Annotated in this window: 57 protein-coding genes (1 of these 57 cut by a window edge); 32 read left to right on the top strand and 25 right to left on the bottom strand. The window is 64.1% G+C overall.

Annotated elements, in window-relative coordinates; all coding sequences use genetic code 11:
• Positions 1-85: 85 nt before the first annotated feature.
• Positions 86-808, bottom strand: a complete 723-nt coding sequence (locus LB526_RS27730; RefSeq protein ID WP_095768763.1) for a helix-turn-helix domain-containing protein — start codon at positions 806-808, stop codon at positions 86-88.
• A gap of 317 nt (positions 809-1,125) precedes the next feature.
• Between LB526_RS27730 and LB526_RS27735 the strand changes: the two genes are divergently transcribed.
• The gene (locus tag LB526_RS27735) at positions 1,126-2,484 is read left to right on the top strand and encodes an NAD(P)-binding domain-containing protein (RefSeq protein WP_224630443.1); all 1,359 of its coding nucleotides are present in this window, start codon (positions 1,126-1,128) and stop codon (positions 2,482-2,484) included.
• A gap of 52 nt (positions 2,485-2,536) precedes the next feature.
• Here LB526_RS27735 and LB526_RS27740 read toward each other — a convergent pair whose 3' ends face one another.
• From LB526_RS27740 to LB526_RS27755, 4 genes are all read right to left on the bottom strand, one after another.
• A complete protein-coding gene (locus tag LB526_RS27740; protein WP_224630444.1) occupies positions 2,537-3,640 on the bottom strand; it encodes a mandelate racemase/muconate lactonizing enzyme family protein in 1,104 nt (367 codons plus the stop codon).
• Positions 3,641-3,834: 194 nt separating this feature from the next.
• Entirely contained in the window at positions 3,835-4,983 is a 1,149-nt protein-coding gene (locus tag LB526_RS27745; RefSeq protein ID WP_140844218.1) for an efflux RND transporter periplasmic adaptor subunit, read from the bottom strand.
• Between the two features lie 15 nt (positions 4,984-4,998).
• A complete protein-coding gene (locus tag LB526_RS27750; RefSeq protein ID WP_140844217.1) occupies positions 4,999-8,196 on the bottom strand; it encodes an efflux RND transporter permease subunit in 3,198 nt (1,065 codons plus the stop codon).
• Complete coding sequence (locus LB526_RS27755; RefSeq protein WP_095768759.1) at positions 8,190-8,426, bottom strand: hypothetical protein; 237 nt, start codon at positions 8,424-8,426, stop codon at positions 8,190-8,192. Before LB526_RS27755 ends, LB526_RS27750 begins: the two co-directional genes overlap by 7 nt.
• Before the next feature lie 251 nt (positions 8,427-8,677).
• Here LB526_RS27755 and LB526_RS27760 point away from each other — a divergent pair, with 251 nt between their 5' ends.
• Both LB526_RS27760 and LB526_RS27765 read left to right on the top strand, forming a co-directional pair.
• A complete protein-coding gene (locus LB526_RS27760) occupies positions 8,678-9,259 on the top strand; it encodes a TetR/AcrR family transcriptional regulator (RefSeq protein WP_140544202.1) in 582 nt (193 codons plus the stop codon).
• Between the two features lie 54 nt (positions 9,260-9,313).
• Complete coding sequence (locus LB526_RS27765) at positions 9,314-10,102, top strand: class I SAM-dependent methyltransferase (RefSeq protein ID WP_224546794.1); 789 nt, start codon at positions 9,314-9,316, stop codon at positions 10,100-10,102.
• A 278-nt stretch (positions 10,103-10,380) separates the two neighbouring features.
• Here LB526_RS27765 and LB526_RS27770 read toward each other — a convergent pair whose 3' ends face one another.
• The 5 genes from LB526_RS27770 to LB526_RS27790 all read right to left on the bottom strand — a co-directional run bounded on the left by LB526_RS27770 (position 10,381) and on the right by LB526_RS27790 (position 15,742).
• Positions 10,381-11,403, bottom strand: coding sequence for a LacI family DNA-binding transcriptional regulator (locus tag LB526_RS27770; RefSeq protein ID WP_224546813.1), 1,023 nt, complete (start codon positions 11,401-11,403; stop codon positions 10,381-10,383).
• A gap of 87 nt (positions 11,404-11,490) precedes the next feature.
• Complete coding sequence (locus LB526_RS27775; protein WP_224630445.1) at positions 11,491-12,285, bottom strand: ATP-binding cassette domain-containing protein; 795 nt, start codon at positions 12,283-12,285, stop codon at positions 11,491-11,493.
• A 4-nt stretch (positions 12,286-12,289) separates the two neighbouring features.
• Positions 12,290-13,276 carry an ABC transporter permease gene (locus tag LB526_RS27780; RefSeq protein WP_224630446.1) on the bottom strand — a complete coding sequence of 329 codons (987 nt, stop codon included), beginning with the start codon at positions 13,274-13,276 and terminating at the stop codon, positions 12,290-12,292.
• Positions 13,277-13,383: 107 nt separating this feature from the next.
• Entirely contained in the window at positions 13,384-14,316 is a 933-nt protein-coding gene (locus LB526_RS27785; RefSeq protein ID WP_224630480.1) for a substrate-binding domain-containing protein, read from the bottom strand.
• Between the two features lie 268 nt (positions 14,317-14,584).
• Complete coding sequence (locus LB526_RS27790; protein ID WP_224630447.1) at positions 14,585-15,742, bottom strand: fumarylacetoacetate hydrolase family protein; 1,158 nt, start codon at positions 15,740-15,742, stop codon at positions 14,585-14,587.
• 195 nt (positions 15,743-15,937) lie between these two features.
• Between LB526_RS27790 and LB526_RS27795 the strand changes: the two genes are divergently transcribed.
• The 6 genes from LB526_RS27795 (at position 15,938) to LB526_RS27820 (ending at position 22,015) form a co-directional block, all read left to right on the top strand.
• Positions 15,938-17,221 carry an NAD(P)/FAD-dependent oxidoreductase gene (locus LB526_RS27795; protein ID WP_224630448.1) on the top strand — a complete coding sequence of 428 codons (1,284 nt, stop codon included), beginning with the start codon at positions 15,938-15,940 and terminating at the stop codon, positions 17,219-17,221.
• A 103-nt stretch (positions 17,222-17,324) separates the two neighbouring features.
• Positions 17,325-18,212 (top strand): ABC transporter permease, encoded by an 888-nt coding sequence (locus LB526_RS27800; RefSeq protein ID WP_140845780.1) that lies wholly within the window; start codon positions 17,325-17,327, stop codon positions 18,210-18,212.
• Positions 18,209-19,027 (top strand): ABC transporter permease, encoded by an 819-nt coding sequence (locus tag LB526_RS27805; protein ID WP_224630449.1) that lies wholly within the window; start codon positions 18,209-18,211, stop codon positions 19,025-19,027. The genes LB526_RS27800 and LB526_RS27805 overlap by 4 nt, the downstream gene beginning before the upstream one ends.
• Before the next feature lie 27 nt (positions 19,028-19,054).
• Positions 19,055-20,125 carry an ABC transporter substrate-binding protein gene (locus LB526_RS27810; protein ID WP_224630450.1) on the top strand — a complete coding sequence of 357 codons (1,071 nt, stop codon included), beginning with the start codon at positions 19,055-19,057 and terminating at the stop codon, positions 20,123-20,125.
• Positions 20,126-20,331: 206 nt separating this feature from the next.
• The gene (locus LB526_RS27815) at positions 20,332-20,940 is read left to right on the top strand and encodes a cupin domain-containing protein (RefSeq protein WP_224630451.1); all 609 of its coding nucleotides are present in this window, start codon (positions 20,332-20,334) and stop codon (positions 20,938-20,940) included.
• Positions 20,930-22,015: an ABC transporter ATP-binding protein gene (locus LB526_RS27820; protein WP_224630452.1), complete on the top strand. Its 1,086-nt coding sequence runs from the start codon at positions 20,930-20,932 to the stop codon at positions 22,013-22,015. The genes LB526_RS27815 and LB526_RS27820 overlap by 11 nt, the downstream gene beginning before the upstream one ends.
• Positions 22,016-22,032: 17 nt before the next feature.
• Here the strand turns inward: LB526_RS27820 and LB526_RS27825 are convergent, their stop codons facing one another.
• Entirely contained in the window at positions 22,033-22,731 is a 699-nt protein-coding gene (locus LB526_RS27825) for a GntR family transcriptional regulator (protein ID WP_224630453.1), read from the bottom strand.
• A gap of 227 nt (positions 22,732-22,958) precedes the next feature.
• Here LB526_RS27825 and LB526_RS27830 point away from each other — a divergent pair, with 227 nt between their 5' ends.
• The 9 genes from LB526_RS27830 (at position 22,959) to LB526_RS27870 (ending at position 32,192) form a co-directional block, all read left to right on the top strand.
• The gene (locus LB526_RS27830; protein ID WP_224630454.1) at positions 22,959-23,999 is read left to right on the top strand and encodes an ABC transporter substrate-binding protein; all 1,041 of its coding nucleotides are present in this window, start codon (positions 22,959-22,961) and stop codon (positions 23,997-23,999) included.
• A 77-nt stretch (positions 24,000-24,076) separates the two neighbouring features.
• Positions 24,077-25,156, top strand: coding sequence for an ABC transporter ATP-binding protein (locus LB526_RS27835; RefSeq protein ID WP_224630455.1), 1,080 nt, complete (start codon positions 24,077-24,079; stop codon positions 25,154-25,156).
• A complete protein-coding gene (locus LB526_RS27840) occupies positions 25,153-26,076 on the top strand; it encodes an ABC transporter permease (protein WP_224630456.1) in 924 nt (307 codons plus the stop codon). The genes LB526_RS27835 and LB526_RS27840 overlap by 4 nt, the downstream gene beginning before the upstream one ends.
• Complete coding sequence (locus tag LB526_RS27845) at positions 26,073-26,873, top strand: ABC transporter permease (RefSeq protein WP_224546850.1); 801 nt, start codon at positions 26,073-26,075, stop codon at positions 26,871-26,873. Before LB526_RS27840 ends, LB526_RS27845 begins: the two co-directional genes overlap by 4 nt.
• Positions 26,874-26,894: 21 nt before the next feature.
• Positions 26,895-28,481 (top strand): gamma-glutamyltransferase, encoded by a 1,587-nt coding sequence (gene ggt, locus LB526_RS27850; protein ID WP_224630457.1) that lies wholly within the window; start codon positions 26,895-26,897, stop codon positions 28,479-28,481.
• Positions 28,482-28,531: 50 nt separating this feature from the next.
• Positions 28,532-30,061 carry an acyl--CoA ligase gene (locus LB526_RS27855; RefSeq protein ID WP_224630458.1) on the top strand — a complete coding sequence of 510 codons (1,530 nt, stop codon included), beginning with the start codon at positions 28,532-28,534 and terminating at the stop codon, positions 30,059-30,061.
• Positions 30,061-31,038 (top strand): 2-dehydropantoate 2-reductase, encoded by a 978-nt coding sequence (locus LB526_RS27860; RefSeq protein WP_224630459.1) that lies wholly within the window; start codon positions 30,061-30,063, stop codon positions 31,036-31,038. Before LB526_RS27855 ends, LB526_RS27860 begins: the two co-directional genes overlap by 1 nt.
• 101 nt (positions 31,039-31,139) lie before the next feature.
• Positions 31,140-31,751 (top strand): 2'-5' RNA ligase family protein, encoded by a 612-nt coding sequence (locus tag LB526_RS27865; protein WP_224630460.1) that lies wholly within the window; start codon positions 31,140-31,142, stop codon positions 31,749-31,751.
• A gap of 87 nt (positions 31,752-31,838) precedes the next feature.
• Positions 31,839-32,192, top strand: a complete 354-nt coding sequence (locus LB526_RS27870) for a nuclear transport factor 2 family protein (RefSeq protein WP_224630461.1) — start codon at positions 31,839-31,841, stop codon at positions 32,190-32,192.
• A gap of 91 nt (positions 32,193-32,283) precedes the next feature.
• On the opposite strand, the gene LB526_RS27875 is transcribed toward LB526_RS27870, so the two are convergent.
• Together LB526_RS27875 and LB526_RS27880 are read right to left on the bottom strand one after the other, a co-directional pair.
• Positions 32,284-32,763 carry an SRPBCC family protein gene (locus LB526_RS27875; protein WP_224630462.1) on the bottom strand — a complete coding sequence of 160 codons (480 nt, stop codon included), beginning with the start codon at positions 32,761-32,763 and terminating at the stop codon, positions 32,284-32,286.
• Complete coding sequence (locus LB526_RS27880) at positions 32,760-33,113, bottom strand: ArsR/SmtB family transcription factor (RefSeq protein ID WP_224630463.1); 354 nt, start codon at positions 33,111-33,113, stop codon at positions 32,760-32,762. The genes LB526_RS27875 and LB526_RS27880 overlap by 4 nt, the downstream gene beginning before the upstream one ends.
• Positions 33,114-33,288: 175 nt before the next feature.
• Here LB526_RS27880 and LB526_RS27885 point away from each other — a divergent pair, with 175 nt between their 5' ends.
• Positions 33,289-33,636 (top strand): ArsC family reductase, encoded by a 348-nt coding sequence (locus LB526_RS27885; RefSeq protein WP_224630464.1) that lies wholly within the window; start codon positions 33,289-33,291, stop codon positions 33,634-33,636.
• A 381-nt stretch (positions 33,637-34,017) separates the two neighbouring features.
• Here LB526_RS27885 and LB526_RS27890 read toward each other — a convergent pair whose 3' ends face one another.
• From LB526_RS27890 to LB526_RS27900, 3 genes are all read right to left on the bottom strand, one after another.
• A complete protein-coding gene (locus LB526_RS27890) occupies positions 34,018-34,374 on the bottom strand; it encodes a DUF488 domain-containing protein (RefSeq protein WP_224630465.1) in 357 nt (118 codons plus the stop codon).
• A gap of 97 nt (positions 34,375-34,471) precedes the next feature.
• A complete protein-coding gene (locus LB526_RS27895) occupies positions 34,472-35,728 on the bottom strand; it encodes an aminopeptidase (RefSeq protein WP_224630466.1) in 1,257 nt (418 codons plus the stop codon).
• 125 nt (positions 35,729-35,853) lie between these two features.
• The gene (locus tag LB526_RS27900; protein WP_224630467.1) at positions 35,854-36,768 is read right to left on the bottom strand and encodes a LysR substrate-binding domain-containing protein; all 915 of its coding nucleotides are present in this window, start codon (positions 36,766-36,768) and stop codon (positions 35,854-35,856) included.
• A gap of 97 nt (positions 36,769-36,865) precedes the next feature.
• On the opposite strand from LB526_RS27900, the gene LB526_RS27905 reads away from it, so the two are divergent.
• From LB526_RS27905 to sbmA, 3 genes are all read left to right on the top strand, one after another.
• A complete protein-coding gene (locus LB526_RS27905) occupies positions 36,866-37,066 on the top strand; it encodes a hypothetical protein (RefSeq protein ID WP_224526532.1) in 201 nt (66 codons plus the stop codon).
• A 221-nt stretch (positions 37,067-37,287) separates the two neighbouring features.
• Positions 37,288-38,445 carry a YbfB/YjiJ family MFS transporter gene (locus LB526_RS27910; RefSeq protein ID WP_224630468.1) on the top strand — a complete coding sequence of 386 codons (1,158 nt, stop codon included), beginning with the start codon at positions 37,288-37,290 and terminating at the stop codon, positions 38,443-38,445.
• Positions 38,446-38,567: 122 nt separating this feature from the next.
• Complete coding sequence (gene sbmA / locus LB526_RS27915) at positions 38,568-39,830, top strand: peptide antibiotic transporter SbmA (protein ID WP_224630469.1); 1,263 nt, start codon at positions 38,568-38,570, stop codon at positions 39,828-39,830.
• Positions 39,831-39,852: 22 nt separating this feature from the next.
• Here the strand turns inward: sbmA and LB526_RS27920 are convergent, their stop codons facing one another.
• On the bottom strand, positions 39,853-40,860 hold the full coding sequence (locus LB526_RS27920; RefSeq protein WP_224630470.1) for a polysaccharide deacetylase family protein: 1,008 nt from the start codon (positions 40,858-40,860) through the stop codon (positions 39,853-39,855).
• A gap of 203 nt (positions 40,861-41,063) precedes the next feature.
• Between LB526_RS27920 and LB526_RS27925 the strand changes: the two genes are divergently transcribed.
• Positions 41,064-41,729: a tetratricopeptide repeat protein gene (locus tag LB526_RS27925; protein WP_140845806.1), complete on the top strand. Its 666-nt coding sequence runs from the start codon at positions 41,064-41,066 to the stop codon at positions 41,727-41,729.
• A gap of 6 nt (positions 41,730-41,735) precedes the next feature.
• Positions 41,736-43,166: a ribosome biogenesis GTPase Der gene (gene der, locus LB526_RS27930; protein WP_224630471.1), complete on the top strand. Its 1,431-nt coding sequence runs from the start codon at positions 41,736-41,738 to the stop codon at positions 43,164-43,166.
• 237 nt (positions 43,167-43,403) lie between these two features.
• Here der and LB526_RS27935 read toward each other — a convergent pair whose 3' ends face one another.
• The gene (locus LB526_RS27935) at positions 43,404-44,324 is read right to left on the bottom strand and encodes a LysR substrate-binding domain-containing protein (RefSeq protein WP_224546901.1); all 921 of its coding nucleotides are present in this window, start codon (positions 44,322-44,324) and stop codon (positions 43,404-43,406) included.
• 116 nt (positions 44,325-44,440) lie between these two features.
• Between LB526_RS27935 and LB526_RS27940 the strand changes: the two genes are divergently transcribed.
• The 7 genes from LB526_RS27940 (at position 44,441) to LB526_RS27970 (ending at position 50,124) form a co-directional block, all read left to right on the top strand.
• A complete protein-coding gene (locus LB526_RS27940; RefSeq protein ID WP_224630472.1) occupies positions 44,441-45,718 on the top strand; it encodes an MFS transporter in 1,278 nt (425 codons plus the stop codon).
• A 174-nt stretch (positions 45,719-45,892) separates the two neighbouring features.
• Positions 45,893-47,074, top strand: a complete 1,182-nt coding sequence (locus tag LB526_RS27945; protein ID WP_224630473.1) for a cell wall hydrolase — start codon at positions 45,893-45,895, stop codon at positions 47,072-47,074.
• A 388-nt stretch (positions 47,075-47,462) separates the two neighbouring features.
• On the top strand, positions 47,463-47,855 hold the full coding sequence (locus LB526_RS27950) for an AtpZ/AtpI family protein (RefSeq protein ID WP_095768724.1): 393 nt from the start codon (positions 47,463-47,465) through the stop codon (positions 47,853-47,855).
• Between the two features lie 65 nt (positions 47,856-47,920).
• A complete protein-coding gene (locus tag LB526_RS27955; protein WP_224630474.1) occupies positions 47,921-48,679 on the top strand; it encodes a F0F1 ATP synthase subunit A in 759 nt (252 codons plus the stop codon).
• A 75-nt stretch (positions 48,680-48,754) separates the two neighbouring features.
• Positions 48,755-48,979, top strand: a complete 225-nt coding sequence (locus LB526_RS27960; protein WP_027164582.1) for a F0F1 ATP synthase subunit C — start codon at positions 48,755-48,757, stop codon at positions 48,977-48,979.
• A 60-nt stretch (positions 48,980-49,039) separates the two neighbouring features.
• Positions 49,040-49,621 (top strand): F0F1 ATP synthase subunit B, encoded by a 582-nt coding sequence (locus LB526_RS27965; protein WP_095768722.1) that lies wholly within the window; start codon positions 49,040-49,042, stop codon positions 49,619-49,621.
• 11 nt (positions 49,622-49,632) lie between these two features.
• Positions 49,633-50,124 carry a F0F1 ATP synthase subunit B gene (locus tag LB526_RS27970; protein ID WP_224630475.1) on the top strand — a complete coding sequence of 164 codons (492 nt, stop codon included), beginning with the start codon at positions 49,633-49,635 and terminating at the stop codon, positions 50,122-50,124.
• Positions 50,125-50,399: 275 nt separating this feature from the next.
• Here LB526_RS27970 and LB526_RS27975 read toward each other — a convergent pair whose 3' ends face one another.
• Positions 50,400-51,098 carry a ribonuclease HII gene (locus LB526_RS27975; protein ID WP_224630476.1) on the bottom strand — a complete coding sequence of 233 codons (699 nt, stop codon included), beginning with the start codon at positions 51,096-51,098 and terminating at the stop codon, positions 50,400-50,402.
• A gap of 192 nt (positions 51,099-51,290) precedes the next feature.
• Positions 51,291-52,445 (bottom strand): PA0069 family radical SAM protein, encoded by a 1,155-nt coding sequence (locus tag LB526_RS27980; RefSeq protein ID WP_224630477.1) that lies wholly within the window; start codon positions 52,443-52,445, stop codon positions 51,291-51,293.
• Positions 52,446-52,593: 148 nt separating this feature from the next.
• Between LB526_RS27980 and LB526_RS27985 the strand changes: the two genes are divergently transcribed.
• Positions 52,594-53,097, top strand: a complete 504-nt coding sequence (locus LB526_RS27985) for a glycosyltransferase (RefSeq protein ID WP_224630478.1) — start codon at positions 52,594-52,596, stop codon at positions 53,095-53,097.
• Positions 53,098-53,133: 36 nt separating this feature from the next.
• Here LB526_RS27985 and moaB read toward each other — a convergent pair whose 3' ends face one another.
• The 5 genes from moaB to LB526_RS28010 form a co-directional block, all read right to left on the bottom strand.
• Complete coding sequence (moaB, locus tag LB526_RS27990; RefSeq protein ID WP_224630479.1) at positions 53,134-53,691, bottom strand: molybdenum cofactor biosynthesis protein B; 558 nt, start codon at positions 53,689-53,691, stop codon at positions 53,134-53,136.
• On the bottom strand, positions 53,678-54,571 hold the full coding sequence (locus tag LB526_RS27995) for a 4-(cytidine 5'-diphospho)-2-C-methyl-D-erythritol kinase (RefSeq protein WP_224630481.1): 894 nt from the start codon (positions 54,569-54,571) through the stop codon (positions 53,678-53,680). Before LB526_RS27995 ends, moaB begins: the two co-directional genes overlap by 14 nt.
• Before the next feature lie 25 nt (positions 54,572-54,596).
• Positions 54,597-54,782 carry an NfeD family protein gene (locus LB526_RS28000; protein ID WP_095768715.1) on the bottom strand — a complete coding sequence of 62 codons (186 nt, stop codon included), beginning with the start codon at positions 54,780-54,782 and terminating at the stop codon, positions 54,597-54,599.
• Between the two features lie 84 nt (positions 54,783-54,866).
• Positions 54,867-55,724 (bottom strand): S49 family peptidase, encoded by an 858-nt coding sequence (locus LB526_RS28005; RefSeq protein WP_095768714.1) that lies wholly within the window; start codon positions 55,722-55,724, stop codon positions 54,867-54,869.
• A gap of 242 nt (positions 55,725-55,966) precedes the next feature.
• Positions 55,967-56,083, bottom strand: partial view of a tRNA1(Val) (adenine(37)-N6)-methyltransferase gene (locus LB526_RS28010; protein WP_224601287.1) — the 3' end only. Its footprint extends 681 nt past the window's final position; the window shows 117 of its 798 coding nt (coding positions 682-798); its start codon lies off the right edge, out of view — the gene reads right to left on this strand; the stop codon is at positions 55,967-55,969.

Below are 56,083 nucleotides of genomic sequence, written 5' to 3' on the forward strand. Positions count from 1 at the left end.
GGGCCTTCGTAGGGCGCTCCCCTCTCCGTCTCGGCTTCGCCGAGCCACCTCTCCCCACTTTCGTGGGGCGAGGAACCAGAACGTCTCACCCCGCGCTGTTTTGCGGATAGCAGATAATCGACAGATACCGCATCGGCAGGCGCGTCAACTCTTCCGGGCCGTGCGGCGCGTCGGCGTCGAAGAACAGGCTGTCGCCCGGTTTCATTGGATAGAGATTGTTGCCGTGCCGGTAGACGACCTCGCCTTCGAGCATGTAGAGGAATTCCATGCCCGCATGCTGGAAGGTCGGGAACACGTCCGAATTCTCGGTCAGCGTGATAAGATAGGGCTCGACGACGACGCCGCTGGTGTTGGCGCCGATATGTCCGAGCAGGTTGTATTGATGGCCGGCGCGGGTGCCGCGGCGCTCGACATCGACGCCTTCGCCGGCCTTGACGAAGACGGCGCTGTGCTCTTCCTCGAAACGCCGGAAGAAGGCGGTCACCGGAACGCCCAGCGCCCGCGACAGCGCCTGCAATGTCGTCAGCGATGGCGAGGTGATGCCGTTTTCGATCTTCGACAGCATGCCGAGCGAAATGTCGGTGGCGGTGGCGAGATCGGCGACGGTGATGCCGAGCTTCTTGCGGAACGCGCGCACCTCATGGCCGATCGCCACTTCCAGCACTTTCTCGCGCGTGTCGCGGATGGCGTGCGGATTTTGCGTCAACGGCGCGCGTATCGTGCGCCCGGCCGCCGAAACGCGCTTTAGCGGTGCCTTGCCCTTCGCTGCCGCATCGGTGGACCTGGTGCCGGAATTCTTGTTCGCCATGTCGCCCCCGACTCTCGCGGATTTATTTCACTCAAGGTGAACATATTCGGTGGCGATACAAGAGCGCAACCGCGACAGCAAGCCGCTAGCGGTTGCAGGGCGCGCCTGCTTCAACGTGACGCCGCCGCCTTTGCGCGCAAAAACCGTTTCACGCAAACGCCGCCGCCGCAGATGTTTGTTGACAGCACCAAAGACCCAATTACTGTCACTGTCAGTGAAATTTGTTTCGTGGGAGCAATTCCAGGAAAAGTGTCGAACGGTTTTCCGCCCGGAATTGCGTTAAGAAAAAGTCGAAATCAAAAAGGAGGAGGCCCGCAATGAAATCTCGTGTCGCCGTCATCGGAGCCGGACCGTCAGGCCTGGCCCAGCTAAGGGCCTTCAAGTCGGCCGCCGACAAGGGCGCCGAGATCCCGGAAATCGTCTGCTTCGAGAAGCAGAGCGACTGGGGAGGCCTATGGAACTACACCTGGCGCACCGGCCTAGACGAGCATGGCGATCCGGTGCACGGCTCGATGTACCGCTATCTCTGGTCGAACGGCCCGAAGGAATGCCTCGAATTCGCCGACTACACCTTCGAGGAGCATTTCGGCCGGCCGATCGCCTCCTATCCCCCGCGCGCGGTGCTGTGGGACTACATCAAGGGCCGGGTCGAGAAATCCGGCGTGCGCAAATGGGTGCGGTTCAACACGCCGGTGCGCATGGTGACCTATTCCGACGAGACCGGGAAATTCACCGTCACCGCGCATGATCGCACCAACGACGTGACCTATTCGGAGGAATTCGACAACGTCGTCGTCGCGTCGGGCCATTTCTCGGTGCCCAACGTGCCTTTCTTCGAAGGCTTCCCCACCTTCAACGGCCGCATCCTGCACAGCCATGATTTCCGCGACGCGATGGAGTTCAAGGGCAAGGACATTTTGATCATCGGCCGCTCCTATTCGGCCGAGGACATCGGTTCGCAATGCTACAAATACGGCGCCAAATCGATCACCTCCAGCTACCGCTCCAAACCGATGGGCTTCAAATGGCCGGAGAACTGGAAGGAGGTGCCGCTGCTGCAGAAGGTCGTCGGCAAGACGGCGCATTTCAAGGACGGCACGACCAAGGACGTTGATGCCATCATCCTGTGCACCGGCTATCTGCATTCCTTCCCCTTCCTCACCGACGACCTCAAGCTCAAGACCGCCAACCGGATGTGGCCGCTCGACCTCTATGAAGGCGTCGTCTGGGAGAAGAACCCGAAGCTTTTCTACATCGGCATGCAGGACCAGTTCTACACCTTCAACATGTTCGACGCGCAGGCCTGGTACGCGCGCGACGTCATCATGGGCCGCATCAAGCTGCCCTCCGCCGAGGCGATGGCCGAGCACAGCGCCAAGTGGCGTGCCCGGGAAGAGACCCTCGAAGACGCCGAGCAGATGATCTGGTTCCAGGGCGACTACACCAAGGAGCTGATGGACCAGACCGACTATCCGGGCTTCGACGTCGAGGCGGTCAACCGCACCTTCATGGAGTGGGAGCACCACAAGATGGAAAACATCATGACCTTCCGCGACAACGCCTACCGCTCGCTGATGACCGGCACCATGTCGCCGCTCCATCATACGCCCTGGCTGCAGGCGCTGGACGATTCCATGGAAAGCTATCTCGAGGTGAAGGGCGTGGCGGCCGAGTAGCACGGCGCGCTGGCGCCAACGTTCTCATACTCGACCCGCCTGATCTTAATCTTCAGCCGATCTCGAAGAACGGCTTGCCGAGCAGGCCAGGGTCCACGTCGATGCCAAGGCCGGGTCCGTCGGGAACGCCCATATGGCTGCCGGTCACCGGCGGTGCGTTCCTGGCCGTACGCACTGTCACCCATTCGTGGAAGGCGATGGCGTGCAGCCGGCGCTCCTGCGGCGTCGACAGCGACAGATGCGCCATGGCCGCTGTGTCGATCTCGGCGCCGCCGGTGTCCTCGACCGTGATCATGAAGCCGAGATCGACCGCGACGTCGCGGATCAGGCGGGTCTGCGTTACGCCGCCCAGTCGCGAGATCTTCAGCGTCAGCCCGTCGGCGGCGCCGCGGCGGTGGATCTCCAGCATCTCGCCCAGCGAGGTGACGGATTCGTCGAGCACCATCGGCTTGTCGAGCATGCGGCGCACCGACATGTTCTCCTCGATCGTCGTGCATGGCTGCTCGAACGTGTAGTCGATGCCGCGCATGGCGTCGGCGAACTGGCGCGCCTGGTAAGGCGTCCAGCCGGCATTGGCGTCGCAGAAGATCACCGTGCCCTTCGGCACGGCGGCGGCCACTGCCGAGACCCGCTCGATGTCGTCGCGCACATTGCCGCCGACCTTGACCTGCAGGCGCCGGCAGCCTTCGGCGATGATCCTTTTGGCAAGCGCCGCCATCTGATCGAGCGTGCCGTGGGTGACGACCCGGTAGGTCTCGGCCATCTCGCTCTCGCGGCCGCCAAGCATGGTCACCAGCGGCACGCCGGCGGCGCGGGCGGCAAGATCCCAGCACGCCATGTCGAGCGCCGACTTGATGTAGGGGTGGCCCTTGAATGCCGTGTCCATCAGCCGGCCGATGCCGGCAAGGCCGCGTGGATCCTGGCCGATGAGATGCGGCGCGATCTCTGGCACGCCCGCGCGTGTGCCTGCGGGAAACGCGGCCGAGTAGAAATTGCCAAGCGGCGCCATCTCGCCCCAGCCGGTGTCGCCGCTGTCCGACGTGATGGCGACGATCACCGCGTCGAAGCAGTCGGCGATCCGCCCCTTGGACATGCGGTAGGGTCCGTCCACGAAGGGCTGCACGACATGATAGGCCTTGATGCTCTTAATCTTCACGTTTGTGTCCGTTGCAGGTCAGGTCATATTCCGGTGAACCGGCTGCAAGACAATCAGGTTGTCGACAATCCAACAAGGGACCGTCCGTAGAAGATTGTTCCTTTCCGCGTCGGAATTGCCTGACCCCAAATAGTAAACGGCGCCCTCGACGTGGGTATCGAGGGCGCCGTCGGACCGGAAACTGATGGGGGTTATCAGCTGGCCGGTTTCGGTTGCGGCAAGGGAGAAACCGGCATTCCGGGTCCGATCTTCTGCAAATTGCCCGTGATCACCTGGTCGGTCTCCGAGATGCCGGAGGTCACGGAAATCAGGTCGCCGTCGGTGGGCCCAAGCGACACCAGCTTCTGGTCGACGGTGTTGCCCTTGCCGATGACATAGAGGTATTTGCCGAGCTGGCTGGAACCCAGTGCCACCTGCGGCACCATCAGTGTGTTGGGCTGTTCCTTCACATGCAGCCGCACCCGCACATACTGTCCAGGCAGCAGCGTGAACTTGGCGTTGCCGATGGTGGCGCGCGCCGTGATCGTGCCGGTCGAATGGTCGATCGTGTTGTCGATGAAGGTCAGCTCGCCCTTCTGGCTGGGCTGGGTCTCGCCGGGCAACAGCACGTCGACGGCGATCGGACCGGCGGCCTTCGCCTGCTCGATCTGCACCAGATCGCTCTCGCTCGGATTGAAGGTCACGTAGATCGGATCGAGCTGCACCAGCGTGTTGAGCACCGTGCCGGCGACGCTGACCAGCGTGCCGACCGAAGCCTGGTTGCGGCCGATGCGTCCCGAGAACGGCGCCTTGATTTCGGCATAGCCGAGGTTGAGCTCGGCCGTCCGCACCGCCGCCTGGTCGACGGCAAGGGCGGCCTGGGCCGCGCGCAGATTGCTGGTGCGCTGGTCGAAGCTGTCCTTGTCGAGATAGCCGGCCTTGGCGAGGTCGGTGCCGCGGCCGAGATTGGATTTTGCATATTCGAGCGTCGCGCTATCGCGCTGCACCTGCGCCTTCGCCTGGTCGAGCGCGGCCTGATAGTCGTCGGGCGCGATACGGTAGAGCAGGTCGCCCTGCTTGACGTCGCTGCCGTCGGCAGCCGTCTGCTCCTGCAGATAGCCCGGCACGCGCGCCTGCAGCGTGATGCTGCGGATCGACTCCACCCGCGCGGCGTAGTCGAGATAGATCGGCAGCGTCTTCTTCACGACATTCACCACCGGCACCGGCATCACGAAGGCCGCCGGCGCTGGCGCGGCACCCGCTGCGCCGCCGCTCAAATTGCCCATGTCGAGAAAGTGCACGCTGGCCACCGAGATCGCGCCGAGCGCGACGGCCGTTCCCAAAGCGATTTTCCATCTACGCATAATTGATCTCCAATCTTATTCGGCCGCCTGGGCGAGCGGCTGAAGCGCCGGCTCGGCGGTCGGTTCAATTTCGTCTTGCTGAGGCGCATCGTCGTGCGCCTTGGCAGGTTCCCTTTCGCCACGTTCGCGCAACTGCTCGATCACGGCGTAGAAGACAGGCACGAAGACCAGCGACAGGATCGTCGCCGCCACCATGCCGCCGAAGACGGTGGTGCCGATCGACTGCCGGCTGGCTGCACCGGCGCCCGTCGCGAACATCAGCGGCAGCACGCCGAGGATGAAGGCGAAGGCGGTCATCAGGATCGGCCGCAGCCTCAGCCGTGCCGCCTCCATCGCCGCCTCGACGATGGTCAAGCCTTCCTCGCGCCGGCGTCTGGCGAACTCGACGATCAGGATCGCGTTCTTCGCCGCCAGGCCGATCAGCATGACGAAGCCGATTTGCGAGTAGACGTCGATCTGCATGCCGCGCAGCAACAGCACGACGAAGGCGCCGAACAAAGCGAGCGGCACGGCCAGCAGCACCATGAAAGGCATCGCCCAGCTTTCATACTGCGCCGCCAGGATCAGGAACACGAAGACGATCGCCAGCCCGAACACGACAGAGGCGATCGATCCGGCCTTGAGCTCCTGGAAAGTGATGCCGGTCCATTCGTAGCCGAAGTCGCGCGGCAGCACATTCGCCGCCGCCCGCTCCATGGCCGCCACCGCCTGTCCGGACGAGAAGCCGGGGGCAGCGCCGCCATTGATAAGGGCAGACGCGTTGTTGTTGTAATGCGGCACGGTCTCCGGCCCTACGATCGGCACCAGTCTGCCCAGCGTGCTCAGCGGCACCATGCCGCCCGACGCGTTGCGCACATAGAGCCGCGAGATGTCGGTGGCGTCGGCGCGCGCGTCCTTGTCGGCCTGGATGGTCACGCGGAAGGTGCGGCCAAACAGGTTGAAGTCGTTGACGTAGAGCGAGCCGAGATAGATCTGCAGCGTGTTGAAGACATCCGGCAGGTTGAGGCCGAGCAGCTTCGCCTTGCTGCGGTCGAGGTCGTAGTTGAACTGCGGCGTCGAGGTCGAGAAGGATGAGAACAGCTGCTGCGGGTTGAGCTCCGGCTGCTTGCGCGCCTCGGCGAGCAGCGCCTGCGTGACGTCGTTCAGCGCCGCACTGCCGCGCCCGGACAAATCCTCGACCTGGAACTCGAAGCCGCCGGTGGTGCCGATGCCCGGGATCGACGGCGGATCGAAGGAGAGCGCGAACGCATCCGGCATCTGCAGAAGCTTGCCGCGCACCTGCTCGACCAGTTTCGAGGCGCTCTGGTCAGGACCGCGTTCGTCCCATGGTTTCAGGATCGCGAACTCCACCGCCGAATTCGACTGCGCGGCGCTGGTCAGGAAGTTCAGGCCGCTGATCGAGCCGACGATGTCGACGCCAGGCGTCGATTGCAGGATGTCGCGCGCCTTCTGCGCCACCGCGTCGGTGCGTTCGAGCGAAGCGCCGTCGGGCAGCTGGATGACGACGAAGAAATAGCCCTGGTCTTCCACGGGAAGGAAGGTCGAAGGCAGTTTCTGCCAGACGAAATAGGTGGCGACGAGGCCGGCCGCGAACAGGCCAAGCATGATCCAGCGCAGCTTGATCAGAATGCGCACCCCATGCGCATAGGCATGTGACAGCCAGTCGAAGCCGGCGTTGAACCAGCGGAACAGCACGAACTGCGTCTCGCCGCGATGGCGCAGGAATGCAGCGCTCAGCGCCGGCGAGAGCGTCAGCGAGTTGAAGGCGGAGATGCCGACGGAGATCGCCACGGTCAGCGCGAACTGGTTGTAGAGCCGGCCCGAGACGCCCGGGATGAAGGCAACGGGAACGAACACCGCCATCAGCACCGCCGTGGTGGCGATGATCGGACCGGTCACCTCGGCCATCGCCGCGCGCGTAGCGGCCAGCGGCTTGAGTCCTGCCTCGAGCTGACGTTCGACATTCTCGACCACGACGATCGCGTCGTCGACGACGAGGCCGATCGCCAGCACCATGCCGAGCAGCGAGAGCATGTTGAGCGAAAAGCCCAGCATGTACATCACCGCCAGCGTCGCGATCAGCGAGACGGGAATGGCGATGGTCGGGATGATGGTGGTGCGCCAGCTCTGGAGGAAGATGAACACCACCGCGACCACCAGCACCAGCGCTTCGCCGAGCGTGATCAGCACGTCGTGCATCGAGGCCGACACGAAGCGCGTCGTGTCGTAATGCATGGCGTAGCTGACGCCCTTCGGGAAGCGCTTCGACAGCTCCTGCATCTTGTCCTTGACCCGCTGCTGCAGGTCGAGGGCATTGGAGCCCGGCATCTGGTAGACGGCCAAAACCACGGTCGGGTCCTTGCCGAAGAAGGCGGAGGAAGAATATTGCAGCGCGCCGAGCTCGATGCGGGCGACGTCGCGCAGCCGCACAAGCGAGCCGTTCTGCGAATTGGCGCGCACGACGATGTCGCCGAATTCCTTCGGGTCGCTAAGGCGGCCCACCGCATTGACCTGCATCTCGAAGGCGGTCCCGGCCGGCGCCGGCGACTGGCCGATCTTGCCGGCCGCCACCTGCACGTTCTGTTCGGCGATGGCGTTCTGCACGTCGACAGCGGTGATGCCGAGATTGGCAAGCTTGTCCGGATCGAGCCAGACGCGCATCGAATAGCGGCGCTCGCCGAAGATCTGCACGTCGCCGACGCCCGGCAGGCGCTTCAGCGGGTCGACCACCTGTAGATAGGCGAGGTTGCTCAGCGCCACCGGATCGACCGAGCCGTCGGGCGAGGTGAGGTCGACGATCAGCACGAAATTGGGGTTCTGCTTTTTGATCGTCACGCCGCCCTGGTTGACGATGGCCGGCAGGGAGGATGCCGCTTGGCTGACGCGGTTCTGCACGTCGACCGCCGCCGTGCTCAGCGGATAGCCGACGTCGAAGGTGATGGTGATGGTGGACGAGCCGTCATTCGAGCTCGTCGACGACATGTAGGTCATGCCTTGCACGCCGTTGATCTGCTGCTCGAGCGGGGTGGTGACCGTATCGGCCACGACCTGGGCGCTGGCGCCCGGATAGTGCGCGCTGACCACGACCTGCGGGGGCGTGATGTCGGGAAACTGCGAGACGGGCAAGAGGAAATAGGCGATCGCACCGGCGAGCACCATGATGATGGCGATCGCCGACGCGAAGATCGGGCGGTGGATGAAGAAGTTCACCATGATGCGGACGCCTCGCCGAACGGATTTGCGAAATGGCGCAGGCGCCGGGCCCGGCCCGAGCCGGAATCCTGCAGGAAGGATGGCGGGATGTTGCCCGGCGCCTGGTCAGCCGCGCGCTGGCGCAGCATCCGTTCGAAGGCTTTGGGGTCGATCCCGTCCGCCTTCATCACCAGCCGGATCATCGGATCCCGGATGGCTTCGTCGATCGTCAGGTCTTTGCGCTTTTGCATAGGAGTGGCTCCTTGCTCGGTCCGCATCGCTTGATCACGAACCGCTTTTTCTCGTTCTTCACCGGCCAAAGCCGCATGACAGGCAGGTTTTGCGTCCTATCTCACTCTGGCAGGGCTATCGGAGGGCCTTGTCGTTTGACGGCGAGTGATATAGGTGTTACCAGTAAGTAACATGCTGGAAGTTACAGACCGGTAACACCCTAGTCAAGAGGTGGCGACGGTTTTTTTGGAAACGACGAAAGGAGAGCATGATGACTGACGGCGTTGCGGAGCGTTCCCGTCCCCGGGACCGAATCCTGGAGACGGCGCAGGACATGTTCCACAAGCACGGCATCAAGGGTGTGGGCGTCGACGCCATCACCGAGGCTGCCGGCACCAACAAGATGACGCTTTATCGTCACTTCGAGTCCAAGGACGAATTGATCGTCGAATGCCTGCGCGCAACGGCGGCGAAGGCTTCGAGGATCTGGGACGAATTCGAGGCCAAGCATCCCGGCGACAAGCTCGCCCAGTTGCATGCTTGGGTCCAAAAGGCGTCGGAACTGCTGAGCGCCGACAGCCGCGGCTGCGATATGGCCAATGCCGCCGTCGAGCTCACCGAGACCGATCACCCGGCAAGGCGCGTCATCAAGGAACTGAAGGAGGCCCAGCGCGAAAAGCTGGTCGCGCTTTGCCGCGATGCCGGCATCGGCCAGGCCGAGCTTCTCGCCGACACGCTGTCGCTGCTGCTCGAAGGCGCGCGCGTCTCGATGCAGAGCGTCGGCGCCGAAGGTCCGAGCGCGCAATTTGTGCGCATGGCCGAAAGCCTGATCGCTTCGTTCCGGGCGCGCTGATCTCTTCGCCTCGTCCTGATTCTGTTATGCTGTTCCGGAAACGGGCGCTAGACGATGGGTCAGGCAAGTTTTCCGGAGATGTATGAGCGCTGGCTCGTGGGTCCTCTCTTCCGCCCCTGGGCCGAAGTGACCTTCGAAGAACTGAAGCTGTCTCCAGGCCATCGTGTGTTGGACATCGCCTGCGGCACGGGAATAGTTGCCCGGGTTGCCAGGGAACGGCTCGGTGCCGCCGGATATGTCCTCGGCATCGACATCAACGCAGATATGCTTGCTGTCGCGCGCACCGTGGCGCCAGACATCGATTGGCGCGTAGGCAATGCCGGTGCACTGCCCCTCCATGACGGAGAGCAGTTCGATTTGATCGTCTGTCAACAAGGGCTGCAGTTCTTTCCCGATAAGTCCGCTGCGGCGGCGGAGATGCGGCGAGCACTGGCGCAGGGCGGCCGGCTGGCCGTTGCCACGTGGCGCCCCGATGAGGAAATCCCCTTCTTTCGGGATCTCCGCCGCGTCGCCGAGCGCCTCCTCGGTCCAGTGGTGGACCTGCGCCACAGCTTTGGGAATGCGGCGCAGATCGAGGTGCTGCTCCGGGACGCCGGCTTCCACGACGTCCGATCAAGGACAATATCGCGCAGGATACGCTTTGAGGACGGGGCGCCTCTCCTGCGGTTGAACACGATGGCCCTGGTCGGCATGAGCGCCGCCGGCAAGGCAATGGCCGATCAGGAACGCAAGCACGTCGTGGAGGACATCATGAGCGGGAGCGCGCCCGTGCTGCAGTCTTATGCGGATGGATCGGGGGTCGCTTTCGACCTCAGCTCCAATCTGGTGACGGCGAAAGGCTAGGCGCGTATCGGGTCAGCATTAGGTAGCTTCGCCTCCGCCTTTGGCACGCAAAGAAAAAGCCCGCTGCCGGGAGGAGGTGGCAGCGGGCTCGATTTCGAATACGGCACGGGAGGAGGTGTACCGCACTCAGCGTCGGCATCACATCTGGGAGGAGGAGACGGCCGACACCCAGATAAATACGGGGTGCCTAACGATTCGGCAATTGCGAAACCTGCATAGCTGCTGTGCAGAATTGCGGGATCAATCGTCAGACAAATAAGCGAGGGGCGCGCTCCGCACTACTGCGCCGGGACGTTTTCCTTGAAGATCAGCCGCGGCTCGATGAATTTCTTCGTCAGGTATGGCGCCGACGAGGCAATGGAGCCGAGCAGACGGATCACCGACTGCTCCGCGATCAGCCGCGCATTCTGGTCGATGACGACGTCGGCAAGATCGTCGACGAGATAGCGGCGCGTTTCCCTGGTCAGGTCGTGGCAGATGAAGACCGGCTTCAAACGCGGCTTGATCTCGAGCAACGCCTTGGCCACGCCGGAGCGTCCGGCGCCGACGCAATAGATGCCGAGCAGATCCGTTTCGTCGTGCAGCGCCTTGACGGTCGCGCGGTAGCTGGCGTCCGGCTCGTCGTTGCTTTCGGCCGCGCTTGAGACCGTGAGGTCGGGAAATTCTTCGGCGAGCACCGAACGAAAGCCCATCTCGCGCTCCTCGTGGCCGCGATAGGAGCGCGAGCCGACCACCATCGCCAGATGTCCCTTACGGCCACCGAGGAAGCGGCCCATCAGCAGCGCCGCCGTGCGGCCCGCCACCCGGTTGTCGATGCCGACATAGGCCGAGCGGGGCGCGGCCGGCACATCCGAGATTAGCGTGACCAGCCTGATCCCGGCATCAACCAGCTCGCGCAGGATGTTGCGCGTGCGCGGATGGTCGACGGCGATCACGCCGACGCCGTTGGCCTTGAGCGACAGGTTCTCCACGGCACTCTGCAGTGCGCCCGGCGAAATGCCGGCAAGATTGTGAATGCGGCAGGACGCGACCAAGGGCAGGCGCTGGGCATAATCCTCGATGTGATAAGCGAGATCGGCCATGAAGGCGTTGGACCCGATCGGCAGGAAGAATTCGAGATGCGCCGGCTTCGACGGCAGCACGACCTGGTCGAGCGTCGGCAGATAACCGAGCTGCTTGGCCGCCTCCAGCACGCGCTGCCGGTTGGCAGCGCTTGCACCCGGGCGATTGTTGAGCACCCGGTCGACGGTCGCGGTCGACAGGCCGCAGCTCCGGGCGATATCGGCTACGGTGGCTTTCATGGGTCCAGTCATAGGCGCTGATGCAATTCTGTGCCAGCGGCGGGCGTGAAGCGGCTGCCGGCCGCCGATCGGCCTGCCGGTCAGCTCTCAGCCATGCTGCTGCGGGCCGTCGGAAATCGCGTCGCGGATTTCCTTGTCCGACATGCCGGTGATGACGCGCTCGACCTCGGCGACCGTTGTCGTTTTCGGATCGATGTCGTCAGCCACCACCTTGCCCCGGCGCATCACCACGATGCGGTCGACCACCTGGAAGACGTGGTGGATGTTGTGCGCGATGAAGATGCAGGAATGGCCGGAATCGCGGGCGCTGCGCACAAAGCTCAAGACCCCTTGCGTCTCGGCGACGCCGAGATTGTTGGTCGGCTCGTCGAGGATGATGAGATCGCTGTCGAAATGCATGGCGCGCGCGATCGCCACCGCTTGGCGCTCGCCGCCCGACAGCGAGCCGATCGGTGTTGTCGGCGGGATGTTCTTGGTGATGCCGACCTGCCTGAGCAGGTCGCGCGCCACCGCGTTCATTGCGTCCTGGTCCATGCGGTTCAGGAAGCGCGGCGCCTTGATCGGCTCGCGCCCGAGGAACAGGTTGCGCGCGATCGACAGCTGCGTGACCAGCGCCGAGTCCTGGTAGATCGTCTCGATGCCGTGGGCGATGGCGTCGCTGGTGCTGCGCAGCGTGACCTTCTTGCCGCGGATGAAGATGTCGCCGCTGGTCAGCGGCACGGCGCCCGACAGCACCTTGATCAGCGTCGACTTGCCGGCGCCGTTGTCGCCGAGCAGGCCGACGATCTCCTTTTCATTGACGTGGAAATTGGCGTCCACCAGCGCCTGCACGCGCCCGTAGGACTTGCGGATGTTTGTCATGCGGATCAGAGGCTCGGCCATCGTCTTAAGTCCCCGCATGGTGCCGGCGTTCGAGCCATGAATGCAGCGCCATCATGCCGAGAATGATCGCGCCGATGAAGATATTGTAAGCGAGCCCCGGCACGCCGATCAGCACGATGCCGTTGCGCATCACGCGCAGGATCAGGATGCCGAGCACGGTGCCGATGATGGTGCCGCGCCCGCCGGTCAGCGCCGTGCCGCCGATCACCACCATGGCGATGACCTCGAGCTCGTAGCCGGTGCCGCTGTTGGGATTGGCCGCGGAAGTGCGTAGCGACGAGATCACGCCGGCCAGCGAGGCCATCACCGCCGACAGGATGAACAGGCCGACCTTGACGCGGCTGACGTTGACGCCGCGCGCCCGGGCCGCGTTTGGATTGCCGCCGGCGGCCTGGATCCAGTTGCCGGTGCGGCTCTGCGTCAGCACATAGCCGAGCACGATCGCGGCGCCGATGAACCAGAACAGCGAGGCGTAGATGCGGAAAGGTCCGACATAGAAATCGCCGACCAGGATGTTCGCCAGCCAGCTGCCTTCCGCGCTCCAGGTCCTCTGCGGAAAGCCGTCGGTGATGAACAATGCCGAGCCGCGCACGACAAGCAGCATGCCGAGCGTCACCAGGAAGGACGGGATCTTGAGCTGCGTGACGAACCAGCCATTCACCAGTCCGATCAGGGCAGCAACGATCAGCGCGATCAGCAGGCCCATTTCCAGCGAGGTGACGCCGCTGTTGTAGAGCGTCCACATCAGCACCGGCGAGAAGCCGAACAGCGAGCCGACCGAAAGATCGAACTCGCCTGATGTCATCAGCAAGGTCATTGCCAGCGCGATCAGGCCGAGCTCGACGGTGAAGGCCAGGATGTTCGAGATATTCTGCGGCGACAGGAAGTCGGGATTGATGCCCCAGAAGACGACGAGCTCGACGATAAGCAGCACCAGCGGACCGAATTCCGCTCGCGCGATGAAACTTTGAATGAAGGAACGGTTTTCCATTGAGCCCGCGGCGCGAATGATTGGCTGAAGCCCGCTCCGATCAGGCAGGGCTCGACGGTACAGGAAAGCGGCCGCGGCCCGAAAGCCGCGACCGTTGATGTCAGGGATCATTTGCCGGACAGGATCTTGTCGTAGACGCCGGCGGTGTCCTTCTCATAGAGCGCGCCGGTGATGACGTTGAAGCCCGGAGGAATGCCGCTGGCGGCCATGTTGGCCAGCGAAAGCGCCACATAGCTGGTCGCTTGCGGATCCTGCCACTGCCCGGCATTGACGTAGCCGTTCAGCACTTCCTGCGTGGTGTCGAGCGAGTTGCCCCAGCCGACGACCGGGATTTCGCCGGGCTTGACGCCGGCCTGGTCGAAGACGCGCTTGATCGAGCCGGTGACGAGGTCGCCGAGGCCGATGATCGCCTTCACCTTGCCTTTGTGGGCGGTGAGATAGTCGACCATGCGGTTGATCACTTCGGCCTGGTCGAGCGTCGCTTCGGTCACCTCATAGGTGATGCCGGCGGGTCCGAACACGCTCTTGATGCCTTCCTCTTCCTGTACGCCATAGGTGGCTCCGGGGACCTCGACCGGCATCCAGACGAAGTCGCCCTTCTTTACCAGGCCCTTGTCGACCAGGTATTGCGCCCAGTGCTTGCCGAAGGTGACATTGTCGCCGCCGACATAGGCGTTGAAGTTGGCCTTCGGATCGGGCGTGTTGAAGTTGATGATCGGGATGTTGGCCGCGCGCGCTTCCTTGACGATCTCGACAAGGCTGCCCGGATCGGGGCTGGTGGTGACGATGCCATCTGCCTTGGCCGAGATGGCGGCTCGGACGGCCTCCTGCTGTGACGCCACATCGCCATTGTGGAACGAGGTGTTCACCTGGTTGCCGGTGTCGCTCGCCCATTGCTTGGCGCCGGCCAGGAAGTAGGTCCAGACCGGATCGGCCGGGCCGCCATGCGAAATCCAGTAGAACGTCTTGGCCTCGGCCATCGCCGGAATGGCGATAGCCGCGATCAAGCCAAGCACGAGCAGTCTTAGCCGCGAAAGCATTCGATTTCCTCCCATGTTGAACTCTCCTCCTGGATCGGCGCGACGCGACCTTGGCCGCATCTCCTGCCCGCGCCGACCGGAACGTCTAGAGCATTCTCTTTTTCAGGCAGTGGCAAGCCTCCATCGCCAATGGATGTTGGCACAGGCGCGCGCGCCATCAGCAATCCCATCAGATTGCATCAGCTGCGGTGATATTCATTGGGCAAGCGGCGCCATCGACCATCCGCTGCACGGATTGGCCTCCAAGCAACCGCCCTTCGGTGCGGCGTTAGATCAGCCCCGCCTTGGCCAGGTCGCGCATCAGATGGCTGGCGCCGTAGGTCCAGTGCGGGCAGTCCGGCGACAGCCGTACGCGGTTGACCAGCGCGCCGAGCTTTTCCGAAGAGATGGTGACGATGTCGCCGACCTTGTGGGTAAAACCCTTGCCCTTCTCGCCGCGATCCTTCGAGGGTACGAACATGGTGCCGAGATAGAGCGCGAGTCCGTCCGGATATTGGTGGTGCGGTCCCATCGCCGCCTTGACCAGCTCTTCCGGCGAACGGCTGATCTCGGCCATCGAGCTCGCGCCCTCCAGCGAGAAGCCGTCCTCGCCATCGACGTTGAGCCGCACCGTGGCGCGCTTCACGTCCGCGATCGAAAACGTCTCGTCGAACAGCCGGATGAATGGCCCGAGCGAAGCGGAAGCGTTGTTGTCTTTGGCCTTGCCGAGGAGCAGCGCCGAGCGCCCTTCGACGTCGCGCAGATTGACGTCGTTGCCGAGCGTGGCGCCGACGATGCGGCCCGAGCTGTCGGCGATCATGGCGATCTCGGGCTCCGGATTGTTCCAGGTGGAGACGGGATGCAGCCCGACATCGGCGCCGAAGCCGACGGAAGCCATCGGCTGGCATTTGGTGAAGATCTCGGCGTCGGGGCCGATGCCCACTTCGAGATATTGCGACCAGGCGCCGCGCGCGATCAGCTTGGCCTTGATCTCCATCGCTTCCGGCGAGCCGGGCTTGAGCTTCGACAGATCGTGGCCGATCAGCCCGGTAATGTCGGCTCGGATGGCGTCGGCCTTTTCGGCCGAACCGCGCGCTTGCTCCTCGATGACGCGCTCGAGCAGGCTGACGACGAAGGTGACACCGGAGGCCTTCACCGCCTGCAGGTCGACGGGCGACAGCAGGATCGGCTTCCCGGCGTCACGTTTGGCCTCGAAGCTGTTCGCCGCGATCTCTTCCAGCGCGCCGATCGCCTTGCCCTTGGCCGAGCGCAGATAGTCAGCCGGATCCTTCAACTCGCAAAGATCGCGCACCGTAGGCGCCGCGCTCGAGGTAATGTCGATCACCTCGCCGTCCCGCACCGTCACCACCAGCGGATGGGAAGCGGCGCTGGTCTTGGCGCGGCCGATGAAAATTCCATCGGCGGGCAGGCGGGTCGGATCGGTCATGGCATCATCCTCTCAATTTTTCGCGCGCGGCACTTTTCCCCGATTTCGCGGAAACGTCTATCCCGCCAGCCGCAACATTTGCGGATGCATGTGCTGTCACACAGCCACGGCCGAACTGGCCCATCGAAGCGCCCTTTCAAATCCATGAAATCGGCAATAGGATTTTCACGAAGCTCCAGCGCGTAGGTGATCCTCTTGGCCGAAGCCTTTTCCGATCCGATCTGGCGAAAGCCCCAGGCGGCCACGGCGTTTCAGTCTGAGCTTTCGGCCGACGGCACGCTGGACGCGGTCGTCGTCGGCGGCGGCATTATGGGGCTGTCGACCGCGCTGCATGCGGCGCGCGCGGGCCTTTCCGTCCACGTGCTGGATGCTGGCGCGATCGGGCAGGGCGCTTCGGGCCTCAATGGCGGCCAGGTCATCCCCGGCCTCAAATACGATCCGGAATGGCTGATCGAACACTTCGGCAAGGAACGCGGCGAAGCCCTGGTCGCGTTCGCCGCCTCGACGGCCGATGCGGTGTTCGACGTGATCCGCGACGAGAAGCTGGCGGTGCCGTTCACGCGCAATGGCTGGATCCAGGCCGCGCACACCACGACCGCGCTGAAGGCAGCGGCGAACCGGGATCGCCAATGGTGCTCGCGGGGTGCCGACGTCGAGCTGCTCGACAAAGCGGGAATCGCGGCGATGACCGGCGCCAAAGGCTATCTCGGCGGCTGGCTGGACCGCCGCGCCGGCGTCATCGATCCGCTGTCCTACACGCTCGAGCTCGCCCGCGTCGCCTCGGCCGCCGGCGCCCGCATCGCCGAGCAGCAGCGGGTGGTGAAGCTTGCCAAGGATATCGGTGTCTGGCGGGTTTCGACACAAGGCGGCGCCGAATTGCGGGCCAAGTCGGTCGTGCTCGCCACCAACGCCTATACGGACGGGCTGTTGCCTGGTCTTGCCCAGACGATCGTGCCGCTGCATTCCTTCCAGATCGCCACCGCGCCGCTGCCGGCCGAGCTTGCTGCAAGCATCCTGCCGGGTGGTCAGGCCGTTTCCGATTCCCGTCGCATCCTGGTCTACTACCGCCGGACTCCCGATGGCCGGATGGTGCTGGGCGGGCGCGGCCGCATGGCGCTGCCTTCGAGCCGCGCCGACTGGGCGCATTGCGAACGCGCGCTCACCCGCCTCTATCCGGCGCTTGCCGGCATCGCCATCGAAAAGCGTTGGTTCGGCCGCGTGGCGCTGACGCCGGACCACCTGCCGCATCTGCATGAGCCGGAAAAGGGCCTGCTGGCCGTTATCGGCTGCCAGGGCAGGGGCGTCGGCCTGATGAGCGCGCTTGGCAAGCGCATGGCGAGCTATCTTGCGAGCGGCGACGCCAGAGAACTGCCGTTCCCTTTGTCACCTATCAAGCCGATCCCATTCCACGCTTTCCGCCAGGTCGGCGTCGCCGCGGCAATCACCTGGTACCGCATGCTCGATGCGTTCGAACGCTGACGCCGAATGCGTGCAGCGCACAAGCGAATCTGCTTGACAGTTTCATGAATATGAAAAAACATCAGGCGATTTCAAAAATCCGATGGAGCCAACAGGCACTTCGATGTCGACCATCGCCGCAACACGGCCCTTGCCGGAAAACCGTATCTCGCCGGTGTTCCGCTTCGCCATGCTGCTGCCGGGCGGGCTGGTTACATTCTTCCTCATCCTGTTCGCGCTTGGCCTGGTGGTCTTTCTCGCCTTCAGGGGAAATGACGGCTCGCTGCTCGGGGTTGGTCTGACGGTCGAAAATTTCGTCACCGTCGCCACCGATCCGCTCTATTGGACGGTGACGCTGCGCTCGCTGGTCATCGCCGGCTTGGTGACGCTCGCCACCGTCGTCACTGCCTATCCGGTCGCCTATTACCTCGCCTTCCATGCCGGGCGGCGCCGCAACCTGCTGCTCTTCCTGGTCACGCTGCCCTTCTGGACCAGCTACCTTTTGCGCGTCTTCGCCTGGAAGATCGTGCTTGCCTATAATGGCGTTCTGAACTCGGCCTTCATCGAGACCGGCCTTTGGAAGGAGCCGACGCTCGCCTTCCTCAACACGCCGGCCGCGGTGGTCGTCACGCTCGCCCACGCCTATGCGCCTTTCGCCATCCTGCCGATCTACGTGGCGCTGGACACGATCCCCAAATCGCTGCTCGAGGCTGCATCCGATCTCGGCGCGCGGCCCTTCACCAGCTTCCGCCGCGTCGTGCTGCCCAATTCGATGCCGGGCGTTCTGGCGGCGGCGCTCGTCGTCTTCGTCCCGACGGTCGGCGACTATGTCACGCCGGCCATGGTCGGTGGTCCGGCCAGCACCATGATCGGCACGCTGATCCAGTCGCAATTCGGCAAGGCCAATGACTGGCCGTTCGGCGCCGCGCTCTCGGTCTGCGTCATGCTGGTCATCCTCTGCGTGGTGCTGGTCGCGCGCGGCGCCGACCGCCGGTTCGGCAGCCGCACATGAGCGCCCGGGTAGACATCAATAGCGACGGCCGCTGGCTCGGCCTCTACGTGCTTGGCTATCTCGTCTTCCTCTATCTGCCGGTGCTCTTGATCCCGCTGTTTTCTTTCAACAACTCGATCCAGGCGGCGTTTCCGCTGCAGGGTTTCACGCTTGAATGGTACCGGACGCTCTACGGCAATCCGGCGCTGTCCGGCGCCCTGGCCAACAGCTTGGCCATCGGGGTCATCGCCGCCTTCGGCGCGACGCTCTGCGGCATCACCGTTTCCTACATGGACCTCTACGGCCGTTCGCCGATCGCCGCCACCATCAGCGCCACCGCTCGCCTGCCGATCCTGATCCCCGGCGTCATCGTCGGCATCTCGCTTTTGATCCTGGTCAATCTGATCGGCCTCGGCCCATCGCGTGTTTCCATCGTGCTCGGCCATATCCTGGTCGCGCTGCCGACTACCGTGGTGGTGATGCGCAGCCGCTTCGCCGCTATCCCGAAGACCATCCGCGAAGCCGCGCTCGATCTCGGCGCTTCCGACTGGACGACGTTCCGGCGCGTGATGCTGCCGCTCAGCTTGCCCGCCATACTGTCGGCCTTCATGCTCTCTTTCCTGATTTCCTTCGACGAGTTCATCGTCGTCTTCTTCCTCGCCGGCACCGAGCCGACGCTGCCGCTCTACATCTGGAGCCAGCTGCGCTTCCCGCGCTCGCTGCCGACCGTGATGGCGCTCGGCACGGTGATCCTCACTGTCTCCTTCATCATCGCGGGCACAGCCGAAATCCTTCGCCATCGCGGTCTTGGAACTGCGCGCCGCAATCCAGCCTGAACCACAACAAAGAAGAGGAGAACGAAAATGACAGTCCACCTGAAATCGCTCACCGGACAAAAAGCCCGGGCCGGTCTTGCCGCACTGGCGCTCGCGCTGTCCTCGACAGTCGCTCTGGCCGCCGACAAGCTGCAATATTTCACCTGGTCTGGCTACGAATTGCCCGACTTCAACAAGAGCTTCCTTGCCGCGCATCCCGATGGCGTCGAGGCGACGATCTTCGGCGATGACGACGACGCCTTCACCAAGGTCAAGGCCGGCTTCAGGCCCGACATCGCGCATCCCTGCTACGACAAGGTGGCGCGCTGGAATAAGGAAGGCCTGCTGCAGCCGATCGACACCAAGCGCATCAAGAACTGGGATTCGATTTTCCCGGTGTTCAAGAACCTGCCCGACCTGCAGGCCGGCGACGGCAAGGTGTGGATGGTGCCGTGGGATTGGGGCAACACCTCGATCCTCTACCGCACCGATCTGGTGAAGAACCCCGAGGCGAGCTGGAACCTTCTGTGGGACAAGCAGTATGCCGGCCGCATGGCGACCATCGACGCCGTGCACGACACGCCGATCGTCGCGGCGCTGCTGGCGGGCGTGAACCCCTTCGACATGACACCCGACCAGATGGACAAGGTGGCCGAAAAGCTTCGCGAGCAGCGGCCGCTGCTGTCGAGCTACACCACCGACATGACCTCGGTCGAGCAGGCGCTGGCCAGCGGCCAGCTGGTCGCCGCCATGACCTGGAACGCGTCCGCCACCTCGCTCAAGAAGCAGGGCGTGCCGGTCGAATTCATGAAGCCGAAGGAAGGCATGCTGACCTGGGCCTGCGGTTTCGTCATGCTCAAGGACGCCAAGAACGTCGATCTCGCCTATGACTTCATCAACAGCCGCCTCGACGCCGACTCGGGGAAATTCCTGATCCAGTCCTATGGCTACGGCAGCTCGCTCTCGACCGCGTTCGCCGGCGTGTCGAAGGAGGAGTTAGAGAAACTGCAGCTGCCGGCAGATCCGGACGTGATGCTGAAGAGCACCATCTTCACCGGCCCGATGAAGCAGAATGACGATATGGCGAAGATGTTCGAGAAGGTGAAGGCCGGGGGATGACTAGCTCCCCCTTCTCCCCTTGTGGGAGAAGGTGGCCGCGAAGCGGCCGGATGAGGGGTGCTCCAGGGAACACAGACGTCTCACTTCGCTGGAACACCCCTCATCCGTCTCGGCGCTGTCGCGCCGATCCACCTTCTCCCACAGGGGGAGAAGGGGGAGCCTGGCGGCGCTGCATCACACCGGGGAAAGACAACAAGGACCAACGCATGGACATTCTTGACGAAGCGGCGGCAACGCCGAAAGACGATGCCGATATCCGCGTCGGCCGGCGCGTGCGGGCGCTCAGGCTAGAGCGCAAGCTGTCGCTGGCCGAGCTCGCGGCCAAGGCCGGCATCTCCATCGGTGCGCTCAGCCAGATCGAGCGCGGCATGTCCTCGCTACGCGTCAAGGTGATCTGGCCGCTGGCCGCGGCGCTCGACATCGAGCCGTCGGCGCTGATCGCCGACGGCAACGAGGCGGTCAACGATCTCTATTGCGTGCGCGCCGACAAGCGACGGCAGATTCCGGTGAAATCCGAAGGCATCGCCAAGGCATTGCTGTCGCCGCCCGCCGCGACGCTGACCGGCATGCTGGTCACGGTGGAGGCTGGCGGCGGCACGGCGGAAGCTTACGCCCATGCCGGCCACGAATTTGGCTTCGTCATGGCGGGCGAGGTCGAGCTGGTGGTGGACGCCACGACCTATGTGCTCAAGGCCGGCGACAGCTTCGCCTTCAAGAGCACGCTGCTGCATGCCTTCCGCAATCCCGGCGCCGAGCGCTGCCAGATCCTGTGGGTCAACACGACAAAACCGTCCGAGGTGCGCGATGGCGCTTGATGCGCTCGTTCGGCTGCAGAAGGTTTCGAAGGTTTTTCCTGGCGGCATTGTCGGCCTCGAAGCCGTCGACCTCGACATCGCGCCGGGCGAGTTCCTCACCCTTCTCGGCCCGTCCGGCTGCGGCAAGACGACGAGCCTGCGCGTCATCGCCGGCTTCGAAAGCCCGACCAGCGGCAATGTCCTGCTCGACGGCTGCGACATCACCGGGCTGCGGCCATTCGACCGGCCGGTCAATACCGTCTTCCAGGACTATGCGCTGTTTCCGCATATGGACGTCGCGGCCAATGTCGGCTTCGGCCTGTCGCTGCGCAAGCTCACCCGCGCCGAGCAGGCCAAACGGGTCCGCGAGGCGCTCGACATGGTGGGGCTCGCCGACAAGCTGCGCGCCCGCGTCTCCGAACTCTCCGGCGGCCAGCGCCAGCGCGTCGCCTTAGCCCGCGCCATCGTCTGCGAGCCGCACGTGCTTCTGCTCGACGAGCCGCTGTCGGCGCTCGACGCGCATCTGCGCGAGCAGATGCAGGTCGAATTGAAGCGGCTGCAGTCGCGGCTGGGCACCACCTTCGTCATGGTCACGCACGACCAGACCGAGGCGCTGTCGATCTCCGACCGCATCGTCGTCATGAACAAGGGCCGCATTGAGCAGATCGCGCCGCCGGCCACACTTTACGACCGGCCTGCAACACGTTTCGTCGCCTCCTTCATCGGCACCATGAATCTGTTGCGCTCGCGCTTTGTCGGCCGCGACGGCGAGCGCCTGCGCTTTGCCGCCGGCGACCTGCCGCTGGAAGCGATCTCAGACAGCGGCGAGACGCCGGCCGCCGGAGACACGCGAACCATCGGCGTGCGGCCGGAAGATCTCCTGGCTGCCGGTGAAGCCGGCGAAGGCACCGCGCCGGCGCGCGTCAGTGGCGTCGTCTTCCACGGCCGCACGCTGCGCCTGCATGCCGAGCTAGGGCAGGGGACTTCGATCGTCATCGATGCCCCGCGCCGCGCCGACGGTGCTCAATTCAGCGTCGGCGACGTAGCCTATGTCAGCGTGCGGCGCGGCGCCAACTGCCCCATGCTTTCCAACTGATAGAACGGGCCTAAGGCTCAAGACGCCTTGGCGAAGAATCCCTGATAGTCGGACTTGGCCTGCAACAGGCGCAGGATGTTCTCGCGCGAGCCGCGCACATGCGCGCGGGCGCGCTCGCCGGCCAAGGCGACGTCGCCGGCGCAGATCGCGTCGACGATGCCGGCATGTTCCTCGCGGGTGAGCTTCCACTCGTCCAGCCACAGAAGCTCCGTCCACACATATTGCTGGCATTTGTCGAGGATGCCGCAAAGCATGCCATGCAGCATCTCATTGCCGCTGATTTCGGCGATCGCTCGGTGCAGGTCGATGCCGACCTGGAGCTCCTCGAATTTTTCCCGCGTGCTGCGATCCGGGATCGCCGCCAGCCGCTCGCATTCGGCGAGCATCTCGCGCAGCCGCGCCTTGTCGGCAGCGGTCGCGTTTGCCGCCGCCAGCTCGGTCGCGCGCCCGTCGAGCAATTCGCGGATATCGAAAGCCTCGCGGAACATGGTCAGGTTGAACTCGGCCACCACATAACCCTGGCGCGGCCGCCCGATCACCAGCCCGTCGCGCTCCAGCCGGTTGAAGGCCTCGCGCACCGGCGTGCGGCTCACCTTCAGCCGCTCGGCGATTTCGTTTTCCGTCACGCGGCCGCCCGGCGGAATCTGGCCGGTGATGATCAACGCCTTGAGCTTCTCGAACACCGAGTCGCGCAGCGTGTTCTTTCTCTCCTTCAAGCGTTCCGCCTCCAACGGTCAGTCTGGAATCACAGTTTAGTGCCTTTTAGCGCCTGCTTGAACAGACCGTTTCGGGGCGGGCCGCCGCTCCGAACCGTCCTGCTTTTCCACCACCAAAAACCCGATGTCCCATGTTGACATCGGCTTCCAGCGAATTACACTCAAAATTGTATACAAATTCGCATACCAAATCAACGATAACGGGAACACCGGTTGGAGAAGCGAAAATGACGAAGAGACTCTGTATTCACGGCTTGGCCATCGCCGGCCTGCTGGCCACGGTCGCCGTTCCGGCCTCGGCCGCCGACACCATCACCGTCGCCTCGTGGGGCGGTACTTATCAGGAAGCGCAGACCAAGGCGTTCTTCGATCCGACGGCCAAGGAACTCGGCATCACCATCAAGCAGGACACCACCAACGGCCTCGACGACGTGCGGCTGCAGGTCACCGGCAATGCCGTCAAATGGGACATCACCGAACTCGGCGCCGACGAATGCGCGCGCGGCTCCAAAGAAGGCCTGTTCGAGAAGCTCGACTACAACGTCATCGACAAGAGCGGCATCAACCCGAAGCTTGTCCACGATGATTGGGTCGGCATTTCCTACACCTCGGTGGTTTTGATCTATCGCACCGATGTTTTCGGCGACAAGGGCCCCAAGACCTGGGCCGATTTCTGGAATGTCGAGAAATTCCCTGGGCGCCGCGCGCTCTCCGGCAGCCAGGCGACGGAGACGCTGAGCGTCGCCGCACTCGCCAAGGGCATTCCGATCGACAAGGTCTATCCGGTCGACATCGACGGCGCGCTGCAATCCGTCGACAAGGTCAAGGGCCATATCGATGCCTGGTGGACCTCCGGCGCGCAGGCCATGCAGCTCGTCAAAGACGGCGAGGTCGACATGGCGAGCATCTGGAACGGCCGCGCCGGCACGCTGAAGAAGCAAGGCGCGCCGGTCAGCTTCTCCTTCGATCAGGGCGTGCTCACCGCCGACTGCATGGTCATCCCGAAGGGTTCGAAGAACAAGGACATCGCCATAAAGGCGCTGGCCAAGTTCGTCAGCCCCGACCTCCAGGCCAACCTGCCCCTCTATGTCGACAATGGCCCGGCCAACGAGAAGGCTTTCGAGACGGGCAAGATTCCGCCGGAGCGGATCAAGGATATCAATTCCGCGCCGGAGAACGTCAAGAAACAGGTGCTGCAGGATCCCGCCTTCTGGCGCGATACCCTCGTCGAGGCGACCGAGAAGTTCAACAACCTGATCCAGCAATAACGACATCGGAGCGGCGTCCACGAGGCGCCGCTCCGCATCGTTTCGCGAAAAATGATCCGGAGTTGAAGGAGATGCTCTTGTCTCTCGCGCAGTTCGCGCTTCCCATAGGCATCAGCGGTATCGAGAAGCGCTTCGGTGCTGTCTCCATCCTCAGCGACCTCAGCCTCGACGTGGCGGCGGGCGAATTCCTGACGCTGCTCGGGCCGTCCGGCTCGGGGAAGACGACGCTCTTGATGATCCTGGCCGGCTTCGTGCGGGCCAATGCCGGCTCCATCAAGGTCGGCGGCGAGGAGATCATCACCATGCCGCCGCACAAGCGCAACATCGGCATGGTGTTCCAGAACTATGCGTTGTTTCCGCATATGAACGTCTTCCACAACATTGCCTTTCCGCTGAAGCAGCGCCGTGTGCCGAAGACCGAAACGGCCGAGCGTGTCGAGAGGGCGCTGGACCTAGTGCAGTTGAAAGGCCTCGGCGAGCGCCGTGTCGACCAGCTCTCCGGCGGCCAGCGCCAGCGTGTGGCCTTGGCCCGCGCCATCGTCTTCGAGCCGCGCATCGTTTTGATGGACGAGCCGCTGTCCGCGCTCGACAAGAGCCTGCGCGAGCATATGCAGATCGAGCTGCGCAACCTGCACCGCCGGCTCGGCATGACGACGGTCTACGTCACGCACGACCAGCGCGAGGCGATCACCATGTCGGACCGCGTCGCCGTCATGAATGCGGGGCGCATCGAGCAGATCGATCAGCCCGAGATCCTCTACGCCAGGCCAAAAACGAAGTTCGTTGCCGGCTTCATCGGCGAATCTAGCTTCATTCCGGTCGAATGCCGCAATGGCGGCGTCTGGCATGAAGGCAACAAGCTGCGCATGAAGGACCCAATGCCGTCTTCGGGCCGGCATCTGATGGTGGTGCGGCCGGAGAAGCTGCGCCTGATCGCTGGCGAACAGGCTGGCGACATCAATGCGCTGCCGGCAACGGTCGGCGATGTCATCTATCAGGGCGACAGCTTCGTCTGCTATGCGACGCTCAAGGATGGTCAGCAGGTCACTCTTCGCGACTATTGCCGCCCAGACGTCCTGGCGAAACTGCCGTCGCCGGGCGAGCCGATAACGCTCGGCATCGAAGCGCAGGACGTTGTGCTGGTGGCCGACCAATGAGCCTCGCATCCGCCAGTCTCGATCGCGTCTCTCGACCTAATGGGGCGATCAACGCCGATGCCTTGCGCGCAGACGCGCGACGGGAAGCGCGCGGCCTGCTCGCACTTCTGTCGCCCGGGCTCTTCCTGGTCTTCGCCGTCATCATCGTGCCGATCGGCTGGCTGTTCTGTCTCTCGCTGTTCGACGAGAACGGCCAGCTCAGCGCTTCGAACTATGCGCGCTTCTTCGAGCAGGCCTCCTACATCAAGACCTTCGTCACCACCTTCAAGGTGGCCTTCACCGTCACCGGCGCCTGCGTGCTCTTCGGCTACCCGCTGGCCTATATGCTGTCGCAGCTGCCGCGCCGCGCAGCCTCCATCTGCCTGATCTTCGTCATCCTGCCGTTCTGGACCTCGGTGCTGGTGCGCACCTATGCCTGGCTGGTCATCCTGCAGCGCAAGGGGCTGGTGAACACGTGGCTGACGGATATCGGCGTCATTTCCCAGCCGCTGCCGCTCGCCAACAATTTCGCCGGCGTCGTCATCGGCATGACCCACATCATGCTGCCCTTCCTGGTGCTGCCGCTCTACGCCTCGATGAAGACGATCGACGTCGACTGCCTGCGCGCCGGCATGAATCTCGGTGCCAGCCCGGCCGCGACGTTCCGGCAGATCTTCTTCCCGCTGTCGCTGCCCGGCCTGGCCTCGGGCGTGGTCATCGTCTTCGTGCTGTGCCTCGGCTTCTTCGTCACCCCGGCGCTGATGGGCGGCGGCAAGGTCATCATGTGGGCGATGCGCATGGAGCAGACCACCAGCCTCTATTCCAATTGGGGCGCGGGCGCCGCCCTCGGCGTCGTGCTGCTCGCCGTCACGCTGGCGCTGCTTGGCCTCTTCCACTGGCTGCTCGGCACCCGCGCCACCGGTGTGTGGAGCGAGCGATGAGTATGGAAAATGCCCTGCCCATCTCGCATCGGCAACGCCTGTGGCTCTACGCGCTCGGCGGCCTTGTCATGCTGTTCCTGATCGCCCCGTCGGTGATCATCGTCATCATGTCCTTTTCCGGCTCGTCGCTCTTAGAGTTCCCGCCGCAGGAATGGTCGCTGCGCTGGTATGAAAGCTATTTCGGCTCGGTCGAATGGCGCGACGCCACCGTCGTATCGGTCAAGGTTGCCGTGATGACGGCGATCGTCACAACGCTGCTCGGCACCGCCGCCGCCTACGCCATCAACGCCCGCACACTGCGGCTGACCGGCGCGATCAACGCGCTGCTCACGGCATCGCTGATCATCCCTGTCATCCTGATCGGCATTGGCACCTTTTTCCTCTATGCCCGCATCGGCCTCAACAACACACTGACCGGTCTTGTCATCGCGCACACAGTGCAGGCGCTGCCGCTGGTCGTGCTGACAGTCCTTTCGGGGCTGCGGTCCTACGACATGAACCAGGAGATGGTGGCGCGCAGCCTCGGGGCCGGCCGCTTCTCGGCCTTCTTCCAGGTGACGATGCCGCAGATACGCTTCTCGATCGTCTCCGGCGCGCTGTTTGCCTTCATCACCTCCTTCGACGAGGTGGTGGTGTCGCTGTTCATCTCCGGCGGCGAGACCACGACGCTGACGCGGCGCATGTTCAATGCGCTGCGAGATCAGATCGATCCGACGATCGCCGCCATTTCGACTTGCCTGATCGTGCTATCGATCGTCTTGTTGTCCGCTGCCCAGCTTTTCGGCCGCGGACGTTGATACAAGGATACCCAGACCCGCATGCGTGATTTCCAGTTTCCCGGCCGCTCCCCGGTCCGCGCCACCGAGGCGATGGCCGCGACCTCGCATCCGCTCGCTACGCTCGCGGCCATCGACATGCTGCGCTCCGGCGGCAACGCGATGGACGCTGCGGTCTGCGCGGCCGCGGTGCAGGCCGTGGTCGAGCCGCAATCGACCGGCATCGGCGGCGACTGCTTTGTCCTCTATTGCCCGAAGGGCGACGCGAACGTGCTTGCCTTCAACGGCTCGGGCCGTGCGCCAAAGGCCGCGACGGTCGACTGGTATCTGGACAAGGGGTTCAGCGAGCTTCCGAAGCAGGGTCCGCACGCGGTCACCATCCCAGGCGCCGTCGACGCCTGGTGTCGGCTGCTTGAGGATCATGGCCGCAAGGGTTTGGCCGACGCGCTCGCTCCGGCCATCCGTTATGCGGAAGAAGGCTATGTCGTGCACGACCGCGTCGCCTTCGACTGGGAGGATCCCGAGACCGACCTGACGGCCGACGAGGTGGCGATGCGCATCTTTTTGCCGGGCGGCAAGCCGCCGAAGGCCGGCGATGTTCATCGCCAGCCGGAGCTGGCGGAGACACTGCGCATCATCGCCAGGAAAGGTCGCGCCGGTTTCTATGAAGGCGAGGTCGCGGACGATCTGGTCGGGCGGCTTCGCGCGCTCGGTGGCCTGCATACGCTCGACGATTTCGCCGCCACCAAGGGCGATTACCGGACCGCGATCAGCACCTCTTATCGCGGCTATGACATCCACCAGATGCCGCCCAACAACCAGGGCCTGACCGCGCTTCTGATGCTGAACGTGCTCTCGGGCTTCGAGCTGGGCAAGCTCGATCCCGACGGCGCCGCGCGCCTGCACCTCGAGATTGAGGCGGGCCGGCTCGCCTATCAGGATCGCGATGCATTTTTCGCCGATCAGGATCAAGTCGATGTGCCGGTCAAGGCGCTGCTTTCCGGCGCCTATGCCGACAGCCTGCGCGCCGCGATCGACCCCGAGCGCGCCATGACCCATCTGCCGCGTCTCGATCTTCCGGGCAGCGACACGGTCTATATCAGCGTCGTCGACCGCGACCGCAACGCGGTGAGCTTCATCAACTCCACTTATTATTCCTTCGGCAGCGGCGTCGTCGGCCCGAAGACCGGGGTCGTGCTGCAAAACCGTGGCTCCAGCTTCCGCCTCGATCCCAAGCACCCGAACGCCATCGCGCCCGGCAAGCGGCCGATGCACACGATCATGCCGGGCATGATGACCAGGAACGGCCGCGCGATGATGCCCTTCGGCGTGATGGGCGGCGGCTATCAGCCCTTCGGCCATGTGCATCTTTTGACCAACATGATCGACTTCGGCATGGACCCGCAGCAGGCGATCGATGCGGCGCGCGTTTTCTACAACCACGACGTCGTCGAGGCCGAGCGAAGCGTGCATCCCGAGGCCATCGAAGGCCTGCGCCGGCGTGGACATCGCATTGTGGAGCCCGACCATCCGCTGGGCGGTGGGCAGGCGGTGCTGATCGATTGGGAAAAGGGCACGCTGACCGGCGCATCCGATCCGCGCAAGGACGGCCTGGCGCTCGGATATTGAGCAGGCCTTTGCTGGACATAAGCCGATCGTTCGAAACATAGTCTGGAACCATGACAAACAGCGAAAACGCCACCGATCTCGCCCATCGTCTTGCCCCCGGCGCCGACGACGCGCCGGCCATCGCCGCGCCCGAACGGACGGCACTCTCGCATGGCGGGCTGCGCCGCCTAATCCGCGATACCGTGGCGCGCTTGAACGCGCTCGGCATCGGCCGCGGCGACCGCGTCGCCATCGTGCTGCCGAACGGCCCGGAAATGGCCACATCCTTCATCGCGGTGGCGGCGGCTGCGTCCACCGCCCCGCTCAACCCGGCCTACCGGGCCGACGAGCTCGATTTTTATCTCAGCGATATCGGCGTCAAGGCGATCCTCGTGAGCAAGGATGAGGCAGGCCCCTCGGTCGAGGTTGCCGGGCGCCTCGGCATCCCGGTGCTGCGGCTGGTCGTGCCGGAGGGCGCGCCGTCTGGAACCTTCACGATCGAGGGTGAGCCGGTTGGATCGCCGGTCTCGTCTGGCTTCGCCGCGGAAAGCGATGTTGCGCTGCTGCTCCACACCTCCGGCACGACGTCGCGTCCGAAACTGGTGCCGCTCAGCCACGCCAACCTTGCGGCGTCGGCGGCACATATCGGCGCGACGCTCGGCCTGACACCGGCCGACCGCTGCCTCAACATCATGCCGCTGTTCCACATCCATGGGCTGATCGCCGCGGTGCTGTCCTCGCTCGCCGCCGGCGGCAGCGTCTTCTGCACGCCGGGCTTCAACTCGCTGCGTTTCTTCCAGTGGCTCTCCGAGGCCAAGCCCAGCTGGTACACCGCCGTGCCCACCATGCATCAGGCGATCCTGCCGCGTGCCGCCCGCAATCCCGAGCAGCTTGCCGAGGCGAAGCTGCGCTTCATCCGCTCGTCGTCGGCGTCATTGCCGGCGCAAGTGATGGCCGAGTTGGAGAAGACCTTCGGCTGCCCGGTGATCGAGGCTTACGGCATGACGGAGGCCGCGCATCAGATGGCGTCCAACCGTTTGCCGCCGGGCGTGCGCAAGCCCGGCAGCGTCGGCGCGTCGGCCGGACCGGAAGTCGCCGTCATGGCGCCGGACGGGCGATTGCTCAAGCCCGGCGAAGTCGGCGAGATCGTCATTCGCGGACCGAACGTCACGGCAGGCTACGAGAAGAACCCGGATGCCAATGCCAGTGCCTTCGCCCATGGCTGGTTCCACACCGGCGACCAGGGCGTGCTTGACGAGGACAGCTATCTGCGCGTCACCGGCCGGCTGAAGGAGATCATCAACCGCGGCGGTGAGAAGATCTCGCCGCTCGAGGTCGACGGCGTCTTGATGGATCACCCGGCCGTGGCGCAGGTCGTCACCTTCGCCATGCCGCATGACAAGCTCGGCGAGGAGGTGGCGGCGGCCGTCGTGCTGCGCGAAGGCAAGAGGGCCAGCGAGGCCGATATCCGTGGCTTTGCATCGACCCGGCTCGCCGACTTCAAGGTGCCGCGCAAGGTGGTGATCCTCGACGAGATCCCGAAAGGCGCGACGGGCAAGCTGCAGCGCATCGGGCTGGCGGCCAAGCTCGGACTCGGCTGATGCGCGTTACAGTCTTTGGCGCCGGCGCCATTGGCGGCTATCTCGCCGCCAAGCTCGCGATCGCCGGCTCGGTCGATCTGTCGATCGTGGCGCGCGGCGCGCATCTCGAAGCCATCAAGGCCGGCGGCCTGCGCCTGATCGAGAACGGCAAGGAAACGGTGGCGCGGGTGAAAGCGGCGGCACGCGCCGAGGAGCTCGGCGCACAGGATTATGTCGTGCTGGCGCTGAAGGCGCATTCGCTGGCTCCGGCGCTGGACGAGATTGCGCCGCTCTTGGGCGAGGGGACAGTCGTCGTCACCATGCAGAACGGCGTGCCCTGGTGGTACTTCTACAAGGCGGGCGGCGCGCTCGAAGGCACACGGCTCGACGCGGTCGATCCAGGTGGGGCGATCTGGCAGCGCATCGGGCCGGAGCGCGTCATCGGCTCCGTCGTCTATCCCGCCGTCGAGGTCGATGCGCCGGGCCTTATCCGCCATGTCGAAGGCACGCGCTTTTCGCTGGGTGAGCCTTCGGGCGAGAAGAGCGAGCGGGCCACCGCGCTTGCCCGCGAAATGGTCAAGGCCGGGCTGCAGGCGCCGGTGCGCGAGGACATCCGCTCGGAGATCTGGGTGAAGCTCTGGGGCAATCTCTCTTTCAACCCGATCTCGGCGCTGACCGGCAGCACGCTTGCGGCCATCGTCGCCGACGAAGCCACACGCGCCGTCGCCCGCGCCATGATGCTGGAAGCGCAGGCGATCGGTGAGCGCCTCGGCGTGCGCTTCCTCATTCCCGTCGACCGGCGCATCAAGGGCGCCGGCGACGTCGGCGAGCACAAGACCTCGATGCTGCAGGATCTCGAGCGCGGCCGTCCGATGGAGATCGACGCGCTGGTCACCGCTGTGCAGGAACTCGGCCGCCTGACCGGCCAGCCGACGCCGACAATCGACAGCGTGCTGGCGCTGGTGCGGCGGCTTGCGATCGAACGCGGGTGTTATTGACTTCATAGACGTAAAGATCGTCCCCTCTTGACTCTTGCCAATGTTCCTGTTTTGTTCTTGTTAAAAGCTTAACAGGAGCGTTCTCAGCCGAACGAGTACGGATGTCTCGGCAGCAAGAGTTTGATTTCGGCATCCCGATTCCCCCACTGCAGCCGAAGCGGCCGGACCGGGTGTTCTTTGCTCTGTTTTTGCAGGCAAAGGATCGTGCCGCGTTTTGGTCGCTGCAGAGACATCTGTGTGATCTCAACGGGATAACCGGGACGCTGCTGCTAAAAGAGCGATTTCACATCACTCAACAGCATGTGGGCGACTACAAAAGACTTAGATCGAAAATCGAATTCGCGGCCAAGCGGGCCGGCCGAATGGTTGAAATGCCGGCGTTTGAAGTCACGTTTAGCCATGCTGTAAGTTTTCCCGGCCGCCCGGCGGCAAAAGGCAGGCCGCCGTCGCGTCCGTTCGTGCTTTTGGCAGACGATGGGCCGGTCTGCGAACTCAGCCGGTTGATTGGCATCGCCATGAAAGCAAATGGTCTCAAATCGGCGGATCACTTCGTCCCGCATATGACGATTGCCTATGACGAGAAATTCGTCCCCAGGCAGCCGATCGAGCCAATCGGCTTTGTAGCAAGGGAGTTCGTCCTCATTCACAGCCTGCGCGGCCTGACGATCTACCAGGATCTGAGCCGCTGGCCGCTGATGGCCGCGTCATCCTGACACGAATTGTCACCTGCGGAGCGCCGCACCGCTGGCAGATGAACCATCGGTCCCTACTTGATGTCTTGTCCAAACCGGGAGGAAATCATGAACACTGCGGAAATTGCCAAGGATTTCACCGAGCTCCTCAAGAAGGGCGACAGCCACGGTGCCGCCGCGAAATACAATGCCGACGACATCGTCAGCTACGAAGCCATGGAAGGCCCGATGGCCGTGTGCAACGGCAAGGAAGCCGTCAAGCAGAAGGGCGAGTGGTGGGAGGCCAACCATGAGGTTCATGGCGGTTCGGTCGAGGGCCCCTACGTCAATGGCGACCAGTTCGCCTTGCGCTTCAGCTTCGACGTGACACCCAAATCCACCGGCGAGCGCGTCAAGATGGACGAGGTCGGCCTCTACACGGTCAAGAACGGCAAGATCAGCGAAGAGCGGTTCTACTACTGAGCCTTGCTGGGCTCTGAATGCCCTTCGCGCCGCGATTTAAAGAATCAGGCATGGCGGCCTCGGATGATGCCCTGGCCGCCATGCCAGCTTCTCAAATCGTCTTCACATAGGCCGCCAACTGGTCGGCTACCGTGCCCCAGCCGTCGAAGAAACCCATCTTCTCGTGGCTGTTGCGGGTCGCCTCGTCGCGATGGATGGCGGTGGCGGTGTAGCGCGTGCCCTTGCCCTCGGGCGTCAGCGTGATGATCGCGGTGATGAAGGGCTCGCCGGACGGCCGGTAGCCCGGCAGCAGCGCGTCGGTCCACACCAGCCGCTCGTTCGGCACGATCTCGAGGTAGCAGCAGTGACGGTCGCTGACCTCCTTGCCGTCGGGCGATTGCATGCGCGTGCGGAACAGGCCTCCGGGCCTGAGGTCGATCTCGCAATCGGTGATGACCCACGGCTTCGGCGTGAACCACTGCTTGACATGCTCCGGCCGCGTCCAGGCGCGCCACAGCAACTCGCGCGGCGCGTCGAGGAAGCGCTCCAGCGTCAGGCCCAGTTTCGGGTTCGGCTTGATCGGATAGCTCACGTTTCACTCTCCTTGAGGCTCATCACATAGGCGTCGAACTGGTCGAGGCGGCGCTCCCACAGCGCGCGCTGTTCGGCGAGCCAGTTTTCGGCAAGCCTCAGCGGCTCGGGCGAAAGGCTGTAAGTCCTGACGCGTCCGGCCTTTTGCGACTGCACCAGCCCGCAACCTTCCAGCACCTTCAGGTGCTCGACGAAGGAGGGCAGCGCCATGCCGAAGGGCTCGGCCAGCTCGCTGACCGAGGCAGGGCTCCTGTTCAGCCGCTCCACCACGCGCCGGCGTGTCGGATCGGCCAGCGCGCGAAAGATGCCGTCAATGGGCGGCGGGTTCTGGCTTGTTGTGTGCAGGCTCATAGCTGTTCCTTCCGCGACCGTCGGCGGTCGGGCAATCTTTACGAGAAAATACTTAGGAAAAAACCTTAGTATTGGCAAGAGCCAAAATCGCACCGGCGTAAAGCGCTGGCAAAGCCTATAGGGCCGGCCTAGGCTTCTGCCGGATTCGAAAATCTTCATCTGACAGAGGCCCGCCTTGACCATCACTATGTACGGCATCACCACCTGCGACACGATCAAGAAGGCGCGCGTCTGGCTGGAGAGCCATGACGTGCCGTATCACTTTCATGACTACCGGGCAGAGGGGATCGAGGCCGACAGGCTCAGCGGTTGGATCGGCAAGGTCGGCTGGCAAAAGCTGCTCAACAAGGGCAGCACGACCTTTCGCGAGCTGCCGGAAGCGGACAAGGCCGGGCTGGACGAGAAGAAGGCGAAGCAGCTGATGCTCGCCAGGCCGACGATGATCAAGCGGCCGGTGCTGGAGGTGGGGGACCGGGTGTTTGTGGGATTCAAGCCGGAGGTTTATGAAGAGGCGGTGAAATAGTGCGCGACCGCGAAGCTGCCAATCTCCCCTTGTTGGCTACGGCATGCATGGCAGCTTGGCGTATGCATCGTCTAATGTAGCGCTGGTCGACCCCCACTCCGTCTCGGCTTCGCCGAGCCACCTCTCCCCCGATCGATGGGGGAGAGGAAAGGCGCCAAGCTTTTTGCCGTCAACGCTCGTCCGCAAGGCTCCCTTCCTTTCCCTCCGGAGGGGGGAAAGGTGGCGCTGCGAAGCAGCGACGGATTGGGGGAACCACGTGGCAATCAAGCCTCGGCCTGATCCGTTACGCCTGTCACACAAGACGTGTGCATAGTCTAGCCATTTCATGGGGAGATGTCAGGCAGGACAGAGAGGGGGCGAAGGAACGCTACGTCTCGATAACTATGCGTGGGCTTCCAAATACCCCGCCAGCGCCACCGCATTGTTGTGCGCCTCGTCATGCGCGCCGTAGAGCAGCGTCACCTTGCCCTCGCGCACTAGGCCACGCAGCTGCGCTACCGCGTCGCTATTGGCGTCGAGCTCGGCCCGATATCGCTTCTGGAATTCCGGCCAGCGCTCCGGCTCGTGCCCGAACCATTTGCGCAGCGCGTCGCTCGGCGCGATCTCCTTCAGCCAAAGCGTCAGTTCGGCGTCCTTCTTGCTGACGCCGCGCGGCCAGATGCGGTCGACCAGCACCCGCTGGCCGTCGGCTTTCGCCGGCGGCTCATAGACACGCTTCACCGCAATGTCGAAGGCCACTTATGCCTCCTTTGCCAAGCCCCGGCAAAGTGTGCAGCGGTTGGGCTCGGCGACTTCGCCGTGGCCGTCCGTTCGGAATTGCGCCAACAAAGCACCGTTACGCCCACTCGCCCTTGCGCATCACCGCCACGCGGCTGCCGTCCTTGGCGACGCCGTCGATGTCGATCTTGTCCGAGCCGATCATCCAGTCGATATGGATGAAGCTCTTGTTGCCGCCGCGCGTCGATATCTCGTCCTGGCTGAGCGAGGCGCCGTTGACGAAGCATTTCGAATAGCACTGCCCGAGTGCGATATGGCAGGCGGCGTTCTCGTCGAACAGCGTGTTGAAGAACAACAGCCCGCTCTTCGCGATCGGCGAGGAATGCGGCACCAGCGCCACCTCGCCGAGACGCCGCGCGCCTTCATCGGTGTCCAGCACCTTCTGCAGCACGTCCTCGCCCTTCGAGGCCTTGGCCTCGACGATCCGCCCACCCTCGAAGCGCACCGAGATCTCGTCGATCAGCGTACCCTGATAGGAGAGCGGCTTGGTCGAGGAGACATGGCCCTCGACGCGCCTTGCATGCGGCGTGGTGAAGACCTCCTCGGTCGGGATGTTCGGATTGCAGGTGATGCCGTTCTTCGCCGTCGAAGCGCCGCCCATCCATTCATGGCCGTCCGCCAGCCCGACGGTCAGGTCGGTGCCCGGTCCGGTGAAATGCAGCGCGTGGAAACTGTGCTCGTTGAGCCATTTCGTGCGCTCAGCCAAGGCGGCGTTATGCGCCTTCCAGTTGCCGATCGGGTCCTCGACGTCGACCCGCGAGGCCGAGAAGATGGCGTCGGCAAGCTTCACCACCGCGACGTCGTCCGGCTCACCCGGAAACACCTGTTTTGCCCAGGCAAGATCGGGATAGGCGACGATGTTCCAGTTGATGTCGAAGCCGGTGATCTTCTCCAGCGCCGGCTGGTAGGCCATCGAGTTCGCCTTGTTGGCACGCGCCACCTTGGCCGGATCCTGCGACGAGAGCAGCGACGGGTCTTCGCCGCGCACCGCAAGCCGCGCCGCATTGTTGGAGAAGGCCCTCGCCATGCCTTCGTAGAGCCAGCCGGCGGCGCGGTCGAAACCGGCATCCGCACCGTAGCGGAAGCGCGCCAGCGTGATCTCGTCGTCGTTGAAGATCGGCGTCACCAGCCCGGCGCCCGCCTTATAGGCGTGCTCGACGATGCGGCGGGTCAGCGGCAGCGCTGCGATCGAGGAGGTCAGCACCAGGTCCTGACCGGGCTGCAATTGCAGCCCGACCTTGACGGCGACTTCCGCCAGCCTGTCGAGCTTCACCGGGTCGATGCTTGCCGAAACGCCGCGCGAATGTGTGGTCATGATCCTGCCTGCTACTTGTTGGGGTTCTCATCCTTACATAGACCGCTGCGATTGACCTTTCCACCGCGATCGACCGGGCCTGCTCTCAAGCATGACGGACCGCATTATTGAAAAGTGCGGAGCGGTTAAGCGGCGCTGTCCAGCGCCCGGAACTGCGCCATGGTCGCCTCGATCTCCTCGCGGATCCAGGCCTTGAAGTCGCGCACCTTGCGGCTTTCGCTCTTGGTGGCCGAGGTCACCAGCCAGTAACCCAGCCCGCTCTGCGCCCGCACGCCGAAGGGCGCGACCAGCCGGCCGTCGGCCAGCGCGTCGGCGGTCAGCAACTGCCAGGCGAGCATCACGCCGTGGCCGGCGATCGCCGATTCCAGGCAAAGCATCGGATCGGTGAAACGCGCGCCTTTCTGGAAGGTGACCGGCTCGACGCCGGCCGCCTCGAACCAGCCGTCCCAGCTGAACATCGCCCGCTCGTCGGTGATGGCGCAGGTCTGCGCCAGATCGCCGATCGATTTCAGCCTGGCCGCGATCGAGGGCGCGCAGACCGGAAACACTTCCTGGGCAAGCAGAAGCTCGGCGCGCCCGCCCGGCCATTTGCCGTCGCCGAGCCGGATTGCGATATCGATGTCGGACCGGTCGAGATCGGCGACCCTGGCCGAGGCGTCGATGCGCAAAAGCACATTCGGATGTCGCGCGAAATGCCGCGACAGCCGCGGCAGCAGCCATTTCGAGGCGAAGGCCGGCGCCACCGAGACGACCAGCGTGCACTCGTTGGCCTCGTCGGCCAGCGCCACGGCTTGCGCGAGCGCGCGGAAGCCGACGCTGAGTCGCGTCGTGAAGGCGGCGCCAAATTCGGTCGGCACGAGCCCGCCCGGCGTCCGTTCGAACAGCGCCTGGCCCAGCTGCTTTTCCGTGCGCTTGACCTGCTGGCTGACGGCACTGACCGAGACGTTCAACTCGGCCGCCGCGCCCGCCAGCGATCCCAGCCGGGCGACGGTTTCCACGGCGCGCAGGCCGTTGAGATGGACGCGGTTCAGCATAGCCATCCAGTTTTTCTAAAGCGACCGGACCGAAATCTCAATTGAACCCCGACAGGAAAGCGCAGAATTTAGCCGAAACAACCTTGAACCATGAGGTGGCCCCATGAAGATTTTATCTTTTCTGAAAGGGCTTTCCGGCACCGAGGCGAGGCCGCGCGACGACAGCGAGGTCGCGCGCTGGACCACCGATCCGCTGTCGCATCCGGTGCTCGACACCATGTCGGAGCGCGAGCTCGGCGACATGCCCTTCCGGCTGACGGCCCGCCGCACCGCATATGAAACGATGGGTGCAGCTGGCCGCTAAGTTGCCGCTAAGTTTTTGGCCTTTTCGGCGGTGCTCCCCTCATCCGGCCGCTTCGCGGCCACCTTCTCCCTTCGGGAGAAGAGATGGCGCCAGCGCCGACAGGCTCCTCTCCCCACCGGGGAGAGGTCAGCCGAGCGAAGCGGAGGCTGGGTGAGGGGACGTGCACCTGGCCCAACGCAAGCGCATTGTTTCACCTGCACATGCAATTATTGTGCGCCGCAATGAACGCCACGCCATCTCCCTTGCGGCTTGCTCTCGCCGGCATGGTCGCGCTTGCCGTCGCCATGGGCATCGGCCGCTTCGTCTACACGCCGATCCTGCCGGGCATGATGGAGGGACTTGGCCTGACGCCGGCCGATGCCGGTTGGATCGCTTCCGCCAATTATGTCGGCTACCTCATCGGCGCGCTTGCCGCGGCCGGTGGCTGGGCGCATGGCCGCGAGCGCATGCTGATGTTCGCCGGCCTCGCCGCCAGCGCCGTGCTCGCGGCCCTCATGGGGTTCAACGAGACGATGGCCGCCTTTCTCGTCATCCGCTTCCTCGCCGGCCTCGCCAGTGCCTTCGTCATGGTGTTCATGGCCTCGATCGTCTTCAGCCATCTGGCAGAGGCCGGCCGCGGCGATTTGCAGGCGCTGCATTTCGGCGGCGTCGGCCTCGGCATTGCCGCGTCCTCGGCGCTGCTGGCGGTCCTCGTCTCCGAACATGCGGATTGGGCCGCCGGCTGGCTCTGGTCGGGGGCGCTTTCGACCGTCGGCCTGCTCGTCGTCGCGCTGCTCGCCGGCTCGACCACGCCGGCCAATGTCACCGACGGGCGCGAGCCGGCGCTGCCGAAGGACGGGTCCCTGGTGAGGACGATCGTCGCCTATGGGCTGTTCGGCTTCGGCTATGTGGTGACCGCCACTTTCCTGGTCGCCATCGTCCGCCAGGGCGGCGGCGGCCGCGTCTTCGAGGCGAGTGTCTGGATGGTCGCCGGCCTCGCTGGCTTTCCCTCGACTTGGGCGTGGCAGAAGCTCGCCGGCCGGCTAGGGCTCTATGCCACTTATGCCGCGAGTTGCCTGGTCGAGGTGGTCGGCGTCACCGCCAGTGTCGTCGTCAAGGGCGCCGCCGGACCGTTGATCGCCGGCGTCCTGCTCGGCGGCACCTTCATCGCCATCACGGCGCTGGGCCTACAGATGGGCAGGCAGCTCGCGCCGCGGGCGCCGCGCCGCATCTTCGCGGTGATGACGGCGGCCTTCGGCCTTGGCCAGATCGTCGGCCCGATCGCCGCCGGCCTGCTCGCCCAGGCTTCGGGCAATTACGTGCTTGCTTCGATCATGGCAGCGTCGGCGCTGCTCGCCTCCGGCGTCATTGCTTGGTCGGCTGCGCCAAAATCGCCATGATTTGCGGTTTGTTCGATGCCGGACGTCGGGCACGGGCATTTTCTTTCCCCCTAATGTGTGACTTTATGCCCGCCGAACTGCAACGCCGCTGATTTGCGGTCAGACCGAGGAAACCCGCCACAGTGTTCGTATCCTTCTTCCCGCAGCCGAAGCTTTTCTTCACCTCGGCCGCCGTCTGGAGCCTTGCCGCGATCCTGTTCTGGTTCTTCGGCGGCGAGCAGTTGGGCGCGATGTTCGGATTGCCTCCGGTAGCAGAGGGTGTCCCCAAGATCATCGGCGTCGAGCTCTTTTGGTCGAAGCCCTTTCTGTGGTTCTACATATATTTCGCCGCGGTCGTTTTCGTTTTCTACGGTTTTTGGGCTTGGTATCGACCCCATCCATGGTTGAATTGGTCAGTTCTTGGGACTTCGCTCATCCTCTTCGTGATCTATTACCAGGTGCAGGTCAACGTTGCTTTCAACGATTGGTACGGCCCTTTTTACGATCTTATTCAAAAGGCGTTGGGGACACCGTATTCTACGACGCCATGGGATTTTTACAGCCAGCTGCTGACCATCATGTGGATCGCGCTTCTGGCTGTTACTGTTGGCTCTCTCAATCGGTTCTTCGTAAGCCACTGGATCTTTCGTTGGCGCACCGCCATGAACGACTACTATATGGCCAACTGGGATAGGTTGAGACGTATCGAAGGTGCATCGCAGCGTGTCCAGGAAGACACGATGCGCTTCTCAACCACGATGGAGGATCTGGGTGTTAGCTTGGTTGGGTCGGTCATGACCCTGATCGCGTTTCTTCCCGTGCTGCTGCATCTTTCGCAGAACGTTACGGAATTGCCGATTGTCGGCACGGTGCCTTATTCACTCGTCGCTGTGGCTATCGTCTGGTCCATTTTCGGAACCACTTTCTTGGCGCTGGTTGGTATCAAGCTTCCGGGGCTTGAGTTCCGCACACAACGCGTCGAGGCGGCTTTCCGCAAAGAGCTTGTCTACGGCGAGGACGATATAGGTCGTGCGCAGCCGCCAACTGTCGCTGAACTTTTTCGGAACGTCAAAAATAACTATTTCAGAAAGTATTTCCATTATCTATATTTTAACGTGGCTAGAATTTTCTACCTGCAAATCGATAATATATTCCCATATATAGTTCTCGTGCCCACAATGGTTGCTGGCAAGATAAAGCTTGGGGCCCTAAATCAGATCCTAAACTCTTTTGATCAGGTGCGTTCGTCGTTCCAATATCTGGTCAACTCCTGGCCAACCATTGTCGAGTTGATTTCCATATATAAACGCCTTCGTGCTTTCGAGGCGACGATCCATGGCGAGCCGCTACCAGACATCGATCGCCGTTTCATCGAACGCCAAGCACACGAGCCGGATCCGGCCTAGGTCGGATTGCAAGGTGGGCGGCTCAGCCGCCCACCGCCGCCTGCGCCTGCCCGGGCCGCTGGCGCGCGAGATAGTCGCGGAAACTGATGCACTCGACTTGCGGCATCACGCAGACCTCGCCGGCGAAGCGCTCCAGCGTGTTCCAGTACGCGCCGTTATTCATCAACGTGAAGTGGAAGCCGAGCTCCAGGGGCAGGCGCTTGCCGTTGTACTGAGCCTCGAAGGCGGTGTGGAACGCCTGATAGGCGCGCTCGGTGAATGCGTCCGCCTCGGCCGGCTTTTCGGTGCCGCCCGAGTGGCGGACATAAAGATTGTAATCCATGGCGACGACCGGCTTGGCCTTGTCTCCCTCCGGGATAAGCGGCAGGGCGAAGCGGGTTATGCCATTCAGGGCTGGCGGCACGACCGGGCCGCTCGAGACGCCGCTCGCATCGTATTCAAAGCCGGCCTCGGGCAAGGCTTCGTAAAGCGCCTTATCGGTGGATAGATAGGGCGCGCGAAAACCGGTTACGGTATGGCGGGCGAAATTGCGCCAGCCGGCCGGCTCGGGAGAAATGCCGTTGATCGCATAGGCATTCTCGAAAATGCGCCGCGCGGACGCGAATTCGGCCAGCCAGTCGGCCTTGCTCCAGGCCTTGCCGTCGAAATGGCCGCAGGCATGGCTGCCGATGTCGTGGCCCTCGGCCGCGGCCAGCCGGACCTGCTCCAGCCGGTCGGCGACATCCTGTTTCGAGGCGCCGAAGCCGACATTCGATTTGCCGGCGGCCTTGCCGGGGCCGGCATAGTGCAGCCGCGTCTCGGGAGAGAGCAGGAACACGCAGGACAGGAAATAGGTGAAATGCGCGCCCGTGCGCTTTGCCAGCGCCCGGCTGCGCTGCCATTGCGAGATCTCGCGGGCGGCGTCGAACGAGATCAGCACGACCTGCTTGGCCGGCGAAACCGTTGGCGATTTCGGCGGATCGGCGAAGGCGGTATTGGCTGAGGCGAGCGAGGCGAGACTGATCGCAAGGACGCGGTACGAACGAAGCATTGACAACCTTCTGGCGGGGACGTCTTCCGGCCGATCGGAAGCCGGCTATCGCGCAAATGTGGCGCGGTTGCGTTCAGGTATGGACTGTGGGCGCCCGGCATTCTCAGCCGATTTTCCGGTCCGCCCCCTTCCATGCCGACGAAATTTCGCTAAAACGCGGGCTCAAGAAGCGCCCCCTCCTGGGGCCGCAATGGTTTTGATTGATGTCGGACGACAGTTTTATCCGCGAAGTCAACGAAGAGATTCGTCGCGAGCAGGCGCAGAAGCTATGGGACCGTTTCGGCCCGGCCATTCTCGGCCTTGCCATCCTGATCGTGCTCGGCACCGCCGCTGTCGTCGGCTACCGCTATTGGGACGAAACCCGCGCCAACCGCTCGGGCGACGCCTTCTCGGCGGCCCTCAAGCTCGCCAATGACGGCAAGAATGACGAGGCGATCGCCGCGCTCGACCAGCTGGAGAAGGACGGCTACGGCGCCTATCCGCTGCTCGCCCGCATGCGCGCCGCGACCGTCAAGGCCAACAAGGGCGACGTCGATGGCGCGGTCAAGGATTTCGACGAGGTCGCCGCCGACAGCGCCATTCCCGCCGGCATTCGCGATATTGCGCGGCTGAGGGCGGCGCTTCTGCTCGTCGACCACGGCTCCTACGCCGATGTCTCCAGCCGCATCGAGGCGCTCACCGCCGACACCAATCCGCTGCGCCATTCGGCGCGCGAGGCGCTCGGCCTTGCCGCCTGGAAGGACGGCAAGTCGGCGGACGCGCTCAAACTGTTCGACCAGATCTCTTCGGATGAAGCCGCCCCGCGCAATGTGCGCCAGCGCGCGCAGCTGATGTCCGAGTTGATCCGCGGGTCGGGCAACGTGTCGTGATCCTGGATGGGCTTCAAAGTCGCCATCATCGGCCGGCCTAACGTCGGCAAATCGACTCTTTTCAATCGGCTGGTCGGAAAGAAGCTGGCGCTTGTCGACGACACGCCTGGTGTAACGCGCGACCGCCGCGTCCATGCGGCAAAACTCTACGATCTTCATTTCGATGTCATCGACACCGCCGGCTTCGAGGACGCGGCGGCTTCGACGCTGCCCGGCCGCATGCGCCAGCAGACCGAGATCGCCATTCGAGAGGCCGACCTCATCTTCTTCACCGTCGATGCCAAGTCGGGCCTGATGCCCGACGACCGCACCTTCGCCGAGGTGGTGCGCAAATCGGGCAAGCCGGTGGTGCTCGTCGCCAACAAGGCAGAGGCGCGTGGCGCTCAAGGCGGCATGCTGGAAGCCTGGGAACTCGGCCTCGGCGAGCCGATCCCGATCTCGGCCGAGCACGGCCAGGGCATGCCGGATCTGCGCGATGCGGTGATTGAAGCGCTCGGCCAGGAACGCGCTTTCGGCGAGGATGAGGAAGACGAAGCCGGCGAGATCGCCGCCAGCGAGGTTCTGATCGGCGAGGACATCGCCGACCCGGATGCTGAAGCGCCCTATGACGACACCAAGCCGCTGCGCATCGCCGTCGTCGGCCGCCCGAACGCCGGCAAGTCGACGCTGATCAATGCGCTGATCGGCGAGGAGCGGCTGCTCACCGGTCCGGAAGCCGGCATTACCCGCGATTCGATCTCGGTCGACTGGGACTGGCGTGGCCGCAGGATAAAGCTGTTCGACACGGCCGGCATGCGCCGCAAATCCAGGATCCATGAAAAGCTGGAAGTGCTCTCGGTGCAGGATGGCCTGCGCGCCATCCGCTTCGCCGAGATCGTCATCATCATGCTCGACGCCACCATCCCGTTCGAGAAGCAGGATCTACAAATCGCCGACCTCATCATCCGCGAGGGCAGGGCGCCGGTGATCGCCTTCAACAAATGGGACCTGATCGACAATCCGCAGGAGCTGCTGGCCGAGCTGCGCGAAAAGACCGAGCGGCTCCTGCCGCAGGTGCGCGGCATCCAGGCGGTGACGGTCTCGGCCGAGACCGGGCGCGGCCTCGACCGGCTGATGGAAAGCGTCATCAAGACGCACAAGGTCTGGAACAGCCGTGTCTCTACCGGCAAGCTCAACCGCTGGCTGGAAGGCATCCTCGCGCATCACCCGCCGCCCGCCGTCGCCGGCCGCCGGCTGAAGATCAAATACGTCACCCAGGCAAAAACCCGCCCGCCGGGCTTCGTCGTCTCGTGCTCGCGGCCGGACGCCATGCCGCAATCCTATGTCCGCTATTTGACCAACAGCCTGCGCGAGGCCTTCGACATGCCAGGCGTGCCGATCCGCATGGCGCTGCGCACCTCGGAAAATCCGTTTGCGGGCAGGGCGAAGAAGCGGTGACTTCTGGGAAAGCGCCGACGCTGATCCCTCGTCATCCACGGGCGAAGCAAGGAGCGAAGCGACGCAGCGCAGACCCGAGGATCCATTCCGTGACTTAGAAGCGCCGCGACGATTCAGAATTCTGCTCCGCTGCATTCCTCGCGCGAAGTAACGGAATGGATTCTAGGGTCTGCGCTGCGTCGCTCCGCTCCTTGCTTCGCCCTAGAATGACGATGTCGAAAGGCGTCGGCTAAGACGCTAAGCGACCTCCCGCAGTCCATCGCCGGTTCGCGCTCCCTCAGGCAGCGTCTCCAGCGCCGCCTGCAAAAGAATCTCCGCCAGCCGCGTCGCCACGGGGTCGAGCTCGGCGTCCTTCCGGTGCAGGTGCAGCGCCATTGTCGGCAGGGCAGGCAGCCCGAGCACGCCCGGCGCGATTGCCCTGACATTGGCCGGCAGGCCGATATCGGTGCGGATCGTCAGGCCGAGGCCTGCCGCCACCGCCGCCCAGATGCCGCCGAGGGAAGGACTCGAGAAGGAGATGCGCCAGGGCATGCCCGCGCGATCGAGTGTCTCGGTCGCCACGGTTCTGAGCAGGCACGGCGCCTCGAACACCACCAGCGGCAGCGGCTCGCCATTGCGCGGACCAGCCTCGATCGGCTTGGCCGGGCCTATCCAGCGCGCCGGCACGTCGGCGACATGGCGGCTATAGGGCAGGGCCATGCCGTCATGCCAGGCAAGCGCGATGTCGAGATTACCTGACAGGACACGCTCGGCAAGGTCGTGGCTGCGGCCGATCCGTGCTTCGATGCGGACCTTGGGATGGGCGCGGGCGAAGCGGCCGAGCACGTCGGGCAGCACGGCCTCGCCGAAATCCTCCTGCAGGCCGAGCCGTACCCAGCCTTCCAGCTCGACGTCGCGGATGGCGGAGGCCGCCTCGTCGTTGAGCTCGATCAGCCGCCGCGCATAGCCGAGCATCGTCTCGCCGGCTTCGGTGAGCGCCAGGCCGCGCCCTGCCTTGCGGAAGACCGGCGTGTCCGCCTGCTCCTCCAGCTTCTTCAGTTGCGCGCTGACCGCGGATGTCGAGCGGCCAAGCCGTTCGGCCGCCTTGGCGAAGCTGCCCAGCTCCATGCCGGTGACGAAGGTTCTGAGGACATCGAGGTCGAAAGTGACGCGGCGCATCGGGATAGTCCTGATTTTCAGGATTGTTGGTGAAAAACTTCCTGATTTTATGGATGAAGCTATGGCGCTACATCCGGTCCGTCAAGCCGTCAGCCGGCCATCACAGGAATGGAGCCATGTCCGCCATCGTCACACGAAATGTCTGCCAGCCGCCCGCGGGAGACATTGCCAGCGCCTCAGCCCGCCGCGCCTTCGGCCCCAACCATCGCTGGAAGGTGCTGGGCATCGGCGTCGCCGCCAATGCCGGCTTCTCCGCCACCTTCTCCGGCATTCCGGCAACCGCGGTGGTGATGCGCCAGGGCTACCACCTCGACAATGCCTCGCTGGGCTTGGCATTGGGTCTACTCGGTCTGGGCGTGGCGCTGAGCGAGCTGCCCTGGGGCGTGCTCACCGACCGCTGGGGCGACCGCCGCGTGCTCCTGACCGGGCTCGGGGCGACGGCCGCATGGCTTTTCATCATGGCGCTGCTTGTCGTGCCGACGAAAATGGCCGTTCCCGGCGTCGCGCTGCTGTCGGCAAGCCTGCTCGTCGTCGGCCTGCTCGGCGGCAGCGTCAACGGTTCCAGCGGCCGCGCCATCATGGGCTGGTTCGGCGAGGGCGAGCGCGGCTTCGCCATGAGCATCAGGCAGACGGCGGTGCCGCTTGGCGGCGGGCTGGGCGCGCTTGTCCTGCCGTCGCTTGCGTTGAGTTTGGGCTTCACGGCGGTCTTCGGCCTGCTTGCGGTCGTCTCCGCGCTCTCGGCCTGGTTTACCTGGCGCTGGCTGCACGAGCCGCCAGTGGAAAGCGGCCCTCACCCCGCCACGGCGACACTTGGACCGGCGCCGTTGCGCAACATCGAGGTATGGCGCATCTCGACCGCCATCGGCCTGCTCTGCTTCCCGCAGGTCGCGGTGCTGACCTTCGCCTCGGTCTTCCTGCATGACTTCGCCGGCATGGGCACCTTTGTGACCAGCGCCAGCCTCGCTGCGGTGCAGACCGGCGCAATGGCGATGCGTGTCTGGAGCGGGCGCTTCACCGACCGCCACCGCAACCGTCGCCCGTTCCTGAAACTCTGCAGCGCGCTGAGCGCATTTGCCTTCCTGGCGCTGTGGCTGCTGGTGATCGGCGCTGCCGACGCGCCGTCGTTGCTGCCGTTGCTTCCGCTGATGGTCGTCGTTGCCGGCATATCCGTTTCTGCCTGGCACGGCGTCGCCTATACCGAGCTTGCCACGCTTGCCGGCGCCGGCCATGTCGGCACGGCACTCAGCCTTGCCAACAGTTTTGTGTTCATCGGCTTCTGTCTGGTGCCCATCGCCATTCCATGGCTGCTGGTGGTCTTCGCATGGCCCGGCGTGTGGCTCGCGGCCGCGATCTGCGCGGCGCTCGCGTGGCCGATCTTCCTGCGCCAGGCCTGATTCAGCCGAAGCCGATGCACCCGCCCAGAGCCTGATTCTTCATCGGCCCCGCCGTGAAAATTGCACGCTGGCTTTCCTCAAACATGAAAAGAACATGATCGATGCCGTTAACCCCGCATCAAGGTTAATGCTTCATTTTGACTCTCCGGGGTCAGTAGCGTTCTGGAGAGTTCCGTGCATCGACGCGTTTCATTGCGGCTTGCCGCCGCCGCCGTTGCGAAAAAACGTTCCTTTCTTCCTCCTTTGGTGCTTGGGCTCGGTATTTGGATCGGCTTTCCGTCGGCCGTCGCCTACCAGGATATGGCAAGCCTGATCTCCGGCCTGGAATCGTCCGACACCCGCTGGAACGCCTATATCGAGAAATCCGCCGCCGGCTCGGTGCATGCCGCCGAAATGCCGTTTGTCGATTCCGTCACCACCGGCTCGCTGTCCGGTTCCGGCGTGAATTTGCCGGGGGTTGGTACCGTCGCCTTCCGCGGCAAGGGCAGCGCCGTGGGCGCGACGCCCGATGAGGATCGTGTCGTGCGCGCCGACAAGAAGGGCCGCATCGTCAAGGTGTCGCCAGTCGCGCCGCCCAAGAATTTCAGCGCCGGCTCGATTTTCGAGCGCACCTCCTCGCTGCTGCGTCCCGCGATGGACAGCGGCCTGAAGCTCACCTTCGCCAAGCCGGGCATCAAGGGCAAGGAAGTCCAGATCGCCCAGGCCTTCCATCTTCGCGAGGACAAGAGGCCTGATCCGGCGCTGCCGGCGGCACTTGTCGCTCTCGTCAACAACGACAAGCCGGACATCCTTGCCTCGGCCTATGCCCAGTCCGCGCCCGACTACGCCAAGGCTTCGCCCTTCGAGGCGCTGCTGCAGGACGATCCCAACGATGGCCGCTTCATTCCGCCGATGGGCAAGGGCGACCATGCCTGGCTGCAGACCCCCCTGCCGGCAAGTGTCTTTTCCAAGCCCGAGCAGGCCTGCCTTGCCAAGGGCATCTATTTCGAGGCGCGCAGCGAGCCGGTCCGCGGCCAGGCGGCGGTGGCGCAGGTGATCCTCAACCGCGTCCGCAATCCGACCTATCCGAAGACGATCTGCGGCGTCGTCTACCAGAACGACAACTGGTTCAACCGCTGCCAGTTCTCCTTTGCCTGCGACGGCAGGAAGAAGACAATCACCGACCTGGCCTCCTACAAGACCGCCCAGGAGGTTGCCATGGCGGTGACCGCCGGCAAGATATTCATTCCCGAGGTCGGTTCTTCGACGCATTACTACGCCAATTACGTCCATCCGGGCTGGGCGCGGGCCATGCACAAGATGACCAGGATCGGCCTGCATATCTTCTACCGCACCTATGGCGGCGGCTGGAGCTGAGCCGCTAAAGCATGTCTCCCGAAAGTGGTAAGCGGTTTCGGGAAGACACGCGCGAAATCAAAAACTGAAGCGCGTGGAGCGAATCTGAAGCATCGCGACGCGCTTAGGCGGCTCAAGCTGAGCCGCCCAAACACCGCCCCGGCTATCCCTTCCTCCGACGCCCGGCAATGCCTCGGCGGACGCGCCTTGTCGCGCGGATTCGCGCCGTTACCTCACGCAGGCGTGAAGGGCACGATGTCGCACCTCGATAAACCATTGATTTAACTGCTAAAAATACATCGCTCGGAAGTTTGGCCCGTGGCTTGACGGGGGCGGACCCTCTAACTATGTTGCCGGCGACTTTAGAAGCGGACGGACGGCAATCGTCTGCCCGGGCAGGGGGGTTGCGATGGCCGACAAAACCGGGCCAGACGGAACCGGAGAAACCGGCCGCGGCAGGCAGCCAGAAGCCACCATCCGCGACGACGAACTTGAGCGCCGCCGGCGCGACCTCGAAGCATCGCTTGCGACGAGACGCACGGACCGGTCCGAGGGGAAAGACGAAGCGAAAGCTGCGACCGGTTACGGTCAGGCGCTGAAGCTGTCCAGCGAGTTCATCGCCGGAGTGGTGGTTGGTGTCGGCTTGGGCTGGATCATCGACCGTCTGGCGGGAATAGCGCCCTGGGGTCTGATCGTCGGCCTGTTGCTGGGCTTTGGCGCAGGCATACTCAATGTCCTGCGCTCGGCGGGACTGGCATCGGAATTCGGCCAGGGCGGCAAGCCGCGCGAGCCGAGAGAATGAAGTGAGGCGCCGCAGGGCGCTAAAGTGAATTAAAAAGCCGTTTGTGGCTTTGACGGGGATTTAAAGTGGCTGCTGACAAGGTCGATCCGATCCACCAGTTCCAGATCCATCCGATCATCCCGCTGCATATCGGCGGCTACGACGTATCTTTCACCAACTCCTCTTTGTTCATGGTCGTGACGATCGTCCTGGCGTCCGCCTTCCTCTATATGAGCACCTCCAGCCGCGCCTTGATTCCGGGTCGCCTGCAGTCGGTGTCCGAAATGGCCTACGAATTCGTCGGCAACATGCTGCGCGATGCCGCTGGCAAGCAGGGCATGCAGTTCTTCCCGCTGGTGTTCTCGCTGTTCATGTTCGTGCTGGTCGCCAACCTGATCGGCCTGTTCCCTTATTTCTTCACCGTCACCAGCCACATCATCGTCACCTTCACGCTGGCGATCCTGGTCATCGGCACGGTCCTCGTCTACGGCTTCGCCAAGCACGGCTTCGGCTTCCTCAAGCTGTTCGTGCCGCATGGCGTGCCGGGCTACCTTCTGCCGCTGGTGGTGGCGATCGAAATCATCTCCTTCGTCTCGCGGCCCGTCAGCCTCTCGGTTCGTCTTTTCGCCAACATGCTGGCCGGCCACATCACGCTGAAAGTGTTCTCGGGCTTCGTCGTCAGCCTGAGCGCGTTTGGCGCCGTCGGTATCGCCGGCTCGGTGCTGCCGCTTGCCATGGCGGTCGCGCTCTCCGCGCTCGAGCTGTTGGTCGCCTTCCTGCAGGCCTATGTGTTCGCGGTGCTGACCTGCATGTATCTGAACGACGCCCTGCACCCGAGCCACTGATTTTCACCGGCGCCCCGGCGCCAGCTTACCCAACGTACCAACTTCAACGAACAGAGAAACCACAGGAGTTTTGAAATGGACGCAACTGCAGCAGCTGCTATCGGCGCTGGTATCGCCTGCATCGGCATGGGCGGCGCGGGCATCGGCCTCGGCAACATCTTCGGCAGCTACCTCTCGGGTGCGCTCCGCAACCCGTCGGCTGCCGACGGCCAGTTCGGCCGCCTGATCTTCGGCTTCGCCGTGACCGAAGCTCTGGGCATCTTCTCGCTCCTGATCGCTCTGCTCCTGGTCTTCAAGTAAGAGCCGGCGCTGACGAAAGGGGCCGCATGGTGCGGCCCGTTCTAGGGACAGGGGAATGAGATGTTCGTGACATCTGCCTATGCGCAAGAAGCAGCGCCGGCCGCGGCCGAGGGCGATACGCATGCCGGCACTGCCGTGCCTGCCGCGGAGCATGAAGCGTTCCCGCCGTTCGACGCCAAGACCTTCCCGTCGCAGATCCTGTGGCTGGTCATCACCTTCGGGCTCTTTTACCTGTTCCTGAAGCGGGTTGTGATGCCGCGTCTTGGCGGCATCATCGATGTCCGCAACGACCGCATCACCCAGGACCTCGACCATGCCGCAAGGCTGAAGGGCGAGGCGGACGCCGCGGTTGCTGCCTATGAGCAGGAATTGGCGGAAGCCAAGGTCAACGCCAACAAGATCGGCCAGCAGGCGAACGACGCCGCCAAGGCGCAAGCCGAGGGCACGCGCAAGAAGCTCGAGGCCGAGCTTGAGAAGAAACTTGGCGAGGCCGAGGCGAGCATCGCCTCGATCAAGGCCAAGGCGATGAAGGAAGTCGGCACTATCGCCGAGGACACAACCTCGGCCATCGTCGAGGCGCTTGTCGGCGGCAAGGCCGACAAGGCCGAAATCGCGGCCGCGGTCAAATCCGCGAGCCGGTGAGGAGCGGGATCATGGACGCCACATCACTCGCCACGCTCTGGGCCACCATCGCCCTGATCATCTTCCTCGGCGCCGTCGTCTATCTGAGGGTGCCGGGCATGCTTGCCAAGTCGCTCGACGCCCGCGCGGCCAAGATCAGCAGCGAGCTCGAAGAGGCACGGCGCCTGCGCGAGGAGGCCCAGCAGCTGCTGCGCCAGTATCAGCAGAAGCGCAAGGAAGCCGAGAAGGAGGCCGCCGACATCGTCGCTGCCGCCAAACGCGAGGCTGACTTGCTTGCCTCCGAGGCGGCCAAGAAGACCGAGGACTATGTCGCCCGGCGCACCGCGCTTGCCGAGCAGAAGATCAGCCAGGCCGAGCGCGAGGCGGTCAGCGAAGTGCGCGCCACCGCCGTCGACATCGCCGTCGAAGCCGCCCGCACGCTGCTCGCCACCAAGGTCGACGTCAAGACCGGCGCGGATCTGTTCAAGTCGGCGCTCAATGATGTGAAGGCCAAGCTGAACTGAGCTGACTTCGAAACTTCGAAATCAAAAGCCGCCTGGGCAACCCGGCGGCTTTTTTGTTTGGAAGGAGCGCGGCGCCTGAACTGCTGATCTCCCCCCTTGTGGGGGAGATGCCCGGCAGGGCAGAGGGGGGGCGCGAAGGATCGCGGCGTCTCATTCTGTGCGCTGGGTCGAGTGCAAACTGTGCGAGAAGTTCGTGCGACTGGCTGACAGGCTGGCGGGACAGCGCCCCCCTCTGTCCTGCCGGACATCTCCCTCACATTGGGGGGATCAGCTAACTACTCCAGCCCGGCGAGGCTCTCTTCCTCTTCCGCCATCTCAACCCCACCCAACCGGAACGGCGCGAACGAGGCTCGGTGAAGCCGTGCCACCGGCCCATGCGCCTCGATCGCGGTGCGGTGCCGGACCGTCGCGTAGCCCATATGCACTTCGAAGCCGTAACGCTCGTGATGTCCGCCGCAGCCGCACATTATGCGGTCGCGCATCACCTTGGCGATGATCGAGGCGGCGGCGATCGACTGCGAGCGCTGGTCGCCCTTGATGAGCGCGCGGCCTTCACAGGCGAGACCTGGCGGTATGTCGCGGCCGTCGGCCAGGGCGAGCTTCGGCCGCAAGGACAAGCCGGCGGCGGCGCGGCGCATCGCTTCGAGGCTGGCTTTCAAAATGTTGCTGTTGTCGATGCCTTCGGCGCTGATCGAAGCCATCGAGATGCTGAGCGCCGAGCCGAGAATCTTGAGGAACAGCGCCTCGCGCTGCAAATGGGTGAGGCGCTTGGAATCGTCGAGCCCTTCGGGAATATTGGCGGGGTTGAGCACCACCGCGGCGGCCACCACCGGACCTGCGAGCGGACCGCGGCCGGCCTCGTCCATGCCGGCGACCGGCCACAGCCCGTCTGCTATTGCTTTCGTCTCGATCGAGAAGTCGGGCTTCTCGACCATTTCAAAGAGAAGCGGAGAATCGGAACGCGCGCGAGCCATGGTGCGGCCAGGTTCGCATCGGCTCCGATTCTCCGCAAGTCCTTCCGGGTCGGATGGGGCGTCGGACCGGGAAGGCACCGTCTCACAGCCGGGGGACAGGGGCCGGACGGGATTCTTGAGGACGACAATTCCAGACCGAAAATCGCTTTGCCTGGAAGTGCTTAGCGCCGGCCGTCATGGCCGGTGCTGGCGTCAAAGCAGCATCAGCTGCTCGCCGGCACTGGCGCCTGCGACGAATTGGTCGGTGCGAAGCTGCCGCCGCTCGACATTGAGGCCGAGCCGCTTGGCGGCAATCTCGAAGCGCCGACCGATCTGCCAGGCATAGGGACCGGCGCCCTTCATGCGCTTGCCCCATTCGGAATCGTAATCCTTGCCGTCGCGCATCGAGCGGATAAGCGACATCACATGCCGGTAGCGGTCGGGATAATGACGCAACAGCCAGTCCTTGAAGATCGGCGCCACTTCGAGCGGCAGGCGCAGGATGACGTAGCCGGCCTCCCGCGCGCCGGCGGCTCTAGCCGAATCGAGGATGCGCTCCATCTCCGGATCGGTAAGCCCCGGAATAATCGGTGCCACCATGACCGATGCCGGGATGCCGGCGTCCGAAAGCTGCCTGATCGCCTCCAGCCGCTTCGTCGGCGTCGAGGCGCGTGGCTCCATCGTTCTCGCCAGCATGCGGTCGAGCGTCGTCACCGACAGCGCCACCTTGGCAAGGCCGCGCTCGGCCATGCGCGACAGGATGTCGATGTCGCGTGTCACCAGCGCCGACTTGGTGACGATGCCGACCGGATGGCCGCGCGCTTCCAGCACTTCCAGGATCTCGCGCATGATGCGGTATTGCTTCTCGATCGGCTGGTAGGGATCGGTGTTGGTGCCGATAGCGATCGTGCGCGGCTGGTAGCCCGATTTTGACAATTCCCTGTCCAGCATGCGTGCGGCATCCGGCTTGGCGAACAGCTTCGATTCGAAATCGAGCCCCGGCGACAGGCCCATGAAGGCATGCGTCGGCCTGGCGAAGCAGTAGACGCAGCCATGCTCGCAGCCGCGATAGGGGTTGATCGAACGGTCGAAGGAGATGTCAGGCGACTCGTTGCGCGTGATGATGGTGCGCGGCTTTTCGACCTGCACTTCCGTCTTGAACGGCGGCAGTTCCTCCAGCGAGTTCCAGCCGTCGTCGAACACATGCCGGCTGACCGGCTCGAACCGGCCGGACGGATTGATCCCGGCCGAGCGGCCGCGATTGCGATCGGGCCGCACGCGCAAGCCGCTCTGCTCGATCATCGCATTTGCCATTTCGGCTCTTCCTGCTCCGAAGGCGGCAATGTCGGCTCGCACGATCTGTTCCATTTTCGCCCTCTCCCAGGGACTGTCGGCAGGCTGTCGAATCGCTCTGTTCATGAAACTATTCCTATTTTGCCGAAGAGAACAAAGCAAGAACTTTTTCGCTTGAAGCGCGCAACTGGCGCATCGCCGCACTTTCCGCTATTCGGCTAAAATGCTCAGCGTCCTTATCGAAACCCGCAACGACGAAGAGGGGCTTGCCCGTACGCTCGCCTCGCTGGTCGGCGGCGCGGTCGAAGGCGTCGTGCGCGACGTGATCGTCTGCGATCAAGGCTCGACCGATCAGACGCACCGGGTGGCCGAGCATGCCGGCTGCCACTATGCGACCGGCGGGATCGGCGTCGGTATCGGCCAAGCCAAGGGCGACTGGCTGCTCCTGCTCGAGCCAGGGGCGCGGCTCGCCGAGGGCTGGATCGACGAAGTCGTGGCGCACACGGCGAAACAGACCATGCCGGCGCGCTTTTCACGCGCCCGCGCCAACCGTGCGCCTTTCCTGGCCAGGGTGTTCTCGAGCAATCGTGCGCTGGCCGAGGGGCTTGTCATCAGCAAGCGTCAGGCCTCGGCTCTGGCAAAGAGCGCGCGCAACGCCGAAGCCCTGGCGCGCGGTCTGGCGACCAGAAGGCTGAACGCCGAAATCTGGATCGCGCCGCCGAAATGATGCCCCGCCGTGCCGGCCGGGCGCTTTAACTGAGCTTTACGAGGTTGGCTTGCCGCCGCGCCTGAGATGCTCGTCCAGCCGCGGCATGATCTCGACGAAGTTGCAGGGCATGTGCCGATAGTCGAGCTGCGCCTTGATGATGCCATCCCAGGCGTCCTTGCAGGCGCCGGGCGAGCCCGGCAGCACGAAGACGAAGGTGGCGTTGACGACGCCCCCGGTCGCCCGGCTCTGGATCGTTGAAGTGCCGATCTTGTCGTAGGAGATGCGGTGAAAGACTTCCGAAAAGCCGTCCATGCGCTTTTCGAAGATCGGCTCCAGCGCCTCCGGCGTCACGTCGCGGCCGGTGAAGCCGGTGCCGCCGGTGGTGATGACGACATCGATGTTTTCGTCCTTCGACCAGCCGAGCACCTTGTCGCGGATCTTTTCGCGGTCGTCGGTGACAATATCGCGCGCGGCAAGGCTGTGGCCGGCTTCCGCGATGCGGTCGGCCAGCGTCTGTCCGGATTTGTCGTCGGCGAGGCCGCGCGTGTCGGAGACGGTAAGCACGGCGATGCGCACCGGAATGAAGGGCCGGCTTTCGTCAAGCTTCGCCATCGCTCACCTCCATACTGCGCGTCGCGGCAACGAACCAGTCGGGGTGGCGGGCGCGGATCTCGATCGCCGCGCGCTTTGCGACATTGCCGGTCTCGAACAGGCCGAAACATGTGGCGCCCGAGCCGGACATGCGCGCGAACGCGGCGTCGGCACGCTTGAGCGCCTTGAGCGCCTCGCCGATCGCCGGCTGGACCGAACGGGCGGCAGGCTCGAGATCGTTGCGCGTCGTCTCCAGCCAGTTGCGGATCGTGTGGAAATCGAGGCGCTTAGGCAGTGGCGGCAGCGCCTCGTTATCGCGGCTGGAGAGCGCCTTGAACACGTCCGGCGTCGAGACCGCGATGCCCGGATTGACCAGCACCAGCCCAAGCGCAGGAAAGGCGGATAGCGGCGAGACTTCATCGCCGATACCGCGTGCGATCAGCGGCTTTGATTCGAGGCACATCGGCAGGTCGGCACCGAGCGAAAGCCCGATCCGGGCTAGCGAATTGTCGTCGATATCGAGCTTCCAGAGCCGCGCCAGGCCATTAAGCGCGGCCGCCGCGTCGCTCGAGCCGCCGCCGACTCCGGAGGCGATGGGCAGGTTCTTCTCCAGCCGGATGGCGACCGGCGATCCCTGTTGCATGCCGGCTTCCCGGCGCAAGGCATCGCGCGCCTTCACCACCAGATTGTCGCCGTCGAGCGGCAGCCCGGCGGCATAACGGCCGGATACCGAGAATTCATCCTGCTCGGCCCGCTCGATCTCGAGCCGGTCGCCGAAGCGGGTGAAGACGGCAAGGCTGTCGATGAGATGGTAGCCGTCGGCGCGCTGTCCGATGACATGCAGCGCCAGGTTGATCTTGGCAGGCGCAAGCCACGTCCGGACCTCTGTGCCGGGCTCCAGGATGTCGGCTGCTGGCGAGATGGGATCAGTCCTTGGCGAGACGATATTCGCCGGTCTTGGGGTCCTTGACCAGCGTGCCCGTCGTGCCGTTCGCCGCCTGTCTTTCGGTACGCCGGATCTTGGCCGTCACGCGTTCGGCCTCGCGCACGAAAGCGCGGTAGCCAAAGTAAGCGGCGGCGCCGACAACGGCGAAGAAAATGATCTGCGGCATCTCTAAAACTCCTCCCGCGTCCTCGCGGCAAGGCCGGCCGAATGGGTCGGTCAAGCGGCCATGCTAGCCGCATTCATGGCTTTTTCAAAGCCCGAAGCGCGCCCACAGCGCGCGCTCTTCCGCCGCATCGAGGACGCCGCTGGCGGCGGCCGCCGCGATATCCGGCGCCGAAACGCGCGAGCCGAACAGGCCGAAACGGCCGAACAGACCGCGCGGCGCGGTGATCAGCTTGAGCTGCGTCTTTTCGCCGAAACGGGTCTTGAGCACGCTGCGCATATCGCCCAGCGCATCGACAAGGCCGAGCTCGAGGCCGCGCTTGGCGGTCCAGAACAGGCCGGTGAACAGGTCCGGGTCATCCTTGAGCTTGCTGCCGCGCCGTTCCTTGACGAGGTCGATGAATGTCTCGTGCACTTCGAGCTGCAGCGCCTTCAGCCGTTCGACGTCCTCCTCCTTCTCGGGCTTGAACGGATCGAGCACGGCCTTGTTCTGGCCGGCGGTGTGGACGCGCCGCTCGACGCCGATCTTCTTCATCAGTTCCGGGAAGCCGAACGAGGCCGAGACCACGCCGATCGAGCCGACGATCGAGGACGGGTCGGCGAAGATCTCGTCGCCGGCAACCGCGATCATGTAGCCGCCCGAGGCCGCCACGTCCTCGACGAAGACCAGCACCTTCTTGTTCTTTTCCGCCGCCAGGTCGCGGATGCGCTTGAAGATCAGACGCGACTGCACCGCTGAGCCGCCCGGCGAATTGATCGAGATGGCGACCGCCGGCGCGTCGAAGCCGAACGCCTTTTCGATCAGGCCGGCCGTCGAGGCGAGCGACAGGCTCGGCCGGAACTGGCCTCCGCCGGCCATGATGGGGCCTTGCAGCCGGATGACCGGAATGGTGACGACTGTCGAGCGCCAGGATTTCGGCAGCAGGCGGTTGAAAAGGCGTTTCACGAACGATTGTCTCCGGACAAAAGGCAAAAGAGCAAGATGAGATCAGGTCGGTTGGTCTGTTTCACGGGCGCAGCGTCATCCTGCTTGGGCATGTAAGGAACTCGCCGGCCAACGGCAATGCCGCATCGCCGGCCAGTGCATGTCGCGCAAAAGTGTGCAGCGGTTTTGCGAAAAAGACATGCATAAAACAAAAACTTGAAGCGCGTCGCTAGAATCCATTTCAACGCGACGCGCTTCAAGGATCAATCGCCGAACAGCGATGCCAGGCCGTTATTGATCATTTCCGTCCGCTCCGCCGGCCCGTTGCCGGACGGCCCGTGCAAGATGAGCGGCGGGCGGATCGACAGTTTTCCGCGCGC

Origin of the sequence: Mesorhizobium sp. CA6 (assembly GCF_020165035.1) — a bacterium.
Classification (GTDB): Bacteria; Pseudomonadota; Alphaproteobacteria; order Rhizobiales; family Rhizobiaceae; genus Mesorhizobium.

Coding starts and splice junctions, on each gene's coding strand:
- LB526_RS27870 (WP_224630461.1), top strand. CDS start 31,839: ATGAACACTGCGGAAATTGCCAAGGATTTCACCGAGCTCCTCAAGAAG.
- LB526_RS27950 (WP_095768724.1), top strand. CDS start 47,463: ATGGCCGACAAAACCGGGCCAGACGGAACCGGAGAAACCGGCCGCGGC.
- LB526_RS27855 (WP_224630458.1), top strand. CDS start 28,532: ATGACAAACAGCGAAAACGCCACCGATCTCGCCCATCGTCTTGCCCCC.
- LB526_RS27820 (WP_224630452.1), top strand. CDS start 20,930: ATGGCGCTTGATGCGCTCGTTCGGCTGCAGAAGGTTTCGAAGGTTTTT.
- LB526_RS27880 (WP_224630463.1), bottom strand. CDS start 33,113: ATGAGCCTGCACACAACAAGCCAGAACCCGCCGCCCATTGACGGCATC.
- LB526_RS27775 (WP_224630445.1), bottom strand. CDS start 12,285: ATGGCCGAGCCTCTGATCCGCATGACAAACATCCGCAAGTCCTACGGG.
- LB526_RS27910 (WP_224630468.1), top strand. CDS start 37,288: ATGAACGCCACGCCATCTCCCTTGCGGCTTGCTCTCGCCGGCATGGTC.
- LB526_RS27965 (WP_095768722.1), top strand. CDS start 49,040: ATGTTCGTGACATCTGCCTATGCGCAAGAAGCAGCGCCGGCCGCGGCC.
- LB526_RS27920 (WP_224630470.1), bottom strand. CDS start 40,860: ATGCTTCGTTCGTACCGCGTCCTTGCGATCAGTCTCGCCTCGCTCGCC.
- LB526_RS27925 (WP_140845806.1), top strand. CDS start 41,064: ATGTCGGACGACAGTTTTATCCGCGAAGTCAACGAAGAGATTCGTCGC.
- moaB (WP_224630479.1), bottom strand. CDS start 53,691: ATGGCGAAGCTTGACGAAAGCCGGCCCTTCATTCCGGTGCGCATCGCC.
- LB526_RS27840 (WP_224630456.1), top strand. CDS start 25,153: ATGAGCCTCGCATCCGCCAGTCTCGATCGCGTCTCTCGACCTAATGGG.
- LB526_RS27900 (WP_224630467.1), bottom strand. CDS start 36,768: ATGGCTATGCTGAACCGCGTCCATCTCAACGGCCTGCGCGCCGTGGAA.
- LB526_RS27960 (WP_027164582.1), top strand. CDS start 48,755: ATGGACGCAACTGCAGCAGCTGCTATCGGCGCTGGTATCGCCTGCATC.
- LB526_RS27905 (WP_224526532.1), top strand. CDS start 36,866: ATGAAGATTTTATCTTTTCTGAAAGGGCTTTCCGGCACCGAGGCGAGG.
- LB526_RS27745 (WP_140844218.1), bottom strand. CDS start 4,983: ATGCGTAGATGGAAAATCGCTTTGGGAACGGCCGTCGCGCTCGGCGCG.
- LB526_RS27845 (WP_224546850.1), top strand. CDS start 26,073: ATGAGTATGGAAAATGCCCTGCCCATCTCGCATCGGCAACGCCTGTGG.
- LB526_RS27780 (WP_224630446.1), bottom strand. CDS start 13,276: ATGGAAAACCGTTCCTTCATTCAAAGTTTCATCGCGCGAGCGGAATTC.
- LB526_RS27790 (WP_224630447.1), bottom strand. CDS start 15,742: ATGACCGATCCGACCCGCCTGCCCGCCGATGGAATTTTCATCGGCCGC.
- LB526_RS27865 (WP_224630460.1), top strand. CDS start 31,140: ATGTCTCGGCAGCAAGAGTTTGATTTCGGCATCCCGATTCCCCCACTG.
- LB526_RS27830 (WP_224630454.1), top strand. CDS start 22,959: ATGACGAAGAGACTCTGTATTCACGGCTTGGCCATCGCCGGCCTGCTG.
- der (WP_224630471.1), top strand. CDS start 41,736: ATGGGCTTCAAAGTCGCCATCATCGGCCGGCCTAACGTCGGCAAATCG.
- LB526_RS27815 (WP_224630451.1), top strand. CDS start 20,332: ATGGACATTCTTGACGAAGCGGCGGCAACGCCGAAAGACGATGCCGAT.
- LB526_RS27750 (WP_140844217.1), bottom strand. CDS start 8,196: ATGGTGAACTTCTTCATCCACCGCCCGATCTTCGCGTCGGCGATCGCC.
- LB526_RS27735 (WP_224630443.1), top strand. CDS start 1,126: ATGAAATCTCGTGTCGCCGTCATCGGAGCCGGACCGTCAGGCCTGGCC.
- ggt (WP_224630457.1), top strand. CDS start 26,895: ATGCGTGATTTCCAGTTTCCCGGCCGCTCCCCGGTCCGCGCCACCGAG.
- LB526_RS27770 (WP_224546813.1), bottom strand. CDS start 11,403: ATGAAAGCCACCGTAGCCGATATCGCCCGGAGCTGCGGCCTGTCGACC.
- LB526_RS27730 (WP_095768763.1), bottom strand. CDS start 808: ATGGCGAACAAGAATTCCGGCACCAGGTCCACCGATGCGGCAGCGAAG.
- LB526_RS27980 (WP_224630477.1), bottom strand. CDS start 52,445: ATGGAACAGATCGTGCGAGCCGACATTGCCGCCTTCGGAGCAGGAAGA.
- LB526_RS27860 (WP_224630459.1), top strand. CDS start 30,061: ATGCGCGTTACAGTCTTTGGCGCCGGCGCCATTGGCGGCTATCTCGCC.
- LB526_RS27940 (WP_224630472.1), top strand. CDS start 44,441: ATGTCCGCCATCGTCACACGAAATGTCTGCCAGCCGCCCGCGGGAGAC.
- LB526_RS27765 (WP_224546794.1), top strand. CDS start 9,314: ATGGGTCAGGCAAGTTTTCCGGAGATGTATGAGCGCTGGCTCGTGGGT.
- LB526_RS27935 (WP_224546901.1), bottom strand. CDS start 44,324: ATGCGCCGCGTCACTTTCGACCTCGATGTCCTCAGAACCTTCGTCACC.
- LB526_RS27985 (WP_224630478.1), top strand. CDS start 52,594: ATGCTCAGCGTCCTTATCGAAACCCGCAACGACGAAGAGGGGCTTGCC.
- LB526_RS27975 (WP_224630476.1), bottom strand. CDS start 51,098: ATGGCTCGCGCGCGTTCCGATTCTCCGCTTCTCTTTGAAATGGTCGAG.
- LB526_RS27970 (WP_224630475.1), top strand. CDS start 49,633: ATGGACGCCACATCACTCGCCACGCTCTGGGCCACCATCGCCCTGATC.
- LB526_RS27755 (WP_095768759.1), bottom strand. CDS start 8,426: ATGCAAAAGCGCAAAGACCTGACGATCGACGAAGCCATCCGGGATCCG.
- LB526_RS27810 (WP_224630450.1), top strand. CDS start 19,055: ATGACAGTCCACCTGAAATCGCTCACCGGACAAAAAGCCCGGGCCGGT.
- LB526_RS27805 (WP_224630449.1), top strand. CDS start 18,209: ATGAGCGCCCGGGTAGACATCAATAGCGACGGCCGCTGGCTCGGCCTC.
- LB526_RS27895 (WP_224630466.1), bottom strand. CDS start 35,728: ATGACCACACATTCGCGCGGCGTTTCGGCAAGCATCGACCCGGTGAAG.
- LB526_RS27800 (WP_140845780.1), top strand. CDS start 17,325: ATGTCGACCATCGCCGCAACACGGCCCTTGCCGGAAAACCGTATCTCG.
- LB526_RS27785 (WP_224630480.1), bottom strand. CDS start 14,316: ATGCTTTCGCGGCTAAGACTGCTCGTGCTTGGCTTGATCGCGGCTATC.
- LB526_RS27760 (WP_140544202.1), top strand. CDS start 8,678: ATGACTGACGGCGTTGCGGAGCGTTCCCGTCCCCGGGACCGAATCCTG.
- LB526_RS28000 (WP_095768715.1), bottom strand. CDS start 54,782: ATGCCGCAGATCATTTTCTTCGCCGTTGTCGGCGCCGCCGCTTACTTT.